General features: G+C 62.5%; 51 protein-coding genes and 1 tRNA gene (2 of these 52 only partly in view). 23 read left to right on the top strand and 29 right to left on the bottom strand.

Annotated features, from left to right (window positions below; all coding sequences use genetic code 11):
* The 4 genes from CLAC_RS08270 to uriH form a co-directional block, all read left to right on the top strand.
* On the top strand, positions 1 to 241 hold the 3' end of the coding sequence (locus CLAC_RS08270; RefSeq protein WP_053412504.1) for a sensor histidine kinase. It extends 518 nt beyond the left edge of the window; 241 of the gene's 759 nt are visible here — the last part of the coding sequence; its start codon lies off the left edge, out of view; it ends in the stop codon at positions 239 to 241.
* Positions 238 to 927: a response regulator transcription factor gene (locus CLAC_RS08275; RefSeq protein WP_053412505.1), complete on the top strand. Its 690-nt coding sequence runs from the start codon at positions 238 to 240 to the stop codon at positions 925 to 927. The genes CLAC_RS08270 and CLAC_RS08275 overlap by 4 nt, the downstream gene beginning before the upstream one ends.
* A 136-nt stretch (positions 928 to 1,063) precedes the next feature.
* Complete coding sequence (exaC, locus tag CLAC_RS08280) at positions 1,064 to 2,584, top strand: acetaldehyde dehydrogenase ExaC (RefSeq protein ID WP_053412506.1); 1,521 nt, start codon at positions 1,064 to 1,066, stop codon at positions 2,582 to 2,584.
* A gap of 64 nt (positions 2,585 to 2,648) precedes the next feature.
* Positions 2,649 to 3,617 (top strand): uridine-preferring nucleoside hydrolase UriH, encoded by a 969-nt coding sequence (gene uriH / locus CLAC_RS08285; protein ID WP_053412507.1) that lies wholly within the window; start codon positions 2,649 to 2,651, stop codon positions 3,615 to 3,617.
* On the opposite strand, the gene CLAC_RS08290 is transcribed toward uriH, so the two are convergent.
* Together CLAC_RS08290 and CLAC_RS08295 are read right to left on the bottom strand one after the other, a co-directional pair.
* On the bottom strand, positions 3,614 to 4,051 hold the full coding sequence (locus CLAC_RS08290; RefSeq protein WP_053412508.1) for a hypothetical protein: 438 nt from the start codon (positions 4,049 to 4,051) through the stop codon (positions 3,614 to 3,616). The two genes, uriH and CLAC_RS08290, sit on opposite strands and share 4 nt — an antisense overlap.
* Positions 4,052 to 4,263: 212 nt before the next feature.
* A tRNA-Asn gene (locus tag CLAC_RS08295) sits at positions 4,264 to 4,335 on the bottom strand.
* Positions 4,336 to 4,664: 329 nt separating this feature from the next.
* Here CLAC_RS08295 and CLAC_RS08300 point away from each other — a divergent pair.
* From CLAC_RS08300 to CLAC_RS08310, 3 genes are all read left to right on the top strand, one after another.
* Positions 4,665 to 5,183, top strand: coding sequence for a hypothetical protein (locus CLAC_RS08300; protein ID WP_053412509.1), 519 nt, complete (start codon positions 4,665 to 4,667; stop codon positions 5,181 to 5,183).
* A 193-nt stretch (positions 5,184 to 5,376) separates the two neighbouring features.
* Complete coding sequence (locus CLAC_RS08305; protein WP_053412510.1) at positions 5,377 to 6,522, top strand: S-(hydroxymethyl)mycothiol dehydrogenase; 1,146 nt, start codon at positions 5,377 to 5,379, stop codon at positions 6,520 to 6,522.
* Entirely contained in the window at positions 6,522 to 7,151 is a 630-nt protein-coding gene (locus tag CLAC_RS08310) for an MBL fold metallo-hydrolase (protein WP_053412511.1), read from the top strand. The genes CLAC_RS08305 and CLAC_RS08310 overlap by 1 nt, the downstream gene beginning before the upstream one ends.
* Positions 7,152 to 7,168: 17 nt before the next feature.
* Here CLAC_RS08310 and dnaG read toward each other — a convergent pair whose 3' ends face one another.
* A complete protein-coding gene (dnaG, locus tag CLAC_RS08315; RefSeq protein ID WP_053412512.1) occupies positions 7,169 to 9,091 on the bottom strand; it encodes a DNA primase in 1,923 nt (640 codons plus the stop codon).
* Between the two features lie 51 nt (positions 9,092 to 9,142).
* Between dnaG and CLAC_RS08320 the strand changes: the two genes are divergently transcribed.
* Positions 9,143 to 9,598 (top strand): guanyl-specific ribonuclease, encoded by a 456-nt coding sequence (locus tag CLAC_RS08320; RefSeq protein WP_053412513.1) that lies wholly within the window; start codon positions 9,143 to 9,145, stop codon positions 9,596 to 9,598.
* A gap of 12 nt (positions 9,599 to 9,610) precedes the next feature.
* Here the strand turns inward: CLAC_RS08320 and CLAC_RS08325 are convergent, their stop codons facing one another.
* The gene (locus CLAC_RS08325; RefSeq protein ID WP_053412514.1) at positions 9,611 to 10,903 is read right to left on the bottom strand and encodes a deoxyguanosinetriphosphate triphosphohydrolase; all 1,293 of its coding nucleotides are present in this window, start codon (positions 10,901 to 10,903) and stop codon (positions 9,611 to 9,613) included.
* 29 nt (positions 10,904 to 10,932) lie between these two features.
* On the opposite strand from CLAC_RS08325, the gene CLAC_RS08330 reads away from it, so the two are divergent.
* A complete protein-coding gene (locus CLAC_RS08330; protein ID WP_245621843.1) occupies positions 10,933 to 12,918 on the top strand; it encodes a TPM domain-containing protein in 1,986 nt (661 codons plus the stop codon).
* Between the two features lie 195 nt (positions 12,919 to 13,113).
* Positions 13,114 to 14,496: an HNH endonuclease signature motif containing protein gene (locus CLAC_RS08335; RefSeq protein WP_211255351.1), complete on the top strand. Its 1,383-nt coding sequence runs from the start codon at positions 13,114 to 13,116 to the stop codon at positions 14,494 to 14,496.
* Positions 14,497 to 14,926: 430 nt separating this feature from the next.
* On the opposite strand, the gene CLAC_RS08345 is transcribed toward CLAC_RS08335, so the two are convergent.
* On the bottom strand, positions 14,927 to 15,496 hold the full coding sequence (locus tag CLAC_RS08345; RefSeq protein WP_053412517.1) for a hypothetical protein: 570 nt from the start codon (positions 15,494 to 15,496) through the stop codon (positions 14,927 to 14,929).
* Positions 15,496 to 16,881, bottom strand: a complete 1,386-nt coding sequence (locus CLAC_RS08350; protein WP_053412518.1) for a glycine--tRNA ligase — start codon at positions 16,879 to 16,881, stop codon at positions 15,496 to 15,498. The genes CLAC_RS08345 and CLAC_RS08350 overlap by 1 nt, the downstream gene beginning before the upstream one ends.
* A 210-nt stretch (positions 16,882 to 17,091) precedes the next feature.
* Here CLAC_RS08350 and CLAC_RS08355 point away from each other — a divergent pair, with 210 nt between their 5' ends.
* Positions 17,092 to 17,607, top strand: coding sequence for a Fur family transcriptional regulator (locus tag CLAC_RS08355; RefSeq protein ID WP_053412519.1), 516 nt, complete (start codon positions 17,092 to 17,094; stop codon positions 17,605 to 17,607).
* On the opposite strand, the gene CLAC_RS08360 is transcribed toward CLAC_RS08355, so the two are convergent.
* The 12 genes from CLAC_RS08360 to CLAC_RS08415 all read right to left on the bottom strand — a co-directional run bounded on the left by CLAC_RS08360 (position 17,604) and on the right by CLAC_RS08415 (position 29,728).
* Positions 17,604 to 18,335 (bottom strand): isoprenyl transferase, encoded by a 732-nt coding sequence (locus tag CLAC_RS08360; protein ID WP_053412520.1) that lies wholly within the window; start codon positions 18,333 to 18,335, stop codon positions 17,604 to 17,606. The two genes, CLAC_RS08355 and CLAC_RS08360, sit on opposite strands and share 4 nt — an antisense overlap.
* Before the next feature lie 19 nt (positions 18,336 to 18,354).
* Complete coding sequence (gene recO / locus CLAC_RS08365; RefSeq protein WP_053412521.1) at positions 18,355 to 19,101, bottom strand: DNA repair protein RecO; 747 nt, start codon at positions 19,099 to 19,101, stop codon at positions 18,355 to 18,357.
* Between the two features lie 16 nt (positions 19,102 to 19,117).
* Entirely contained in the window at positions 19,118 to 20,041 is a 924-nt protein-coding gene (gene era, locus CLAC_RS08370) for a GTPase Era (RefSeq protein ID WP_053413365.1), read from the bottom strand.
* A gap of 22 nt (positions 20,042 to 20,063) precedes the next feature.
* The gene (locus CLAC_RS08375; RefSeq protein ID WP_053412522.1) at positions 20,064 to 21,395 is read right to left on the bottom strand and encodes a hemolysin family protein; all 1,332 of its coding nucleotides are present in this window, start codon (positions 21,393 to 21,395) and stop codon (positions 20,064 to 20,066) included.
* Positions 21,392 to 21,925, bottom strand: coding sequence for an rRNA maturation RNase YbeY (gene ybeY, locus CLAC_RS08380; RefSeq protein ID WP_053412523.1), 534 nt, complete (start codon positions 21,923 to 21,925; stop codon positions 21,392 to 21,394). Before ybeY ends, CLAC_RS08375 begins: the two co-directional genes overlap by 4 nt.
* An 8-nt stretch (positions 21,926 to 21,933) precedes the next feature.
* Positions 21,934 to 22,953, bottom strand: a complete 1,020-nt coding sequence (locus CLAC_RS08385; RefSeq protein ID WP_053412524.1) for a PhoH family protein — start codon at positions 22,951 to 22,953, stop codon at positions 21,934 to 21,936.
* 12 nt (positions 22,954 to 22,965) lie between these two features.
* A complete protein-coding gene (locus CLAC_RS08390; protein ID WP_053412525.1) occupies positions 22,966 to 23,727 on the bottom strand; it encodes a 16S rRNA (uracil(1498)-N(3))-methyltransferase in 762 nt (253 codons plus the stop codon).
* Between the two features lie 44 nt (positions 23,728 to 23,771).
* Positions 23,772 to 24,902, bottom strand: coding sequence for a molecular chaperone DnaJ (gene dnaJ / locus CLAC_RS08395; RefSeq protein WP_053412526.1), 1,131 nt, complete (start codon positions 24,900 to 24,902; stop codon positions 23,772 to 23,774).
* A gap of 2 nt (positions 24,903 to 24,904) precedes the next feature.
* The gene (gene hrcA, locus CLAC_RS08400) at positions 24,905 to 25,942 is read right to left on the bottom strand and encodes a heat-inducible transcriptional repressor HrcA (RefSeq protein WP_053412527.1); all 1,038 of its coding nucleotides are present in this window, start codon (positions 25,940 to 25,942) and stop codon (positions 24,905 to 24,907) included.
* A 9-nt stretch (positions 25,943 to 25,951) separates the two neighbouring features.
* On the bottom strand, positions 25,952 to 27,082 hold the full coding sequence (gene hemW, locus CLAC_RS08405; protein WP_053412528.1) for a radical SAM family heme chaperone HemW: 1,131 nt from the start codon (positions 27,080 to 27,082) through the stop codon (positions 25,952 to 25,954).
* Between the two features lie 11 nt (positions 27,083 to 27,093).
* Positions 27,094 to 27,780 carry a hypothetical protein gene (locus tag CLAC_RS12970; RefSeq protein ID WP_053412529.1) on the bottom strand — a complete coding sequence of 229 codons (687 nt, stop codon included), beginning with the start codon at positions 27,778 to 27,780 and terminating at the stop codon, positions 27,094 to 27,096.
* A 118-nt stretch (positions 27,781 to 27,898) separates the two neighbouring features.
* Positions 27,899 to 29,728 carry an AMP-dependent synthetase/ligase gene (locus CLAC_RS08415; protein ID WP_053412530.1) on the bottom strand — a complete coding sequence of 610 codons (1,830 nt, stop codon included), beginning with the start codon at positions 29,726 to 29,728 and terminating at the stop codon, positions 27,899 to 27,901.
* Positions 29,729 to 29,870: 142 nt separating this feature from the next.
* Here CLAC_RS08415 and malQ point away from each other — a divergent pair, with 142 nt between their 5' ends.
* Positions 29,871 to 32,099 (top strand): 4-alpha-glucanotransferase, encoded by a 2,229-nt coding sequence (malQ, locus tag CLAC_RS08420; protein ID WP_053413366.1) that lies wholly within the window; start codon positions 29,871 to 29,873, stop codon positions 32,097 to 32,099.
* 123 nt (positions 32,100 to 32,222) lie between these two features.
* Here the strand turns inward: malQ and CLAC_RS08425 are convergent, their stop codons facing one another.
* Positions 32,223 to 32,462, bottom strand: coding sequence for a hypothetical protein (locus CLAC_RS08425; protein ID WP_053412531.1), 240 nt, complete (start codon positions 32,460 to 32,462; stop codon positions 32,223 to 32,225).
* Positions 32,463 to 32,500: 38 nt separating this feature from the next.
* Positions 32,501 to 34,555, bottom strand: coding sequence for a M3 family metallopeptidase (locus CLAC_RS08430; protein ID WP_053412532.1), 2,055 nt, complete (start codon positions 34,553 to 34,555; stop codon positions 32,501 to 32,503).
* 104 nt (positions 34,556 to 34,659) lie between these two features.
* Between CLAC_RS08430 and CLAC_RS08435 the strand changes: the two genes are divergently transcribed.
* From CLAC_RS08435 to CLAC_RS08460, 6 genes are all read left to right on the top strand, one after another.
* Positions 34,660 to 35,937: a carboxylesterase family protein gene (locus CLAC_RS08435; protein WP_245621844.1), complete on the top strand. Its 1,278-nt coding sequence runs from the start codon at positions 34,660 to 34,662 to the stop codon at positions 35,935 to 35,937.
* Positions 35,938 to 36,119: 182 nt separating this feature from the next.
* Positions 36,120 to 36,608, top strand: coding sequence for a PH domain-containing protein (locus tag CLAC_RS08440; RefSeq protein WP_053412534.1), 489 nt, complete (start codon positions 36,120 to 36,122; stop codon positions 36,606 to 36,608).
* Positions 36,608 to 38,002, top strand: coding sequence for a PH domain-containing protein (locus CLAC_RS08445; RefSeq protein ID WP_053412535.1), 1,395 nt, complete (start codon positions 36,608 to 36,610; stop codon positions 38,000 to 38,002). The genes CLAC_RS08440 and CLAC_RS08445 overlap by 1 nt, the downstream gene beginning before the upstream one ends.
* Before the next feature lie 71 nt (positions 38,003 to 38,073).
* Positions 38,074 to 39,846 carry a maltose alpha-D-glucosyltransferase gene (gene treS / locus CLAC_RS08450; protein ID WP_053412536.1) on the top strand — a complete coding sequence of 591 codons (1,773 nt, stop codon included), beginning with the start codon at positions 38,074 to 38,076 and terminating at the stop codon, positions 39,844 to 39,846.
* Positions 39,847 to 39,889: 43 nt separating this feature from the next.
* Complete coding sequence (locus tag CLAC_RS08455; protein ID WP_053412537.1) at positions 39,890 to 41,248, top strand: maltokinase N-terminal cap-like domain-containing protein; 1,359 nt, start codon at positions 39,890 to 39,892, stop codon at positions 41,246 to 41,248.
* A 71-nt stretch (positions 41,249 to 41,319) separates the two neighbouring features.
* Entirely contained in the window at positions 41,320 to 43,200 is a 1,881-nt protein-coding gene (locus CLAC_RS08460) for an ABC transporter ATP-binding protein (RefSeq protein WP_053412538.1), read from the top strand.
* Positions 43,201 to 43,216: 16 nt separating this feature from the next.
* Here CLAC_RS08460 and CLAC_RS08465 read toward each other — a convergent pair whose 3' ends face one another.
* The gene (locus CLAC_RS08465) at positions 43,217 to 44,176 is read right to left on the bottom strand and encodes a diacylglycerol kinase (RefSeq protein WP_053412539.1); all 960 of its coding nucleotides are present in this window, start codon (positions 44,174 to 44,176) and stop codon (positions 43,217 to 43,219) included.
* 180 nt (positions 44,177 to 44,356) lie between these two features.
* On the opposite strand from CLAC_RS08465, the gene CLAC_RS08470 reads away from it, so the two are divergent.
* The 3 genes from CLAC_RS08470 to CLAC_RS08480 all read left to right on the top strand — a co-directional run bounded on the left by CLAC_RS08470 (position 44,357) and on the right by CLAC_RS08480 (position 49,378).
* Positions 44,357 to 46,048 carry an FAD-binding oxidoreductase gene (locus tag CLAC_RS08470; RefSeq protein WP_053412540.1) on the top strand — a complete coding sequence of 564 codons (1,692 nt, stop codon included), beginning with the start codon at positions 44,357 to 44,359 and terminating at the stop codon, positions 46,046 to 46,048.
* Between the two features lie 526 nt (positions 46,049 to 46,574).
* The gene (locus tag CLAC_RS08475) at positions 46,575 to 48,158 is read left to right on the top strand and encodes a glycerol-3-phosphate dehydrogenase/oxidase (protein ID WP_053413367.1); all 1,584 of its coding nucleotides are present in this window, start codon (positions 46,575 to 46,577) and stop codon (positions 48,156 to 48,158) included.
* A gap of 44 nt (positions 48,159 to 48,202) precedes the next feature.
* A complete protein-coding gene (locus CLAC_RS08480; protein ID WP_053412541.1) occupies positions 48,203 to 49,378 on the top strand; it encodes a MalY/PatB family protein in 1,176 nt (391 codons plus the stop codon).
* Here CLAC_RS08480 and CLAC_RS08485 read toward each other — a convergent pair.
* The 4 genes from CLAC_RS08485 to CLAC_RS08500 form a co-directional block, all read right to left on the bottom strand.
* On the bottom strand, positions 49,375 to 50,712 hold the full coding sequence (locus CLAC_RS08485; RefSeq protein WP_245621845.1) for an acid phosphatase: 1,338 nt from the start codon (positions 50,710 to 50,712) through the stop codon (positions 49,375 to 49,377). The genes CLAC_RS08480 and CLAC_RS08485 overlap by 4 nt on opposite strands.
* A 235-nt stretch (positions 50,713 to 50,947) precedes the next feature.
* The gene (locus CLAC_RS08490; RefSeq protein WP_053412543.1) at positions 50,948 to 51,814 is read right to left on the bottom strand and encodes a 3-hydroxybutyryl-CoA dehydrogenase; all 867 of its coding nucleotides are present in this window, start codon (positions 51,812 to 51,814) and stop codon (positions 50,948 to 50,950) included.
* A 144-nt stretch (positions 51,815 to 51,958) separates the two neighbouring features.
* On the bottom strand, positions 51,959 to 52,591 hold the full coding sequence (locus CLAC_RS08495) for a hypothetical protein (RefSeq protein WP_053412544.1): 633 nt from the start codon (positions 52,589 to 52,591) through the stop codon (positions 51,959 to 51,961).
* On the bottom strand, positions 52,591 to 52,914 hold the full coding sequence (locus CLAC_RS08500) for a putative quinol monooxygenase (protein ID WP_053413368.1): 324 nt from the start codon (positions 52,912 to 52,914) through the stop codon (positions 52,591 to 52,593). The genes CLAC_RS08495 and CLAC_RS08500 overlap by 1 nt, the downstream gene beginning before the upstream one ends.
* Positions 52,915 to 52,996: 82 nt before the next feature.
* On the opposite strand from CLAC_RS08500, the gene CLAC_RS08505 reads away from it, so the two are divergent.
* Complete coding sequence (locus CLAC_RS08505) at positions 52,997 to 53,551, top strand: gamma carbonic anhydrase family protein (RefSeq protein WP_053412545.1); 555 nt, start codon at positions 52,997 to 52,999, stop codon at positions 53,549 to 53,551.
* A 24-nt stretch (positions 53,552 to 53,575) separates the two neighbouring features.
* Here the strand turns inward: CLAC_RS08505 and CLAC_RS08510 are convergent, their stop codons facing one another.
* Complete coding sequence (locus CLAC_RS08510; protein ID WP_082313273.1) at positions 53,576 to 54,313, bottom strand: isochorismatase family protein; 738 nt, start codon at positions 54,311 to 54,313, stop codon at positions 53,576 to 53,578.
* A 139-nt stretch (positions 54,314 to 54,452) separates the two neighbouring features.
* On the opposite strand from CLAC_RS08510, the gene CLAC_RS08515 reads away from it, so the two are divergent.
* Entirely contained in the window at positions 54,453 to 55,394 is a 942-nt protein-coding gene (locus CLAC_RS08515) for a DUF808 domain-containing protein (RefSeq protein WP_053412546.1), read from the top strand.
* On the opposite strand, the gene CLAC_RS08520 is transcribed toward CLAC_RS08515, so the two are convergent.
* The 3 genes from CLAC_RS08520 to CLAC_RS08530 all read right to left on the bottom strand — a co-directional run.
* Positions 55,391 to 55,870 (bottom strand): YchJ family protein, encoded by a 480-nt coding sequence (locus CLAC_RS08520; protein ID WP_169750336.1) that lies wholly within the window; start codon positions 55,868 to 55,870, stop codon positions 55,391 to 55,393. The two genes, CLAC_RS08515 and CLAC_RS08520, sit on opposite strands and share 4 nt — an antisense overlap.
* Before the next feature lie 95 nt (positions 55,871 to 55,965).
* Entirely contained in the window at positions 55,966 to 57,399 is a 1,434-nt protein-coding gene (locus tag CLAC_RS08525) for a GuaB1 family IMP dehydrogenase-related protein (RefSeq protein WP_053412547.1), read from the bottom strand.
* A gap of 16 nt (positions 57,400 to 57,415) precedes the next feature.
* Positions 57,416 to 57,525: the 3' end of a xylulokinase gene (locus CLAC_RS08530; protein WP_211255352.1), read on the bottom strand. 1,492 nt of this gene lie beyond the right edge of the window; the window shows 110 of its 1,602 coding nt (coding positions 1,493-1,602); its start codon lies off the right edge, out of view; its stop codon occupies positions 57,416 to 57,418.

The following is a 57,525-nucleotide window of genomic DNA, read 5'->3' on the forward strand; positions in this document are numbered from 1 at the left end:
GGTCTCCGTCCTACTCACAGCCGACCAGACCCTGAACATATCCATCACGGATCAGGGCCCGGGCGGCGTAGTCATGGGAAACGGATTGAAAGGTATGAAGGAGCGGCTGGCAACCTTTGATGGCGAGATGACAATACACTCACCTCAGGGTGGCCCCACACAGGTTAGGGCGAAAATCCCCTTGATGCTGAATCGTGGTGATTCAGGAATCGGCGAAACCACGGAGGATGAAGGTAGATGAAGATTGTAATTGCCGACGACTCAGCGCTCCTTCGCGAGGGCGTCGCCGGCCTCGTCGAGAAGCGAGGCCACGAGGTCATCTCCAAAGTCGATTCCGCGAACGGTCTCGTCGCGGATATCGATGACCGCTTTGACGACACCGGTGAACTTCCAGACCTAGTCATCACCGATGTGCGTATGCCTCCGAAGATGACCGACGATGGGCTGCGCGCTGCAGTCGAGCTGCGCGATAGGTACCCGAACTTAAATGTCATGGTGCTTTCTCAGTACGTCGCCCCCGCATACGCCAGAGAACTTTTCTCCCCCACCGCGCCCGGCACAGCGGCCGGCGCTGGCGGCACCGGCTACCTACTCAAGGACCGCGTTGGCCAAGTCATTGATTTCCTCGGCTCCCTGGATGTGGTCGCAGGAGGCGGAGTAGTCATCGACCCAGATGTTGCCACTGCTCTGATGCAGTCGGGCAAGTCCGGCCTGGCCAGCCTGACCGCCCGCGAGCGTGAGGTCCTCGAGCTGATGGCGCGAGGCAAGTCGAACAAGCAGATCGCCGAAGACCTTTTCCTCTCCGGAGCCGCCGTAGCAAAGCACGTCTCCAATATCTTCATGAAGCTACATCTGGAGCCCGGGGAGGAAAACCGCCGCGTGCGCGCAATCCTGGAATTTCTGACGGCGACCTCGGGACAGATTTAAAGCAAGGTAGTTTATTAGGTCAGTAGCGTTGACGTGCGTCGTAAAGCAATGGAAAAATAACTGTTGATAGTGGTGCAAGTCACAATCTAAAGTGGGCTCACACGTTTGTTGTTACCCACCGAAAGGACTTGTCGCCATGACCGTCTACGCAAACCCCGGCACCCCCGATGCGATTTTCACGTACAAGGAGCAGTACGAAAACTTCATCGATGGCAAGTGGATCGCCCCGGTAGACGGGCAGTACATGGACAACCCCACCCCAATTACAGGCGAGGTTTTCTGCCGAGTTCCACGCTCGAATGAAAAGGATATTGAGCTCGCGCTTGATGCTGCACACCGCGCAAAGGACTCCTGGGCCAAGGTCTCGGCAGCCGAGCGCGCACTGATTCTTCACCGCATCGCGGATAGGCTCGAGGAAAATCTCGAGAAAATCGCAGTCGCTGAAACCTGGGAGAATGGTAAGGCCATCCGCGAAACCCTCGCCGCTGACATCCCGCTCGCAATCGACCACTTCCGCTACTTCGCCGGCGCAACCCGCACACAGGAGGGGCGCATCTCGCAGATTGACGACAACACGGTCGCCTACCACTTCCACGAACCGCTCGGCGTCGTCGGCCAGATCATCCCGTGGAACTTCCCCATCCTGATGGCCGCGTGGAAGATCGCCCCGGCGCTCGCCGCCGGCAATTGCATCGTACTCAAGCCCGCAGAGCAGACGCCTGCGTCGATTCTCATGCTCACCGAGATCATCGCCGACCTGCTTCCCGACGGCGTCCTCAACATCGTCAATGGCCTCGGCAGTGAGGCCGGTGCTGCGCTGACCGCAAGCGACCGGATTGCCAAGATTGCGTTCACTGGATCGACTGCCGTGGGCCAGCTGATCCACAAGGCGGTGTCCGACAAGATTATCCCGATCACGCTGGAGCTTGGCGGTAAGTCCCCGTCTATCTTCTTCCCCGATGTCATGGATGCCGACGACGCGTTCCGTGAAAAGTGCATCGAGGGCCTGGCCATGTTCGCGCTGAACCAGGGCGAGGTCTGCACCTGCCCGTCGCGCGCCCTGGTCCACGAGGACATCGCTGACGAGTTCCTACAGCTCGCGGTCGAGCGCGTGAAGCAGATTAAGACTGGCAACCCGCTGGATACGTCCGTGCAGATGGGCGCCCAGGCTTCCCAGGAGCAGCTGGACAAGATCTCCGGTTACTTGGAGTCCGGCCCGAAGGAGGGCGCGGAGGTGCTCACCGGTGGCAACGTCGCCAAGCTCGATGGATTGGAGGGCGGCTACTTCGTGGAGCCGACCATCTTCAAGGGCGATAACTCGATGCGCTTCTTCCAGGAGGAAATCTTCGGCCCGGTCCTGGCCGTGACGACCTTCAAGACCCTGGACGAGGCTTTGGAGATTGCCAACGACACCATCTATGGCCTCGGCGCCGGCGTGTGGAGCCGCAACCAAAACAACGCTTACCGCGCTGCCCGTGGCATCCAGGCAGGCCGCGTGTGGGTGAATAACTACCACAACTACCCTGCTCACGCAGCCTTCGGAGGCTACAAGCAGTCCGGTATCGGCCGCGAGAACCATCTGATGATGCTCGAGCATTACCAGGAGACCAAGTGCATGCTCGTCTCCTACGACGAGCGCCCGACTGGTCTGTTCTAAAAATCTATAACCTTGGGGCTAGGCGATTTTTCGAACACACCCCACTTCCGAAAAGGAGTCGACAATGGCCTTAGCCCCAACGACCTCATCCCCATCTAAACGCAAGATTATCCTTGACTGCGATCCCGGCCACGACGACGCAGTCGCGATGATCCTCGCGGCCGGAAACCCCAACATTGAGTTACTGGGAGTGACCACAATCGGCGGAAACCATACCCTGCCAAAGGTCACCCGCAATGCGCAGATTGTATCCACGATTTGCGGCATTGAGGCACCGATTCACGCGGGTTGTTCCCGTCCACTGGTTCGCGAGGTCACAATCGCGGAGGGCATCCACGGCGATACAGGCATGGAGATTCACGGCTACGACCTGCCCGACCCGGCAGTCGAAGTCCAGGATATGCACGCCGTCGACTTCATCATCAAAACCGTGATGGAGGCCGAACCGAATACGGTCACGCTGGTTCCGACCGGCCCGCTGACCAACATCGCGATGGCCGTCCGCAAGGAGCCGCGCCTGGCCGAGCGTGTGAAGGAAGTCGTCCTGATGGGCGGCGGCTACCACACCGGCAACTGGTCCGCGGTGGCCGAGTTCAACATCAAGGTCGACCCGGAGGCCGCGCACATCGTTTTCAACGAGCCCTGGAAGGTCACGATGGTCGGCCTCGATCTAACGCACCAGGCTCTTGCGACTCCCGACGTGGAAGCCAAGGTCAAGGCCATTGGCTCCAGCCCCGCTGACTTCGTGGTCGGCCTATTTGGCGCTTTCCGCAAGAACTACAAGGACGCCCAGGGCTTCGACAATCCGCCGGTTCACGATCCTTGTGCCGTCGCCTACTTGATCGACCCGACCGTGATGACCACCGTAAAAGCCCCCGTCGACGTCGAGCTGAACGGGGCACTCACCACGGGCATGACCGTCGCGGACTTCCGAGCCCCAGCGCCTGCCGACTGTCACACGCAGGTCGCCGTGAAGCTCGACGCGGACAAGTTCTGGTCCCTCGTCATCGACGCGGTCAAGGCCGTCAGCTAGGCCTGACCTTCCCTCTTCGCTTGCCGACGCCACCTACGCACCCGGTTAATCATGGCGCTGGAGGCCCATCCGCCGAGGAAAAGAAGCGGAATAAAGAAGAACACGACATAGGCGACGGCCAGGCCATCCTGGCCGTCTGGCGGTGTCGTGAGGAGCAGAAATGCCAAGTCACCGAGCGCGGCAATTCCCGCTCCAGTGGCGGCTGCGACAATGCTGCGCGCGCTAGCCATTTCCCGGGCCGAAGCACTATCGCCGACGAAAACTGCTATTACTCCGACCAGCACTACTGAGACCAGCATGGACACAATCCACGACGCAATTCCTTCGTCGTAGGCGAGATTGGGCTCCGGCAAGATGAGCCCGCCCAGAACGCTCCACGCGACCGCGGCGAAGAAGGACACCAACAATGGGCGGGTTATCTCGTCGAGCCTCATACTCCCAGGCTACGTGAGATGACCGTTTACCCGGCCACCTCGGCTGTTCTAAAGTAATGAACCAGTGCTACGGTCGCTCGGCAGTAGAGTAGGGGCGAAGTCTACACGACCCCACGTTTTGAGTAACCTGCAATTCTTTAATGGTTATTGTCTTCTTTGCGCCTGGAGACATGAAAAACCAGGTCAGAAAACTTCCTGACCTGGTCTGTTTGCTCCTCCAGCTGGACTCGAACCAGCAACCCTTCGATTAACAGTCGAATGCTCTGCCATTGAGCTATGGAGGAATGCCCACTTGCTTGGAAGAATTAATCTCTCCCTTGCAACGAACAGTTACTTTACCCAGAGGTTCAAAAAGTACCAAATCCCCTGCTAATCGAGTGTTTTTAACAAGAATCATACTCCCACCATCTCTGCCCTACCATCTAGACAAAGAGGGTTAGGGGATTTCAGTACTCCATCCCCTCGAGAAGCAAGCGGAACTTAAAAGAACTTGGAGAACTAATCCGACAGCAACAACAAGATTGTAGATTGGGATTACAACAGCGCTTGCCCCCCAACAGCCCATTTGAGTAGCACTCAAAGCCTCTCCGCCCCCCCCTAATTGGAACGATCAATGAGCATCGCAAACGCTGCATCGACCTTTTACACAGCAGCCACCAAAGCGTGGCTAATTTCAGCCGGCGCTATCTTGATACTCGAAATCGCCAGGCCCTTCTCTGGAGATGGCTGTACCTTTAATTTGCTTATTCTCTTTATTACGCTGGCCCTGTTTTACTACGCCGCTTGTCGCGCACCTCACCTGTTTACCTCTGAGACACGGCCGAAAACTCACTTTATTGGTGGATTAGTGTGTCTCACAGCATGGTCTGTTACGTTTGCCGCCCTTAATACGCTGTCATCTCTGATTGCACTGAAGCGGGACCTCTTTTACCTCGGCACCGACCCGTTCTTTGTCACAGATATCAGCCCCGGCGCAGCCCCCTACACCAGCGTCACCCCGTTTGTTGCAAGCATGGAATCATCCAATCTCGCGCTCACTTTCGCGGTCCATTTAACATGCCTTGCGGCCATAGCCGCTCTCGGTCTCTTCCTGGGCACTTTCCAGGCATCGAAGTCGCCGCACCGATTCTAGATGTTTTCATTCTCCTGGCACCCCTAGCCCTCATCGCCACCGTCGGGGCCATTTCGCTGAGCAATACAGTTGAGCCCCACGAAAGAAAGGTTAGACAAAGCTAGCCTTGGCAAACCAGATCCTTCGGCCCCATAGAATTATTGAAAAACATTCCCAATATGCGCCTGAGCTGCGTATTCCCTACCATGAAAATATGGTTGAACAAGCAACAAATTCGGAAACTGCTCGCGTAGTACGCGGTGTTATCTCCCGCGAGAAAGGCGCTCCGGTAGAGCTGGCCGAAATCCATATTCCCTCCCCCGGCCCGAACGATGTCATCGTGGACATCCAGGCCTGCGGCGTCTGCCACACCGACCTGGCCTACCGCGACGGCGACATCACCGACGAGTACCCGTTCCTCCTGGGCCACGAGGCCGCCGGCGTGGTCGCCGAGGTCGGCGAGGAGGTCACCCACGTTGCCGTCGGCGATTTCGTAGTTCTCAACTGGCGCGCTGTCTGCGGCGAATGCCGCGCCTGCAAACGCGGTGAGCCGCAGTACTGCTTCAACACCCACAACGCCTCCAAGCCAATGACGCTTGCCGACGGCACCGTCCTAACCCCCGCTCTCGGAATCGGTGCCTTCGCTGAAGCCACCCTGGTCCACGAGGGCCAGTGCACGAAGGTCGATCCGGATGCGGACCCGGCCGTCGCGGGGCTGCTCGGCTGCGGCGTCATGGCTGGCATCGGCGCCGCCATCAACACCGGCGGTATTAAACGCGGAGAATCCGTGGCCGTCATCGGCTGCGGCGGTGTCGGAACCGCTGCAATTGCCGGCGCTAAGCTGGCCGGTGCCAGCACCATCATCGCCATCGATGTCTCGGATGAAAAGCTGGCGACAGCCCGGGAGTTCGGCGCGACCGAGACGATTAATTCCAAGGACCTGGCTGCCGCCGACGCCACTAAAGGCGACGACGATCCCGTCGTAAAGCGCGTGCGGGAGCTGACCGGCGGTTTCGGTGCGGACGTGGTGATTGACGCGGTGGGCCGCCCGGAGACGTACGTGCAGGCGTTCTACGCGCGTGACCTCGCCGGACGCGCGGTTCTGGTGGGCGTGCCCAGCCCGACGATGAAGCTGGACATCCCGCTGCTGGACGTCTTCGGGCGCGGCGGTGCGTTGAAGTCGTCCTGGTACGGCGACTGCCTGCCGGAGCGCGACTTCCCGATGTTGGTCGACCTGTCCCTACAGAAGCGACTGCCGCTGGAGGATTTCGTCTCCGAGCGCATCGGCATCGACGAGGTGGAGCAGGCCTTCGACACGATGAAGGCCGGCAAGGTTCTGCGTTCGGTGGTGACCCTGTAATGTGTGAACTTCGCGTAGACCACGTGGTCACCTCGGGCACATTCTCCCTCGACGGAGGCACCTGGGACGTGGACAACAACGTGTGGGTGCTGGGCGACGACCGCGAGGTCATCGTCATCGACGCCGCGCACGAGGCCCAGCCGATCATCGACGCGGTGGCGGGCCGCAAGGTCAAGGCAATCGTGTGCTCGCACGCGCACAATGACCACATCACCGTCGCCCCGGAGCTGCAGGAGAAGCTGGACGCTCCCCTGCTGGTCCACCCGGGTGATCAGATGCTGTGGGAGCAGACCTGGCCGGATCTGGGCCACGAGGACCTCGCCCATGGCCAACGTCTCGAGATTGCGGGCACGGAGGTCGTTGTGATTAACACACCTGGCCACTCCCCCGGCTCCTGCTGCCTCTATGTCCCCGAGGCCGCGGAGCTCTTCTCGGGCGACACGCTGTTCTCGGGCGGGCCCGGCGCGACTGGGCGGTCCTTCTCGGACTTCGACACGATCATCGATTCCATCCGTGACAACCTGCTCACACTTCCCGCCGAGACCATCGTGCGAACAGGCCACGGAGACCACACAACTATCGGTCGCGAGGCCCCTCACCTGGAGGAATGGATCCGCCGCGGGTACTAGCCTGGTTTCCCGCCCGATTACTCGAAAACGACCTTGACCGCCTCCGCCTGCAGTTCGCGGCGGTACTCCTCCATTGCCAGCAGATCCGCGAACAGCGTGCGGTAGGCGGTTTCGTCATCCGAGGGCCGCATCCGCGACAGCATCGCCTTTAGCTGCGCGATTTGGTCACCGACCCACACCTCCTGCAGGCGCGCCAGAATCGCCTGCGAATAGGCCCGCATGTCCTCGGGGTCCACCTCGATAGGCTCAACGCCGAGCTCCGTCACCAGCCGCTTTACGACGTCGTCTCCCGCGTTTTCCATAATCACTGCGGCCCAGCCGTGGACGTTGCTCGCCGCGGGACCGCAGACGCCGCCGGCGGCAACCACTGCGTCGAATACCGCGCGGTAGGTCGGGTGCCCGAACGTTTCCGGAGCAAGGGCGTCGAATACTGGCCCGGTTGTCGCGGGCTCCTGGACCGCCAGCTTTAGGGCCTCGCGCTGGGCGTGCAGCACCGGGTCCTTGGGGTTCGGGTATGGCAGCGTGGGGGTTCCGCGGCGCTGCTCGGCGGCGCGGGCCTGCTCTTCGGCGGCGCGGCGCTGGAACGGCTTGCGCTGCTCCTTCTTCGGGCGCGCGGCCTCCTCACGGACGCGGGCGACCAGTTCCGCCTCGTCGGCCCACCCGACCCACCCGGCGACCTCGCGGGCGTATTCGTCCCGAAGGGATGTGTCCTTCAGCTGCGCCAGCACCGGCACGACGCGGCGCAGGCCAGAAACCCGGCCGTTGGCGGTCGTGACATCGTAGTCGCGCAGCAGAGTGCGCAGGACGAAGTCAATGAGTGGGCGCCGAGATGCGACCAACTCGCGGACAGCAGCCTCGCCTTTTTGCATGCGTAGGTCGCAGGGGTCCATCCCGTCCGGCGCCACCGCGACGTAAGACTGCCCGGTGAAGTTCTGCTCTCCCTCAAACGCACGCATCGCCGCCTTTTGGCCGGCCTCGTCGGCATCGAAGGTGTAAATCAGCTCGCCGCGGAAGAAGCTGTCATCGAGCATCAGCCTGCGCAGAAGCTGCAGGTGTTCCTCACCGAAAGCTGTGCCACAGGAGGCGACGGCCGTCGTCACGCCCGAGGCGTGCATGGCCATCACGTCGGTGTAGCCCTCGACGATGACGGCTTGATGGCCTGCGGCGATGTCCTTCTTCGCCAGGTCGAGGCCGAAGAGCACCTTCGACTTCTTGTAGAGCATGGTCTCGGGCGTGTTCATGTACTTACCGAGGTTGTCGTCCTCGTAGAGCTTTCGGGCACCGAAACCGATAACGTCGCCGCCCATGTTGCGGATCGGCCACATCAGGCGTCGGTGGAAACGGTCGATGGGCCCCATGCGCCCCATCTTCGATAGCCCGGCCTTGTCGAGCTCCTCGAAAGAAAAGCCCAGGCGCTGCAGGTGCTTGGTCAGTTTGTCCCATCCGGCCGGAGAGTAACCACAGCCGAACTGTTTCATGTGCTCGGCGGTGAAGCCGCGGTTTTCCAAAAACTCCCGTGCCGGGGCGGCGTCCGGCGTGGAGAATTGCGCCACGTAGAACTTCTGCGCCTCGCGGTTGGCGGCGATGAGGCGCTGGCGGGTGCCCGGCTCTTCGCGCCGCCCAGTGCCGCCGCCCTCATAGTTGATGTGGTAGCCAATCTTCTCGGCGCAAGCCTCGACGGCCTCGGGGAAGGACAGGTGTTCCATCTCCATCAGGAAGCTGAAGACGTCGCCGCCCTTACCCGTGGAAAAGCAGTGGTAGTAGCCATGATTGGGACGCACATGGAAGGACGGTGTGCGCTCGTCCTTGAACGGGGAAAGACCTTTAAGGGAATCCGCGCCGCCTGGCTTTAGCTGCACGTACTCCCCGACAATCTCCTCAATAGGAGTGCGCTCGCGGATCGCCGCGATATCGCTGTCTGGAATTCTTCCCCGTGCCATGAAATCAACCTTACCGAAGCGCGCAAGTCGGAATATGAGAAGATAACGTCCATGGCAGAGTGGAAAAAGATTGGCGGCGGGATTGCTGCGGCAGTGCTGGTCATTGCAGGTGGTTACTTCGGGATTGACGGTGGCGGTGACTCGCCTAAGCCGACTAAGCCCAGCAAGCCCGCACAGAAAGACTCCACTCAGCAGTCCGCCAACGGGGAAACTTGCTCGGTAGGGTCCCTGCCCAAAGAGGCGGATCAGGTCATCAATCGCATCCTGACCGACCAGGACCACCTCTACTCGCAGCATGATGGCAAGCACTTCGGCAACTACGAGGGCGTACTGCCGAAAAAGAACAGCGACTACTACCGCGAGTACACGGTGAAAACTCCGGGCAAGTCCAACCGAGGTGCCCGCCGCATCGTCGTCGGCGGCGGATCAGAAAATGACCCCGACGTCTGGTACTACACGGACGACCACTACGAGAGCTTCTGCGTCATTCCCGATGCCGAGGACTAGCTACGTGCATCACTAACCCCACGCCGCCGAAACACCGGCGATCTGGTGATCCAGCCTCTGCACTCGAGATTCCGTCATCGACGCCAGCTGGTCCACGATGACGCGCAGGCGCGCCGCGTCGCTATCCGCACGGGTGTACATCCACTGGAACATCGGGTCCAGGGCGCCCGGCGCGCCCTCCTGCAGATACTCGGCCACGCGAAAGAGCCTGTCGCGCTCGCGATCCTGCCTGCGCAGGTGACGAGGCAGGTCCATCACGTAGAGCACCGCAATCGTCTTCAGCATGGTTACCTCCGCCAAGATGGACGCAGGGACGGCGAGGTCGGCGTCGTAACGCCCGAGCGGTAGCGAGGAACCCGAGGCGGCGCGGGTGCCAGCGACGGAGGCGGTGACGAAGCGCCCCACCAGCTCAGAGGTCATGCGTTTCAGCGCGACCAGCGATTGCAGGGAGCCGTCGTAGGACGCCGCGGCGGAGACCACCGGGAGGCTGGCGAGGCGCCCTGCGGCTTCGACGAGCTCGCCGGGGTCACCTCCGAAGGCCGCGGCGCCCTTGTCGGCGAGCGCGGCCAGCTCGACGGTATCCCACAAAACACCCAGGTCGATGCGTCCGGAGACGATGCCATCCTCGACATCGTGGACGGAGTAGGCCACGTCGTCGGACCAGTCCATGATTTGTGCCTCCAGGCACTGCCGCCCGAAAGGCGCGCCCTGGCGGATCCACTGCAAAATCGCTGCATCCTCGGCGTAGGCGCCGTACTTGTGGCGAACCTGACCGTCCGGGCCAACCGGCGTCCACGGGTACTTGCAGGCCGCATCCAGGGCTGCGCGGGTCAGGTTTAGGCCGCAGGGCTCGCCGGTTCCGTCGAGGACCTTCGGCTCGAGGCGGGTGAGGATTCGCAGGGTCTGGGCGTTGCCCTCGAAACCGCCACAGCCAGCGGCGATCTCGTCCAGCGCGCGCTCGCCGTTGTGCCCGTAAGGGGGGTGACCGATATCGTGGGTAAGCCCGGCCAGCTCAGCTAGGTCCTGGTCGGCGCCGAGTTCCGCCGCAATCCCCCGGGCAATCTGCGCCACCTCCAGCGAATGGGTCAGGCGGGTGCGGGGCGTATCCCCCTCGTGCGGGCCGACGACCTGAGTCTTGTCGGCAAGCCGACGCAGCGCCGCCGAATGCAGGACTCGGGCACGGTCGCGGGAAAACGCCGCCCGGTGCTTCTCCATCGACTCGACCCCGGGAAGCAGAGACCGTTTAGGAGCCTCTTGAACAATCCGGTCGAGCTCAAACGAAGAATAGGAAAACGTACCAGCCACGGTATTTATTGTTACGTATCCTTGGGGTTATGTCTGACAGGAATCGCGTGTTTCGCCCTCTTAGCTTGGTAGCAGCCGGAGTTTTGGTGGGGCTCAGCTCGCCTCTTGCCACTGCACTGGCGACCACCTCGCCGCTAATCTCCCCTACTGTCGCCCATGCGGAGCCAGTATCGGCCGTGTCAGGTGACGTCGCGGATTTAGCAGATGTGCTCACCCCTGAGCAGGAGCAGGACATCGCGCAGAAGATTCGCCAGCTCAAGCAGGACAAGCGCATCGTTTTCTCGGTCGCCTACATCAAGTCCTTCGACGGTACCGAGCCGAAGGAGTGGGCGCACCAGCTCTGGAAGCGCAATGGGGCAGCCGAAAACCGCGGCGTAATCGCGATTGCCGTCGAGGACCGCAACCTGGGCGCCTGGGCCGGCTCTTCGGTCAGCGGCGACTCCGATTCGATTAACCTGGCCGCTCAGGAACCTCTTTTCGATGACAACTGGTACGAAGCCGGTCTCGCCGCCGTGGAAGCGGCCGGCGGTCGGGTCTCCGGCAGCTCCGAGGCTGGCGGCTGGGCCCTTGGCGCCGGTGTCGGTGGCGCTGCCGTCGTCGGCGGTGGAGCCTGGGCTTTAAGTCACAGGGGCAAAAAGAAGCGCGCCGCGCAGGAGGTCGAACGCGGGCGCACCATCGCCCCGACCGATGTCGCTTCTCTAGATTCGCTGTCCACCGGCGCGCTCGACGAGCTCGCCCACGAGGAAATCGTCAGCACCGACGAGTCGATCCGCAAGGGGCAGACGGAGCTCGAGCTCGCCCGCGCAGAGTTCGGCCCGGACCGCGTTCGCCCCTTCGACCAGGCCCTCGCCCACTCCCGCAAGACTCTCGAGCGCGCCTTCGCCCTGCGCCAACAGCTTGACGACGGCTCGGTCGCCGACGAAACCGAGCGCCGCAGCATCATGCTGGAAATCGTCTCCACGTGCGGAAAGGCCGATGACGAGCTGGATGGGCAGGCGGAAAATTTCCAGAAGCTGCGCGAGGAATTGATCAACGCAGACCAAACCCTGGCGAAGCTCACACAGCGCCAGGTGGAGATTCGCACCCGAATTCCGCGCGCCGAGCAGATTCTCGGCGAGCTGAAAAATCGCTACGACGATGCGATCCTTGTCTCCGTCGCCGACAATGTCGAAATGGCCAACGAGCATCTTAATCAGTCCGAGCAGTCCCTGGAACGGGCACGTGAGCTCGTCGCTCTTCCCGCCGGGCAGCAGGCCGGGCTGATCGATGCCCTCTCCGCCACGGACCTGGCGCTGACTCAGGCCGATCGTCTCCTTGCCTCCATCGAGCACGCCGAATCCGATATCGCTCAGGCAAACGCCGGCCTTGATGCTCTCATCGCCGAGGTTCGCGGCGAGATCGACGAGGCCACTAATCTCCTCTCCGCGCCGTCGGGCGCAGAAATCGATCGCGCTCGCCTGAATGCCGCCATCGAGGCGGGCCGCGAAGCCCTCGGTGTCGCCGAGAACAAGTCCGGGACCGATCCCCTCTCCTGTTGGACCGCACTTACCGACGCCGACGATGCCCTCGACGAAGCCCTTGATTCCGCACGTGACAAGGCCGCCTCGTTTGCGCGCGCTACCGCCACTTTGCGCAATAGCATGCGCGATGCGGAGAACTATCTTCATGCGGCTGCGGACCTTATCGATACGCGTCGTCGAGTGGTGGGAGCTAAGGCGCGCGCCCGCCTGTCGGAAGCACAGCGGGCCTATGATCTTGCAGCTGCGGAAGCGGAGCGGGATCCACGACGCGCGCTGACCTTCGCCCGGCGAGCTCGCAAGCTTGCCGCAGAGGCCGCTGACCTGGCCCGTCGCGATATCGAACGCTACGACAGCCAGCGGCGCGGTGGTGGCGGAGGCAACTCCGGTGCGATGATTGCCGGCATGGTCCTGGGTAGCATGCTCAATAACAGCGGCGGCTTCGGCGGCGGCTTCGGTGGGGGATCCGGAGGAAACGGCAGCTCGATGGGGTTTTAGTCTGCGCCACTGCCCTGCCCGGCCCTATTTTTCGGTAGATTACGAAACTTTTCGAAGATTCCGTTCGACTACCCATTGCATATAGATTCGAACGCGAGTACGATTAGTTTCATCAGCTAGATTGAGCCGCTGATACAGAATCGGTAGCAACCCACGGGATAGACATACGGCACAGACATTCAGGGGGATTGGCTCATGGGGGATACAGTCGAGGCCTACTGGGCCCACCAACAACCAGACGACCCACTTTCGCAAAAAATTCGAGCCTCTAATCGTGCTCTACTCGAGCTCATTGAGGCCTGTTGCCCGAACGAGGACGACGATGTCGAATATCACGCAGCAGGATTGAGCATTCGCCTCGGCCTGAGCCGAGGCAAGGTCATGCAACTATGTGAAATAGGCTTGATGCTCCGTCGAATGCCCCGCATTTCCGAAATTGCACGTGACACGGCTATCCTTGGCCTACCCCACCTGGGCATTATCGCCAACGGAACCTTCGCTATCGCCGATGAGCAGATTGAGGCGGTAGAGAATGAAGTGGTCGAGCTACTCACTCCGACACGGGCGAGGCAAGCCATGGTTGGCCCACGCACTCTCACCAACAAAATCGGCGATATCGTCGCAGAATACGATGACCGCGCACGCGGCGACGGCACTGTCCCGCAAGTTACCACCGCCGAATCGGTCACGGTCACCGAGCTGCCGGGAGGAAAATACTCCCAGATTGTCGCGACTCTCCGCAGCGATCGCTCACGGTTAATCAAGCTGGCTCTGGATGCTGCCGTTCATACGCTTAACAAGAAAGCGCTCGACGACGAGAAGAGTGAAGCCCCTGGCGAAAATGCGGAAGCTGAAGAAGCCACCAGTGGCAAGAATTCAAAGCGCGCGACACTCTCCGACGCACTTGTAGCGCTAGTCTCCCAGCAAACGACAGCCGAGGTAGTTCTCAACATCTACCGCACGCCGGGCTCGGACGATGCCTGGTTGGACGGTGCCGGCTGGTTGGGAGCGCTTGCTACAGAGGAATGGATGCGCGAGGTTACGCACGTCCGCATGTCTGGGGATAGCAGCACTGAAGGGTACCGCCCGACCGACGCCCAGGCCGCCCGCGTACGTGGACGCGACGGCACGTGCCGCTTCCCCGGCTGCGAAACCCCGGCTCACCAGTGCGACCTGGACCATATCCAGCCCTACGATCACGAGTCGCCGGAAGGCGGAGGACCAACCGATACCCAAAATCTCCACTGTCTGTGTCGTCGTCACCACAACTTGAAGACTCACCGACTCTACGACGTAACAGCATTCTCCGACGGAACAGAACTTTGGACCTCCGCGGATGGAAGCGCCACCGCCACGAGCGTTCCCTCGGGGCCGATGGCCGGATTCGGCCGCCAGACGTTCAGCCAACGCTTGACCAGAAAGACCAAGGCCAGGCAGAAGAACTATATCGATTGGCTGCTCTCATTTTCCGTGTCCACAATATTCGTAGGGGACGATGAAGCCAACGGAGACAATGAATCAGAGTCCCCGGAGCAAATAAGCGAAGAGGAAGCCGGCGACACGGGCAAATCACGCTAAATCCGTACGCTCCGGCGCCCATCCACTGCGGCGACTGCTAGGGCCACGGCGATGATCCAGTCCGAGGTACCGTCCCGCGCTACTGTGCTGTCCGAATAGACCTCAAAATCTGATTCGCGCGGGCCAGCTTGGCAATCGCAGCGCACTATTCGCGCGACCTCCACTCCGGGTTGTCGCATGGCAAACACGGAGCGAATCCCCCTGCCTTGCCTCGGAAGTAGAAACGCACGCCCGGAATTAACGTCGGTGAGGATCAGCACGGCGGTCGACAACCTCTTTGTCTTCACCTTCCACTGCGTACCGGAAGGAGACTGCAACCAAAATGCGCCGAAGGCCCCATCGCGCTGGCTCCAACCATGCGATAGGGCCCGAGTACTACCCTCAGCAGCATCAGTATCGGCGCTGTAGACAGCACCATCGGAAATAGTCGCTACACAATCCACGCCCAAATCATATACGCGATCAGGGCGATGAGACAGACCGTCAGAATCCAGGTGGACGACACCATCCGGGATTCCAGCACGCGACGAGCACTGTAGACGAGGAACACCTTCTCCTCCTCCGGAAGAGCGCGTCCCTCGTCGGTGTCGAACTGCACCTCTGCATGGCGCACGCCCCGCGAGGCCCCTGTGAACTGACCCCACTTCTCGCCGCTGGCGGCATTCTCGATAACGTAGTTCGTCGAACCCTCGCAGACGAGCTTCGCCTCATGGCTGCCGCCGCCAAAGGTCACCGAGAGCTGCTTCGCCCGAGAAATTTTGTCGCGGTCGGAGGCCGTGGTCGTGAACACGCGGCCGTCGGGAAGCGTGGCGGAGATGCGGTGATCAGCGGAGGCATCGACGACCCACTCGCCCTCCGCGGTGAGGAGGCGGTCGCCCTGCTCATCGCGGATGTACGAGCCAATCTCCTCGCCTTCCTTGAGGATGGGCCAGGTCTGCTCCTTGTGATAGTGCTTGCCCTCACCGAGGCTGTACGACTGCCAGGTCACTTCCTCGGTCATTAGCAGCCCACCAGGCGAGCGGCGAGGTAGCCCTCGAGCTCGTCAATTTTGACGCGCTCCTGAGCCATGGTGTCGCGATCGCGGACGGTCACGGCGTCGTCTTCGAGGGTATCGAAGTCGACGGTGACACAGAACGGGGTGCCAATCTCGTCCTGGCGGCGGTAACGGCGACCGATAGCTCCGGAGGTGTCGTAGTCGATGGCCCAGTGCTTGCGCAGGCGGTCGGCGACGGCCTCCGCGGTCGGGGTCAGCGTGTCCTTCTTGGACAGCGGCAGGACTGCGACCTTAATCGGAGACAGGCGCGGATCCAGCTTCAGGACGGTACGGGTGTCGGTGCCGCCCTTGGCGTTCGGAACCTCCTCCTCCGTGTAGGCATCGCAGAGGAAGGCCATCATGGCGCGGGTCAGGCCGAAGGACGGCTCGATGACGTACGGAACGTACTTCTCGCCGGAGACCTGATCGTGGTAGCGCAAGTCCTCCTTGGAGTGCTCGATGTGGCAGCCCAGGTCGTAGTCGGTGCGGTTAGCGACACCCATAAGCTCGCCCCACTCGTTTCCGGTGAAGCCGAAGCGGTACTCGAAGTCGATGGTGCCCGCGGAGTAGTGCGCACGCTCTTCCTCCGGAACATCAAACTGGCGCATGTTCTCCGGGTTTACGCCCAGGTCGATGAACCAATCCCAGCAGGCGTCGACCCACTCCTTGAACTTCTCATCCGCCATCTCCGGGGGAACGAAGTACTCAATCTCCATCTGCTCGAACTCGCGAGTACGGAAGATGAAGTTGCCCGGGGTGATCTCGTTGCGGAATGCCTTACCAGTCTGGCCGATTCCGAAGGGAGGCTTCATGCGGGCGGTGGTCATGACGTTCTTGAAGTTGACGAAGATGCCCTGGGCGGTCTCCGGGCGCATGTAGTGCAGGCCCTGCTCGTTATCTACCGGCCCAAGGTAGGTCTTCATCAGGCCCGAGAACATCTGCGGCTCGGTCCAGTTGCCCGGCTGGCCGGTCTCCGGATCGGGAACGTCGGCCAGGCCGTTTTCCGGCTTGTGGCCGTGCTTCGCCTCGTAGGCCTCGATCAGGTGGTCGGCACGGTAGCGCTTGTGAGTGTGCAGGGACTCCACCAGCGGATCAGTGAAGGTCGCGACGTGGCCGGAGGCCTCCCAGACCTGGCGCGGCAGAATGATGGACGAATCCAGGCCGACGACATCCTTGCGGCCGGTGACGAAGGTCTTCCACCACTGGCGCTTGATGTTTTCCTTCAGCTCCACGCCCAGGGGACCGTAATCCCAGGCCGAGCGGGTACCGCCGTAAATCTCACCACACGGGTAGACGAATCCCCTGCGCTTACACAGGTTGGCGACGGTATCGACAACAGACTTAGGTGCCACGGCCTAGACAACTCCTTATTGAATCCAAATCGGACACGCGCGAATCGAACGCGACGAGAAAAGCGAAAACGAACCAGGGCCGAGCCGCACGCTTCGAGCCGAGTGCCCCTACGGGCACCAACTCGAAACCTTGTTACGGCTCAGCCAGTTAAAAATGTCCCCTACACTGTAGCGCATCTTTTTGAACGGATTCCGGGTAGTGTCGGTGTCATGGTTGGAGGACATAAGCACGACACAGCAGCTGACGCGGGCGCACACACCGACGCACGAGCTGAAGCAGGGGTCGATTCGGGCCATGAGCACGCCCCTAGCGCTAAAAAGGTAGGCCAGCGCATCGGCCAGCGCAGCACTCGGCAGCGCCGAGCCGTGGTGGAGATCATGCGCGATGCGCAGAACTTCCGGTCCGCAGCTGATATCCATCGAGCGCTCACGGAGCGCGGGGAGAAGGTCGGTCTCACAACCGTGTACCGCACCCTGCAGTCCTTGGCCGAGATTAAGGCCGTCGACGTGCTCCACCAGAACAACGGTGAAGCGCTATACCGCTTGTGCGGAGACCACCACCATCACCACCTGGTCTGCACCGACTGCGGCGAGACCGTCGAGGTCACCGGCGGCCCAGTCGAGGAGTGGGCTCATAACCTCGCTGAAAAGCACGGCTTTAGCCTAACCGGCCACTCGGCCGAAGTCTTTGGGCTGTGCGGCAACTGCCAGCACTCTAAGGATTAAGCCTTACCAAAGCGCCGATCCCGCTTGGCGTACTCGACCACAGCGGCCCGCATATCCTCGCGGCCGAAATCTGGGAAGAGCTTGTTCTGGTAGACCATCTCGGCGTACGCGGACTGCCAAATCAGGAAGTTCGAGGTCCGTTGCTCGCCAGAGGGCCGCAGGAACAAATCCACATCCGGCATTGATGGCTCGTCCAGGAATTGGCTAAAGGTCTTCTCGGATAGGTCGTATTCGCTCAGCTCGCCCGCTGCCGCCCGGCGCGCAATCTCCTTCGCGGCATCAACAATTTCCGCGCGGCCGCCGTAGTTGACGCACATGTACAGAGTGAGAGCGTCATTGTCCTGGGTCTGTTCCTCGGCGATCTCGAGTTCCTTAATCACCGTCCGCCACAGGCGCGGCCTGCGCCCGGCCCAGCGCACCCGCACGTTTTTCGAGTCCAACTCGTCACGACGCCTGCGCAGTACATCCCGGTTAAAGCCCATCAGGAAGCGAACCTCATCCGTCGAACGCCGCCAATTCTCGGTCGAAAAGGCGTAGGCGGACAGGTGCGTGACCCCCATTTCCAAGCACGCGTCGACGCACTCCATGAGCACCGCTTCTCCCCTCTTGTGCCCCTCGGTGCGCTTCATCCCCCTTTGCTCGGCCCACCGGCCGTTTCCGTCCATCACGAGGGCGATGTGATTGGGTACAAACTGCTGGGGCACGGGAGGATTCAACACGCCTCCCATTGTGCCCTATTCCTCCCCGTCACTCCCAGAACGCGTCGACATATTCCAGCGCGCGCACCCTCCGCCCCAGGTGGTGCTGGAGGTGCTTTGCCGTCAGGATTCTCGCCTGCGCAGCCATCGCTTCAAATCCGCTTGCCGACGTATCCACGGTCTCCAACGCTCCATGCGCAAGAAGCCACATCAGGTGCAGCACCTCGGTCGGCGGGGTGTCCGCACCCGGCGGCCTGCAGTTGGTGCAGACTGCCCCACCGAGTTCCGTCGAGAATGCGTGATGAGGCCCCGCCTTGCCACAGCCAGAGCAATCGAAAAGGCTGGGCTGCCAGCCGGCCTGCCCCATAGCCTGAAGGATGTAGGCCACCAAAATCAGATCCGGCCGATGCCGCCCGACGGCCAAAGACTCCAAGGTCGTGGCTGTCAGGTCCCACAGCTCCGGCGCCGGAATCTGCTCCTCACCAATGATTCTCTCCGCCACCTCTAGCGCCGCGCAGGCGCAGGTGTAACGGGCGTAATCGTCGACAAGCGGAGCTGCCCATGTGCGAACGGTGTCCGCGCCCGCGATGGTGGACAGCCCTCGGTGCGGGTAGATGTTGACATCAATATCGACGAAGGGCGCCAGGCGTGAGCCGAAGCGGCTCTTTGCCCGGCGGACCCCCTTGGCGACACCGCGCACGATGCCGTGGTCGCGGGTGAAAAGGACGATGATGCGATCGGCCTCTCCGAGGTCGTAGCGGCGTACGACCAGGGCTCGGTCCCGATACGGCTCCACAGTGGGTCTTGACCTCCTAGAAGCCCAGGCGACCCAGCGACTTTGGGTCAGACTGCCAGTCCTTGAGCACCTTGATGCGCAGGTCCAGGTAGACGTTCTGGCCGAGCAGGGCGATGAGCTCCTTGCGGGCCTTGTGAATCGTGGTGCCCATGCGACGGCCGTCGCGGCCCATGAGGATTGTCTTCTGGCCCGGGCGCTCGACATAGATCACGGCGTGAACGTCGAGGACACCCTCGCGGTCCTCGTTCGGCAGGACCTCGTCAATCTGGACTGCGACCGAGTGTGGCAGCTCATCGCGCAGGCCGCCTAGTGCGGCCTCGCGAATCAGCTCGGCCATGCGGGTGTCGCGGTCCTCGTCGGTGACGTGGCCTGTGGGGTACAGTCGCGGGCCTTCTGGCAGCAGGGAACCCATGACCTCGACAAGCGTGTTGATGTTCTCGCCCGACACCGATGACATCGGCACCAGCTCCGCGTCCGGACCGAGCAGCTCCTGGAGCTCGATCAGACGCTCAATGATGGTGTCGCGGGAGACCTTGTCCGTCTTGGACACGATGCCCATGATGTTTTTGCACTGCTTGGACACGTTCTCGTAGATCCAGCGATCGCCAGGACCCAGCTTCTCGTCCGCCGGAATGACCAGCGCCACCAGGTCGACGTCCGAATAAGTCTCGTGGACCATGTCATTCAGGCGCTCTCCGAGCAGAGTGCGTGGCTTGTGCAAGCCGGGGGTGTCTACCACCACGATCTGGCAGTTGTCCCGGTGGACGACGCCGCGCACCGGGTGGCGTGTGGTCTCCGGCTGGTTAGCGGTGATCGCAATCTTCTCCCCCACCAGCGCGTTCGTCAGCGTCGACTTGCCGGTGTTCGGCCGTCCCACAATGGAGACGAACCCCGAGCGGAAGCCCTCGGGGGCAGAGTAATCGTCGGCCTCGCCGCCCATTCCGGCGGCCGACAGCATGTCATCAAGGTTGCCCATTATTGCTCACTTCTTCCTCGGAAATCTCTTCCGCGGTCGGCTCCACCACCACAGTGGTTACCCTCATACGACCCCGTCGGTCGCGGGCACCCTCGGCAGTAAACTTCAGTCCTGCATATTCTACGTGCGATCCCGGCAGAGGCACGCGTCCCAGCTCGTAGGCGATGAGACCGGAAACAGTGTCGACCTCCTCAGCCAGGTCATCGTCGAATTCGATGATTCGGTCGTGCGCTTCATCGTAGAGCTCCGCCAACTCGCCGAGGCTCAGACGACCGATGACGCGGTAAGCCCCCTGACCCAGCGGCTCAATTGGGGCCTGCTCCGCGGCATCGTACTCGTCGGCAATCTCGCCGACGATCTCCTCCAGGATGTCCTCGATGGAGATTAGCCCCGCCACGGAGCCGTACTCGTCGATAAGAACTGCGATGTGGTTGCGGTTGCGCTGCATCTCGTCGAGCAGGTCGTCGAGAGGCTTGGAATCGGGCACGAACACTGACGGGCGCATGACCTCCGAGACACCGACGCCGCGGCCGCCGTCGGTACGCGCGTAAGTGCGCGCCACAATGTCTTTTAGGTAGACCACACCGACAATGTCCTCGACACTGTCCCCAATGACCGGAATGCGCGAATGGCCCGAGCGCACGCACAGGGTGACCGCCTGGCCGCAGTGCTTGTCCGACTCGATCCACACCATCTCCGGGCGCGGCACCATCACAGCGCGTGCCGACGTCTCCGCCAGGTCAAAAACGGACTGGATCATCCGGCGTTCGTCGTGCTCGACGATTCCCTTCTCCTGGGCGATGTCGACCATCTCGCGCAGCTCCACTTCGGTGGCGAAGGGGCCATCGCGGAAACCGCCTCCCGGCGTGATGATGTTGCCCAGCCAGATGAGAATCTTCTCGAGCGGGCGCAACACCTTCGCTAAAAAGCCCAGTACAACAGCGCTGCCCAGTGAAATGGAGTAAGGATTCTTCCGACCCAAGGTGCGGGAGAAAACCCCAAGAACCAGAAATGTAAAGAGGGACAGCACGCCGACGGCTGCTGCAATCGCCCACTCCTGAGGGGCGAAGAGCTGCAGGCACAACGCCGCGATGGCGACCGCACCGCTGGATTCGCAGAGGGTACGCAGGATGACCAGGACGTTGACGTGCCTTGCCCGGTTGTCGACGACCTTCAGCAGCGCGCCGGCACCGGCAACCTCGTCGCGCTGCAGCTCCGCCACACGCGCCCTGGAGATGGCGGACACCGCGGTCTCGACAGTGTTGAGAGCTCCGGCTCCCAGCATGGCTAAGACCGCGATGAGCGCTAGGGGAATCATCGCTCGTTAGAGCGCTCTGGGAACGCGTTCGGAGTGATCGGCTTGGCGCTAAAGCTCACACCGCGGCGGTCAATATCGTCGTACCAGTCGGCCAGCAGACCGTTCTGGAGGGAGAACATCTGACGCTCCTCCTCCGCCGTGACGTGGTCGTACCCCAGCAGGTGAAGCACGCCGTGCACCGTCAGAAGAACCAGCTCGTGACTGAGTGGGTGGCCCGAGCGCTCCGCCTGGCCTGCGGCGAACTCCGGGCACAACACGATATCGCCGAGCATGGACGGACCCGGATCCGCGGCATCCGGCCTGCCTGATCCCGGTGTCAGCTCGTCCATGGGAAAGCTCATTACATCGGTGGGGCCCGGAAGATCCAGCCAGCGGACGTGCAGGTCCTCTATGGTCTTCAGGTCCACGATATGGATGCTCAGCTCGGCGGCGGGGTGAACGTCCATGCGCCCCAGCGCGTAGCGCGCTACGTCGATGAGGGACTCCTCGTTGACGCCCTGCCCCGACTCGTTAAAAACCTCGATGCTCATCTCTCGCCTCACGCGTCCTTGAAATTCTTGACCTTGTTCTTTCCCTGCTCGATGCCTTCCTCGTAGGCGTCGAAGTCGTCGTAAGCCTCCACGATTGCGGTGACCAGCGGATTGCGGACCACGTCGGAGGAGGTCAACGACGGGAAGGCGATACCGGGCACGCCGCGCAGAACCTCACGGGCCACGGCCAATCCCGATTTCTGGCCGCGCGGCAAATCCACCTGGCTGGCATCGCCGGTAATGACCATCTTGGAGCCGAAGCCGAGGCGGGTTAGGAACATCTTCATCTGGGCAGGTGTGGTGTTCTGTGCCTCATCCAGAATTATGAATGCGTTGTTGAGCGTGCGGCCGCGCATGTAGGCCAGCGGAGCCACCTCGACCACACCGGTTTCCATCAGCTTCGGAATGAGGTCCGGCTCCAGCATCTCGCGCATGGCATCGTGCAGCGGGCGCAGATAGGGGTCAATCTTCTCGTGCAGAGTGCCCGGCAGGAAGCCGAGGTTCTCGCCGGCCTCCACCGCGGGACGGGTCAGGATGATTCGCTCTACCTGCTTGTCCTTCAGAGCAGCCACTGCCTTCGCCATCGCCAGGAAGGTCTTGCCAGTTCCTGCGGGGCCGACGCCGAACACCACGTTGAAGCGGTCGATTGCATCGACATATTCCTTTTGCCCCTCGGTCTTGGCACGCACCGTCTTACCCCGATGAGTGATGATGCCGCTGCCGAGAACGTCACTAGCTGATTTCTCGCCACGATCGACGATGCCCACAGCGCGGCGCACCGAGTCCAGTGACAGCTCGTGCCCACGCCGCGCCATCGACTCCAGTTCCTTGAAGGCTCGGGTGGCCAGCGAAACCTCCGACGGCGAGCCCTTGATTGTCACCACCCCGCCACGGACGTGAACGTCCGCGGCGAGAAGGCTCTCCAGCAGGCGCAGGTTTTGGTCGGCATGACCCACCACGACCGGGGCCAACTCGTCATCGAGTTCCACTACAGCGGTCGTGCGGGCATTCACAGAAAATTTTGTCATTACTCGCCTATCTTAACGGTCCCACCGGCCGGTCAGCGGACCGAGAGCATTAAGCGCTGCAGCACCTGCCAGGGCGCTGCGCAGCACTGTCGGCCCCAGCACCACTGATTCGGCCCCTGCCTCGCGGAAGATCTCCACCTCCTGAGGGCTCACGCCGCCTTCCGGACCGACGATGAACACAACGCGGCGAGCCCCCTTAGCCTGCTCGGCAAACCGCGCAAAGGAGGCCGTTTCCTCCTCGTGGAGCACCGCTGCCACCCCGCCCTCGGCGACAACCGAGGAAATCAACTGCACTACCTCGGCCGTCGAATGCAGCGGCGCCACCGGCGGGATCCATGCGCGCCTGGCCTGCTTCGCGGCCTCGCGTGCTGCGGCTTGCCACTTGGCGCGGGCCTTATCTGCTTTAGCTGCTCCGTTCCACTTGGCCACGCAGTTAATTGCGGCCCAGGGAATGACCTCGTCCACGCCGGACTCTGTCATTAGGTCCACGGCCAGCTCTGCTCGGTCCGACTTCGGCAGCGCCTGCACCACGGTCACGTGCGGCAGAGGCCGCCCGCGATGCTCCGCCGCATCCACCCGGATGTGGACCTCGCGCGGATCGACGTGCATCAACACACCACGAACGACCAGGTCCGCCCCGTTCGCCAGCAGAATTTCGGCGCCCTCCTTCAGTCGGCGCACACTGACATGCTTGGCCTCAGCGCCGCGGATGACGACGATCTCGCCAACCGTAGGCAGCTCCACGAAGTCACCGAGGAATACAGGCAGACTCATTTTTCGCTCACCCGCAGTCGCACTCGCAGTCGCACCCGGCTTACCTAGCGCCGACGGAAGCGCGAGAAGAAACCGCGCCCCTCGGCCGCATCAGCGACCTTGGCGTCGTCACTACGGTGGTCACGCAGCTCTTCCAGAAGCTCGCGCGATCGACGGTCCAGCTTCGTGGGCACGGAAACGTGGACGTGCGCGACCAGGTCGCCGTTGCCCTCACCACGCAAGTGCGGCATGCCCTTGCCCTCGACGCGAATCTCCTGCGCGGGCTGGGTACCCGGATCGACGGTCAGCGTCATCGGCTCGCCGAGCAGGTCCTCGACCTCGAAGTCCGTGCCCAGTGCGGCGTCAGCCATCGGAACCGAAACGTTCAGGTGCAGGTCATCGCCCTCGCGCTGGTAGACCGGGTGCGTGTCCATCTGGACCTCGACGTAGAGGTCGCCGGAGGGGCCGCCTCCGGGTCCGACCTCGCCCTGGCCGGCCATGCGGATGCGCATGCCGTCGGAGATGCCGGCCGGCACGTTCACGGTCAGGTCGCGACGAGCGCGGACGCGGCCGTCTCCACCGCAGTTGTCGCACGGATCCGGGATAATCTCACCGGTGCCCTGACAGGTCGGGCACGGCCGCGAGGTCATCACATTGCCCAGGAAGGAACGCTGGACCTGCTGAATCTCGCCCGTACCGTTACATGTGCCACAGACCTGCGGCTTCGACTTGGACTTGGAGCCGGTGCCCTCACACACGTCACAGAGCACGGCAGTGTCCACCGTGATGGACTTGCGCACACCGGTAAAGGCCTCGTCGAGACCCAGGGAGATGCGCAGTAGAGCGTCGGCGCCCGGCTGCACGCGGGAGCGACGCTGGCGGCCGCCACCCTGACCGCCGAAGAAGGCCTCGAAGACATCGCCCAGGCCACCGCCGCCAAAGCCACCGAAGCCGCCACCCGGCATTCCGCCGGCAGGATCCATTGGGTCGCCGCCCATGTCAACGATGCGGCGCTTCTCCGGATCTAGCAGCACCTCGTTGGCCTGGGAAGCCTCGCGGAACTTCTCCGCCGCTTCCTCATCATCCGGGTTACGGTCCGGGTGGTACTTTAGCGCTAGCTTTCGGTACGCCTTCTTAATGTCAGCGTCCGTGGCGTCCTTGTCCACTCCGAGGATGCCGTAATAGTCGCGTGCCAACTTTAGCTACTTCCTTTCAATACCCGACCGACGTACTGTGCAACAGCTGCGACCGAGGAAATTGTTCCCGGATAATCCATATACGTAGGGCCCACCACACCCATACCGCCCAGAATCTCTCCCCCGGCGCCATAGCCGGTCGAGACCACTGAGGTTCCCCGAAGCTCCTCGTCCTCGTTTTCCTCGCCGATGGAAACCTGGACTCGGTGCAGGTCCTGCGCAGCAGACAATAGCTTCAGCACAACAACCTGCTCCTCCAGGGCCTCAAGGACCACAGGCAGCGTGGAAGGCAAGCGACCGTGGATATTACCACGCGTCAGATTTGACGCACCCGAGAGGATGAGCCTGTCGTTGGGCCGCTCAATCAGAGACTCCACCAGTACCGTCGAGCAGCGGATGATAACGTCGCGCAGATTCCTCGGCGCATTGACCGCTAGGTCGGCTATGGCAATCGAGGCGTCGGAAAGCGTCTGCCCGCCCATCGCGCGGTTGAGGTGTTCCCTTAGCTGCGGCACCGCGTCCGGGTCTAGCGGTGCAGCCAGCTCCACGTTGCGCTGCTCCACGCGGCCGGTGTCGGTGATGACTACCAGTAGCAGGCGAACGTCCGCCAGCTGCACGACCTCGCAGTGGCGCACGCGGGAGACCTGCAGAGTCGGCACCTGCACGACCGCCACCTGACGCGTTAGCTGGCTGAGCAACTGCACGCTGCGCCTCAGCACGTCCTCCAGGTCGACACCGCCCTCCAGAAACTCCAGGATTGCGCGGTGCTCGGCCCGCGACAGCGGCTTGATCTGCGAGATATTGTCCACAAATCGGCGGTAGCCCTTCTCCGTAGGGATGCGCCCGGAGGAGGCGTGCTCCTGTTCGATGTAGCCCTCGGCCTCGAGAACCGCCATGTCGTTTCGAATCGTCGCAGACGAAACTCCGAGGTCGTGCCGCTCCACCAGAGCTTTCGACCCCACCGGCTCCTGGGAGGACACATAGTCCGTCACAATCGCCCGGAGAACTTCCTGCCTGCGCTTATCCGTCTGACTAGACATGCGGATAGCTTAGCTAAGGATGTCGACTATAATCGCGTCCGCCAGCAGACGCCCGCGATCTGTCAGCCGCACGCGCCCGCCATCGAAGACCAGCATGCCCTCATCTGCTTGCCGACGCGCCCGACGTCGCTCCTCCTCATGCAGCAGGGCGACATCAATGCCCTCGGACAGTCGCAGGCCTAGCATGATTTTCTCGACATGCCGGTCCTCATCGGTCAGCGTTTCCGAGTCCTTGATGGGAAGCTCGCCCGCCGAGACGGTGGCCGAGTAACGAGCCGGATGCTTGACATTGTGGAAGCGGCGGCCGTCGACGTGCGAATGAGCGCCGGGGCCTGCACCCCACCAGTTGCCGTCGCGCCAGTAGACCAGGTTGTGGCGGCAGGCCCCACCTGGTCGCGCCCAGTTCGACACCTCGTACCAGGAAAAACCGGCCTGGGAAAGCGCCGAGTCAATGCGTTCGTAGCGGTCGGCAAGGTCGTCGTCGTCCGGCATCGGCAGCTCGCCGCGGCGAACCTTGCGGGCAATGGCGGTGCCCTGCTCGACTATCAGCGAGTAGGCCGAGACATGGTCAACCTCGGTGTCCAGCACGGCGGCAAGCGTGGTGTCCAGGTCCGCCATGGACTCGCCCGGAGTGCCGTAGATTACGTCCAGGTTGATGTGCTCGAAACCCGCAGCCCGAGCCTCCGCAACCGCAGCGGCGGGGCGCCCCGGGGTGTGGGTCCGGTCCAGCGTCGCGAGCACGTGTGGCACCGCGGACTGCATGCCCAGGCTGACACGGGTGAAGCCCGCATCGAGAATTCCCTCGAAGAATTCCGGCGAGGTGGACTCCGGGTTGGACTCGGTCGTCACCTCGGCGCCGTCGGCAAGCCCGAAGCTGTTGCGGACGCCATCGAGGAGCCTGCGCAGGCCGTCCGCCCCGAGCAGCGAGGGGGTGCCGCCCCCGACGAAAACGGTGTCGGCGGGGCGGGCCGAGCCCGGATCGGACGCGACGGCCATCTCCAACTCGCGGATGATTGCGTCGAGGTAGTCGCCCTGAGAGGCGCCAGGGCCGAGCTGACCCGCAGTGTAGGTGTTGAAGTCGCAGTACCCGCACCTCGTGGCGCAGAAGGGCACGTGCAGGTAAACGCCGAAGGAATCCACGGAGAAAAACTCTACGCGTGCTCGAGCTGCCGACGGCGCTTGACGCGGCGCACAATCTCGTCGATGCGGGCGCGCTCCATGAGAAACTCCGGAGGCCTGCGCCCCCGCAGAGCCTTTGCGACGGCCGGATGCGTCTCCGGAACCGCGACGCACCATGCGGCAGCAGCGGCGAGTGCCTGCCGCCCGGACTGCGCATAGAGCTGGGACAGCGCGACGCAGCCGAGCTTTTCCACGCCTCGGATGTTTTCAGCGGAGACCCAGTCGGCGAGCTCCTCGAGGTAGGCGGCGACGGCGTCGGAACGCGCGATCATCGCTTGAGTGACAGTGGGAAGCGCGACCGGGTGCTCGATTGGGGCTGGGATCAGCGACAGGGATTGCACGTCGATGGTCTTCGGAGCGTGGCGGGGGTGCGACGAGCCGCCGGCCGAGGCGGTCAGCGTGCCCATGCGACCGGAGCGGATACCCGAGGTGAACGCCTGGCGGAGACCATCGAGCTCGCCGATGAGCGGGCGGGAATCCTCCACGGCCTCGTCGACGATGTCGGCCAGCTCGAGCACGCACTCATCGACCAACTCACGGTCGACATCAGCCACGGCCTGCGCAAGGTGCTCGATATGCTCGGCGACCTCGTCCCCGATGTCATAGAGCTCTTGGGTGACTTCGCGCAGGCGCAACCGAGCATCGAAGTGGTTGACCATTGCCCCGCCTCCCGAAGAAACATCTAAAAAGAATCTAAAAAACACCAGTGCCCCCTACCTTAAAGCGGCAGGGGGCCAAAGCGAGGTAACAACACGGTGCCGATGGGCACTGAAAAATTTAGCGGTGGTACAGCGCTTCAATCTCGCGGGAGTAATTATCCATAACGACGTTGCGCTTGACCTTCATCGTCGGTGTCAGCTCGCCGCTGTCCTCGGTGAAGTCGTTGTTGAGGATGTGGAACTTCTTAATCGCCTCGGCGTGGGAGACCAGCTCGTTGGCGGAGTTGACCGCGTCCTGAATCTCGGCGCGCAGGACCGCGGAGGACGCCGCGAGGTCGCGAATCGAGGTGCTCTCGGCGACGTTGTGCTCGACCTTCCACTTGGCCAGCGCCTCCTCGTCGAGAGTGACCAGGACGGAGACGAACGGGCGGCCATCGCCGATGACAACGGCCTGGGAGACCAGCGGGTGCGCACGCATGCGATCTTCCATCGGGCCGGGGGCGACGTTCTTGCCGCCGGCGGTGACGATGAGGTCCTTCTTGCGCCCGGTGATGCGCAGGTGACCGGTCTCGTCGAGCTCTCCGATATCGCCGGTCTTGAACCAGCCATCTTCGAAGGTGGCCTCGGTGGCTTCCTCGTTCTTCCAATAACGATCGAAGACGACCGGGCCCTTGAGCAGGATCTCGCCGTCGTCGGCAATGCGGACGGAGCAGCCGCCAACCGGGCGCCCGACGGTGCCGATGACCTGGTCACCCGGGTGGTTGACCGTGATGGCTGCGGTGGACTCGGTCAGGCCGTAGCCCTCGTAGACGGTGACGCCCAGGCCGCGGAAGAAGTGGCCGAGGTCGCTGGACATCGCGGAGCCGCCAGAGATGGTGTACTGCACGGCCTCGCCCATGGCGGCCTTAATCTTGGAGAACAGCAGCTTGTCGTAGAGCTTCAGGCGCATCTTCAGCGCACGCGAAGGCCCTTCTGGGGTATCCAGCGCCTTGGAGTACTCAATCGCGGTGGCCTCGGCGCGCTCGAACAGCGCGATGCCGAAGGCACCCTTTTCCTTCGCGGAGGCGAATGCGGAGTCACGAACCTTCTCGAACACACGCGGCACACCGAGAATCAGGTGCGGGCGGGAGCGCTGGAACTCCAGGGTCACGGTCTTGGTATCCGACCAGTGCGACTGGGTGGCGCCGGCAATTATGGAGGCCAGCGACACCGCGTGCGCGAGCACGTGCGCCAGCGGCAGGAAGGTCAGGATGCGGTTGCCCGGACGGGCAATCAGGCCGATCTCGTTGGTGAGGATTGCGCGGGCCTCGGCCAGCCAGTTTGAGTGCAGGAGCACGCAGCCCTTCGGTCGGCCCGTGGTGCCGGAGGTGTAGATCACCGATGCGATGTCGTCCGCCTTGGTTGCGTCGATACGCTTTTCCACCTCGGCGTCGTCGATATCGCGGCCCTCGTAGCAGATGGTGTCGACTGCGGAGGCGTTAATCTCCAGGACGCGACGCAGCTGGGACTCCCCCTCAACGCCGCTGCCCTCGCCTTTAACCACCAGTGGCTTCATGCGGTCGGTGTGCTCGCGGGACTCGGTGAAGCCGAACACGGCGCCGGAGTTCTCCACGATCCAGCGGATCTGCCCGGAGGAGGAGGAACCGTAGATCGGCACGACGGCCGCACCCGCCATCCAGATGCCGGTGTTGAGGAGATTCCACTCGTAGCGGGTCTCACTCAGCAGCGCAACTCGGTCACCCGGCTGGATACCGTTGGCGATCAAGCCCTTAGCCACTGCCTTGGCCTCGTCGTAGAACTCCTGCGCTGTGACGTTGACCCACTCGAAGTTCTTGGGGCGGCTGAACAGCACGAGCTTCGGGCGCTTGCTCACCAGCTCTCGCAACGAGGTGATAATTGTCTCTTCCTCGCCGATTACGTACTTAGCCTCAGCAGTGTATTCACGCATCGCGCAATTAACCCTTTACTTGTCTACGTTGGTTTTTATAGCAATCAAGATAGAACATGACTCCGAGCGCCGTTGCGATTTCGGAAACATTTCAATAACAAAGTGACTTGTGCCACCCCTGTCAAAGCTCCGCGAAACTGGCATTATTGGAGGAGTGACACAGGCAGCTTCGAATTCACCCATTACCTCTCCTCTCGCCGACCTCGCCCGAGACGTCGGAGTGGGAGTTTCCTACCACTCTACGGAAGGCGAGCTCGTCCACGTCTCGCGCGAGACCATACTGAAAGTTCTCGCAGCGCTAGGTATCGATTTGGGCGAAAATCCCAGTGACGCGGACATCGAGCGCGCCCGGAGAGCTTGGGCGGACAAGCAGTGGTCCCGCCTCCTACCCCCAGTGGTCGTCGCACGCCGCGGCGAGTTTAAACGGGTACTGGTCCACGTCCCGCACGGCAGCAGCGTCAACGTCTCCGTCGAACTATCCACCGGCGCAGTCTGGCCGTGCGCCCAGGCCCACCACTTGGTAGAACCCCGCCAGGTCGGCGATCAGCTAATGGGCGAGGCCGCTTTCGCAATCCCGGAGGACCTTCCGCTGGGGTGGCATCGGCTCAAGGCCGTCAACGGAGAGCGCGTAGCGGAGTGCGACCTGGCAATCACGCCGAATAGGCTCTCGACCGCGGACAAGTACGTCGAAAAGCCCGCGCATGGTGTGATGGCGCAGCTCTACTCGGTGCGCTCGCGCCGCAGCTGGGGCATCGGAGACTTCGCGACCCTCGGCGACCTCGCACAGGTTAGCGCGCAGCACGCTGGCTCGGACTTCGTCCTGATTAACCCGCTGCACGCAGCCGAGCCCGTGCCCCCGGTGGAGGACTCCCCCTACCTGCCGACGACGCGTCGTTACGTCAACCCAATTTACGCCCGCCCCGAGCTGATTGACGAGTTCGGCTACCTGGACAAGGACGAAGCCGACGAGGCGCGTCAGCTAGCTGCGAAATTCCACGAGCTAAACCACAGCGCGGAAGAAATTGAGCGCAACCCCATTTACGCTGCCAAGTTAAAGGTCCTGCGCGCCGTGCACAAAGTCCCACTCTCGGAGGCCCGCCAGGCGGAGTTCGAGCGTTGGCTCGCAGCTGAGGGCCGCGGCATTTATGACTACGCGGCATGGTGCACCGAGCGTGAGCTAGCGCAGCGCAAGCAGGCCCGCGAGCAGGCTGCAGCGGCAAAGGCCGATAAGGACGGCGCCTCCGAAACTGCGGACGCGCCTGAGCTCGTCCCGCCGCTGGGCAGCCACGAAGATGTGGACTCGCTGCGCGAGGAAATCATGCACTTCCATCTGTGGGTCCAGTGGATTGCGGACCAGCAGCTAGGCCAGGCCCAGGCCGCAGCCAAGGAGGCCGGTATGCGTATCGGCATCATGGCCGACCTCGCCGTCGGCGTGCACCCGGGCGGATCCGACGCTGAGAACCTCGCGGAATGGCTCGCCCCTGCAATTTCTGTAGGCGCCCCGCCGGATGGATTCAACCAGCGCGGCCAGGACTGGTCCCAGCCGCCGTGGAACCCGCACAAGCTCGCCGAGGCCGGGTACAAGCCGTGGCGCGATATGCTCCGCACCATCCTGCGCCATGCGGGCGGAATCCGCGTCGATCACGTCCTCGGCATGTTCCGCCTGTGGGTGATGCCGCGCATGGAGTCGCCGATTAACGGCACCTACCTCTACTTCGATCACGAGGCCATGGTGGGCATCCTGGCGCTCGAGGCCGAGCTGGCCGGAGCCCTCGTTGTCGGCGAAGACCTGGGAACCTTTGAACCGTGGGTCCAGGACTATCTCGCTTCCCGGGGAGTTATGGGTACCTCGATCCTGTGGTTCGAGTCCCAGGGAGATCAGCCAAAGCCGCCGTCGGCCTACCGCAGCCTGTGCCTGTCGTCCGTAACCACGCACGACCTGCCGCCGACTGCCGGTTACCTGGCCGGCGAGCACATCAAGCTGCGCCAGCGCCTTGGCCTGCTGCTTTCCGACGTGGATGCGGAGGATAAGAGGGACTTGGAGTGGATCCGGAAGGTCCTGGTTGCCGCTAAACAGGAGGGCTGCTTCGCGGGCACTGCGGCCGCAGACATGGACGAGGAAGCCCTGACCAGGGATAACCTTCCCCCAATCGATGTGCTAGTCGATGGCCTCCACAGGTTCCTAGATCGCACGCCTTCAGCGCTGAAATGCGCGGCGCTGGTCGACATGGTCGGCGACCGCCGGACCCAGAACCAGCCCGGCACCACGCACGATCAGTACCCGAACTGGTGTATTCCGCTGACCAACGCCGAGGGAGAGGCCGTCGTGGTGGAGGACCTGCCTTCCTACCCCTCCTTCGCCAAGAGCTAGGGACGTCGCAGACGGCTGGGTGGCTAGAACTGAATCTGGCTCAGGCCCCCAGCCAGGAGCACCAGCACCAGGAGCACGATTAAGGCCAGAAGTACCTTCGAGTGCTTGGAACGATGCATGCTTCTACCTCAACTCCCTACTGCCTGTTTTTGTGGATTCCTCAACCATAGTCTCTGAGGTTTTGGAAGCCCGAATCTTGCCCCAGGCCCGCCACAGCCGTCCGTGGGCTATGTCGATTACGCCGACAAGCGCGAATGCCGCGAGCCCACCGACTATGAGCAGGACAGCAACCAGGACGCTGACCTGCAGAAGCAGCGGCAGCTGAATCAGCCACTGCCCAACCGAGTCAAATGCGCGTGCCATGAGTGCAAACTTACTCCAACTGACGGGTCAGGGCCCGACTAGGATTCCGCGTTCGTCCCCGCCAGCCCACGGCGAACCAACAACGGCTCGATGTCCTTATCCCGACCGCGGAATGCTCGGTAAGCCTCGGTGAAGTCGATTGCACCTCCGCGAGAGAGGACCTCCTCGCGGAAGTGGGCCCCGCCCGCAGCGCTCGCTCCGCCGTTTTCGATGAACCAGTCGAAGCCGTCGGCGTCGAGAACCTCCGCCCACAGGTAGGAGTAGTAACCGGCCGAGTAGCCGCCGGCGAAGATGTGATTGAAATAGCGCGAACGGTAGCGCGGAGCGATATTGGCCACGTCCAGGCCCAACTCGGCCAGAGCGTCGGCCTCGAAAGCATCGACATCGGTGACGGCAGCGGCCTCCTCCTCGGTCAGGCTGTGCCACGCCAAGTCAATCGCGCAGGCCGCCAAGTACTCGACCGTCGCGAAGCCCTCGCCCGCGGTGCGTGCCAGCTTGACCGCCTCAACCAGGTCGGCGTCAATCGGTGCACCGGTGCCAACGTGGAACGCGTAGTTGGCCAGAATCGACGGTTCCAGCGCCCAATTCTCGTTGATCTGGGAGGGGAACTCCACGAAGTCCCTCGGCACGTTGGTGCCGGAGAACGTCGGGTAGGTGACGTCGGAAAGCAGGCCGTGGAGTGCGTGGCCGAACTCGTGGAAAGCGGTGGTGACCTCGTCGAGGGTGAGCAAAACAGGGGTGCCCGGCTCGGTCTCGGCGATGTTCATCACGTTGACGACAACGGGCTTGCGGTCCAGCAGCTTCGACTGATCGCGGAAGGAACTCATCCAGGCGCCGCCGCGCTTGGTCGGCCGGGAAAAGTAGTCGGTCACGATCAGGCCAATGGTCTCGCCGCCGCCCTGGGACACCTCCCACACAGTCGTGCCCGGCGCGTACCCTTCCAGGTCCTCGCGCTTTTTCACCTCGATGCCGTAGAGCTTGTGCGCGGCGAAAAATACGCCGTCCTCGATGACCCGATTCAACTCGAAGTAGTTCTTGAGCTCCTCGGTGTCCACCGCGAACTCCTCCGCCTTACGACGGCGCTCCCAGTAGGGCCAGTCCGCACCCGTGACGGGCTCGTCGCCTGCCAGATCGGATACGCGCTTGTATTCACCTTCCGCATTTGCGACGGCCGCCGGCGCCAGATCGGCGATGAGCTTTCGGGCGGCGGAGGCGGTCTTCGCCGTCTCCTTCGCGATGACGTAGTCGGCATGGGTTTCGAAGCCGAGCAGCTTCGCCCGGCGGGCGCGCAGGCGCGCCGCCTCGAGGACGATGTCGGTGTTGTCGTTGGCGCCGTTTGATGCGCGGCCGAGGGACGCCTCGTAGAGCTTGGCCCTGGTGTCGGCATTGTCCAGGTCTGCTAGGAGAGCCGGGGTCGACGGGAGATCCAGCGGGATCAGCCAGTTCGCATCCGACCCCGCCTTCTTGGCGTAGGCCGCAAAAGAGGCGATGGCATCGTCGGAAAGCCCGGCGAGCTCGGAGCGGTCGGAGATGGCGACGGCGCGTGCGGCGGTGTCCTTCAGCAGATTCTCTCCGAAAGCTGTGGCGAGCTCGGACAAGCGAGCGTTGATGCGGCTCAGCTCGGCCTTATCGCCCACTGCGAGGTCAGCGCCGGCGCGGCGGAAATCCTCGCGGGTCTTATCCAGCAGGCGGGCGGCCTCCTCCTCGTCCGCGGCACCGGATACAGAAGTGATGGACTTAATGCGTTCCCAGAGGTCCGAGCGCAGGCGAATCTGGTCGAAGTGCGCAGCCAGCTTCGGGGCGATTTGGGCCTCGATTTCCATGCGGGAATCAGTCGCATCAGTGCCGGCGATATTGAAGAAGTAGGCGGCAACGCGGTCTAGATCCTGGCCGGATCGCTCGAGCGCCTCAATGGTGTTGGCGAAGGTGGCGGCCTCACTAGAGGTGGCAATCTGATCAATTTCGCGCAAGTGGGAGGCCATTGCGGCCTCGAACGCGGGCACTACGTCGGCATCGGTGATATCGGCAAACGGAGGAAGCTCTAAGAAGAGTTCGGAAGATTTCAAAAGCGGGTTTGATGCATCATTAGACATAATGCACTCCACTGTAGCGTGATAGATGCGAATACTTTCGAAAAATTGTCGCGCTGAAAACTGGTGTTTTTTACGAAAGGACCTTTGACGTCACCATGCTGACCATGACAGTATCCGCGCCCTGTGGCGACCTGACCGGCAACGTGCGCGACGGAGTCCTGCAGGTCTACAACATCGACTACGCGAGCGCGAGGCCCTTCGCTCCTTCTTCCCCGGTCTCCGACGGCCCTCATGTGGGGATCAAACGAGAGGAGCCGGAACAGGAGCTAGTCCTAACGGTGACAGCGCCGCAGCCGGCGGAGACCCCTTTCGAGGACGCTGCGAAATTCCCAATTTTGCTCTGGATTCACGGCGGCCGCTACGAGTTCGGGCACCCCTCGGAGCCGTGGACTGACGCGACATCGTTTGCGAAGAATGGCATTGTCACTATCTCGCTCGGATACCGGAAGAACCTCGGCGGCTTCTGGCGCGATGGAAAGGACGAGACATACCGTGCCGTCGATGATATTTTCCTCGCCCTCGACTGGGTGCTGCGCAATGCCCCAGCATTCGGAGGCGATACGAGCCAGGTGACTGTGTCCGGCCAATCGGCCGGCGCGGGCCTGGCGCTGGCGGTGTCCTCAGACCCCCGCGCGAACGGCAAGATTCACCGAATCATCGCCATGTCTCCGGCATTCTCCCTGCTCTCGGGCTCACCGATGCGCCGGGCTATGGCCGGTCTCGGAATCGGATCCCGCCCGTCGACCGCCGCCTTCGCCCACGCTTCCGCTGCAGCGGTCGACCGCGCGCAGCGCCTCGTCGCCGCGGTCTCCCCCTCGGACCCCGCCGTAGGCCCCCGCTTCGAGTCCTTCAGCCCGAAGCTACCCACCTTGATTACCTGCACCAGCGAGGAGTTCTTCGCCGAGCGCGCAGTCGAAACCTTGGACCGCTTGCCGACGAAAAACTGGTTCGCACGCCGCTATGCCAAGGGCCACGGCGCGGTCGGCGCTTTCCCCGCTGCCGCCTATGGGCAGCGTCCCTGTGGTTTTGTCATCTCCGACTCGGCGATTAGGTCGAGCGCGGTGAAAGTTGCGGAGCGGACCGCAGCCGCCGGCCACGACGTGTGGGCCGCGCAGTTCGAGCCAGGCAAGGGCCTCGGCTACGCCCCCGCTGGAAGGACATCGGGGGCTCCGCACTGCATCGACCTGGCGCGCTTTTTCGGCCGCGAACGCAACCATCCCTTCCACCAGGTTGCGGTCGATTTTGTGAAGACTGGCTCCACGCGTCTGCCCAAGTACAACGGGACGCGACAGGTGACGGCGTGGGCCGGCGCAGACGACCTGACTACCGAACGTGTAGTCGAGGATGCCTGGGAGGCACCCCGCCAGCTCTTCGGGAGCTAGCCTACGAATACTAGGCGGGCAGCGTCTGCATGAAGCGGTAGATCTCCACGCAGGTCAAGATTGTAATCAGGGTGATGAGCACTGCGATGATTTTCCTGCGATCCATAGGCACAGTTCTATCCGCTGAACCCGCATCCAGGCAACACCGTGAACGCCCGCCCCCATATGTTTAACTGGCAATCATGACAGCCCTTGACCTATTAGCCCCAGAAAATCCCGCGCTCCACCCGGTCGATTCGGCGCTTGCGAAGGTCAGGCGCATTAGCGTCGCCATCTTCGCCGCCTCGGTTGCGGCGGCCGCGACCGTAGCCGCGTTTCTGTTTACCATCTGGGCGGGCTTGCTGTGGATTGTTTGCCTCTGCGGCTACGTGTGGATGCACTGGCTCATCGGCAGGCAGGTTCGCGCCCACCGGTATCTCGAGGGCGAGGATGACTTCATCGTGGCCTCCGGTCGCTGGTGGCGCTCGGTTACCGTCGTCCCCTACGGTCGCATTCAGTTCATCGATGTCGACGAGGGGCCGCTGCTGCGCATGTACGGCCTGGCCACGCTGAAGCTCAACACGGCCTCCGCGACCTCGGACGCCGAGGTACACGGGCTACGCAGGCAGGACGCCCTTGAGCTTCGCGCCCGCCTTTCCCAGCGCGCCCACGACCGAATGGCGGGGCTGTGATGGATTTGCGCGAGACGCGGCGGAGGGTTCATCCGCTCACACCGGTCCTCAAAAGCTTCACGCTTTTAGCCGCGGTGCTGGCATGGGTCGCCTTTAATATGTGGCAGGCCATCGCAGATTTCGGGGCCCTTCTTTCGGACTGGGCTCTCGCCGGAGTCGCCGTGGCCATCGGCATCGTGGTGCTGGCGATCATTGTGATCGCCCTGCTTGCGTGGGTTTCCTGGCGCTATATCTTCTACGAGCTAACGGACCAGGAGGTCCTCTACGGCTCGGGCTGGATCATAAGGTCCCGGCGCAACGCCCGCCTCGACCGGGTTCAGGCGGTGGACATTAATCAGCCGCTGCTTCCTCGGCTGTTCGGGCTGGCCGAAATTGTCATCGAGACCGCCGGCGGCAAGGATTCGCATTTCAAGGTTCAGTATCTGACTCACGACGAGTGCGTGCGGTTCCGTGCCGAAGTACTCGCGGAGGTCGAGAAGCTAGACACCGGGTTGGCATCGGGACAGGCAGCTCCAACTAATGCGCAGGCTGCTGACTTTCAGCCTGCCGGCACGATTATAGATGCAAGGACCATTTACGGTCCGCTTCCCGTTGCCCTGCTCGCCGCCTCTGTCTGCATCGGACCGGGTCTATTCCTGGGCGTTTTCGCGGTAATCGCGGGCGTGATTGCCGCGTTCTTCACGGACTTTGTCGCAGAGATGCTCACGGGAATCACCATCGGTACTGTGATTGCGGTTGGCGGTGTTATCGCCTCAATCTTTATGACGCTTAGCGGGTCCTGGGAGTTCACGCTCCGCACATCGTCGAAAAGCAGGAGACTATCGGTGACGGCGGGCCTGCTAGAGACGCGCGCCCAGTCCATCCCCATCGATCGCGTCCACGGAATCAAGGTAATTCAGCCCCTGTGGTGGCGGCCGTGGAAATGGTCACGTGCTGAGCTTTCCGTGGCGGGCTACGGCATCGGCGACAAGGACACGCACAATACGCTCGTGCCCATCGCGCCCAATGCGGAGCTGGATGACATCGTCGCAGACCTGATGGATGAGATTGCGGGCCCTGAGCGCTCCGCGGACCAGGCAGCCTCTTTGGGCGCCTGGGAGACTCCGGCCTCCGCGTGGTGGTTAAGCCCCATCGACTGGAAATACCAGCGTGTCCGGGCAACACGCCAGGGGCTATTGGTGACAAACGGCAAGTTCTGGCACACCAAATACCTGGTTCCCTGGCAGCGGATTCAGGGACATACGCTGTCGATTTCCCCGTTCGGAAAGGCAGCTGGTGTGGCGAACGTGCGCATCGACATGGTCCCCGGTTCCGTCGCACCGATCGCGGCCCAGCTGCGACTACAAGATGCCTACGATCTCGCTGCAGTAATTCAAAAGCACAAGGTCGTCTAGGCCCCACCTGTCACCCCAGCTCCTCAAGCAAGCTCCTGCAGGTTGCAGCCCGAGTCGTTACGCTGGAGGCCATGACAGACGCCAAGGCAGATTATGAGTGGTACCGCAGCGCGGTGTTCTACGAGGTACTTGTCCGAGCCTTCAACGACTCGGACAACAACGGCTCCGGTGACTTAAAAGGGCTCACCGAGAAGCTCGACTATCTGCAATGGCTCGGCGTTGACTGCCTCTGGCTTCCGCCCTTTTATGACTCGCCGCTGCGAGACGGCGGCTACGATATCCGCGACTTCCGCAAGGTTCTGCCGGAGTTCGGCACCGTCGAGGATTTCAAGGAGCTTCTGGACGCAGCCCACGCCCGGGGCATCCGAGTCATCACGGACCTCGTGATGAACCACACGTCGGATAGCCACGAGTGGTTCCAGGCCTCCCGCACCGACCCCGACGGCCCCTACGGCGACTTCTATGTCTGGACCGACGACCCGGAGACTTACTCGGGCGCGCGCATCATCTTCGTTGATACCGAGGATTCCAACTGGACCTACGACCCGGTGCGCGGCCAGTACTACTGGCACCGCTTCTTCTCCCACCAGCCGGACCTGAACTACGACAACCCGGCGGTCCAGGAGGCCATGATTGATGTCCTGCGATTCTGGTCCGACCTGGGCATCGACGGCTTCCGCCTCGACGCGGTTCCCTACCTCTTCGAGCGCGAGGGCACCAACTGCGAGAACCTGCCGGAGACGCACGAGTTCCTCAAGCGCTGCCGCAAGGTCATGGACGAGGAGTATCCGGGGCGCGTGCTCCTGGCAGAGGCCAACCAGTGGCCGGCCGATGTCGTCGAGTATTTCGGAGATCCCGACGTCGGCGGCGACGAATGCCACATGGCGTTCCACTTCCCACTGATGCCGCGGATTTTCATGGCCGTGCGCAAGCAGTCCCGCTTCCCCATCTCGGAGATCCTGGAGTCCACCCCGGAGATTCCGTCGTCGGCGCAGTGGGGCATCTTCCTGCGCAACCACGACGAGCTGACCCTGGAGATGGTCACCGACGCGGAGCGCGACTACATGTACGCCGAGTACGCCCATGACCCACGCATGAAGGCAAACATCGGCATTCGCCGTCGCCTAGCGCCGCTGCTGCAGAACGACCGCAACCAGCTGGAGCTGTTCAACGCACTGCTGCTGTCGCTACCCGGCTCTCCCGTCCTCTACTACGGCGACGAGATCGGCATGGGCGATAACATCTGGCTCGGTGACCGCGACGGCGTGCGCACGCCGATGCAGTGGTCACCGGACCGCAATGCCGGCTTCTCCAAGGCCGACCCGGGCCGCCTGTACCTGCCGACAATTCAGGACGCGACCTACGGCTACCAGGCGGTCAACGTCGAAAACCAGGCCAGCTACACAAACTCGCTGCTCAATTGGGTGCGCCGTCTAATCCAGGTGCGCAAGCGTTTCGACGCCTTCGGCCTGGGCACCTTTCGCGAGCTCGACTCCGACACCCCGTCGGTACTGACCTACCTGCGCGAGTACGAGCGGGAGGACGGCGAGAAGGAGGTGCTCCTGTGCGTCAATAATCTATCCTCCTACCCCGCCGCGGTGTCCCTCGACCTGTCGGAGTTTTCAGGTTCCACGCCCGTAGAGCTGACCGGTTCAGTCCCGTTCCCCACCATCGGTACTGAAAACTACCAGGTCACCCTGCCGGGCCACGGCTTCTACTGGTTTGAAATTCAGACCCCTCCGGAGACAACTTCAGAGGCGAACGCGTCGATGATGGCGCCGACGATTCCGGTCGCCCAGGCGATTTCGGATGTGCCGGTGCAGGCGTCCTCGCACGCAGACTAGAGCAATACCCCGCCAAGAATCCGTACACGAAAGGCGAAGCACAATGAGCATTCCCAACGTAGAACTAATCGCCGCGGAACTGGCGCAGAGCTTGCCGAAGCTGCGCTTTTTCGCCGACAAGACCGCAAACATTGAATCCGTCGAGGTCCTCTCCCTAAGCCCGGCGCTGCGCGATCACGCGGTCGCCCCGGACGTCGATATCGCCCTGGTCCGCGTCCATGTCGACGCATCGGGCAAGGCCCCAACCTATCTCCTGCCCATCGCCTGGTCCGAGGAGCTGCCCGAGGGGCTCGACCAGTCGCTTTTGGTCCGCGCGGAAGGCCTCCTGGGCTACGACGCTCTGGCCGACTCCGCCGCCATCACCGCGCTCGGGCAGGCGCTTGTCGACGGTGGCTCGCTCGGTGACATGACCTTAAAGTCGGTACCGAAGTCGAGCCTTGACCGACCCGAAAACGGCCGCCCTATGGGCGTCGAGCAGTCGAACACGTCGGTGATTTTCGACGATGCCGTGATGTGTAAGTTTTTCCGCCGCCTCCACCCCGGTACAAATGCCGATGTGGAGTTGCTCGCGGCTCTATCCCAGGCCGAGTGCGACTCCGTGCCGCAGCTTTTCGGATGGCTCGAGTTGGAGCTTGACGGCGAGACCTACACCACCGCTATGCTGCAGGAGTTTGTGCCGAATTCCGTGGACGGCTGGGAGCTGGCCCTTGGTGCCGTGCGCGACGCGATTCGTGAGATCGACGTCGACCTGGACCAGCTCGGCACTGACTTCGCCCTGGAGGCCCGTGCACTCGGCGAGGCCGTCGCCGCGGTCCACCACAGCTTGGCCGCCGCCCTGCCTGTGAAGAATCGTCTCTCCGGCGCGGAGCTGGTCGCGCCTTTGCGCACGCGCCTGGAATTCGTCGCAGGCATCGTCCCCGAGATTGCCGAGGTCCGCGACCGCGCCGAGAATGTTTTCGCCCGCGCGGAGGCCTCAGTGCCCGAGTCGGGCGCCGTCGTCCAGCGCATCCACGGCGACCTTCACCTGGGCCAGGTGCTGCGAACCCCGCGCTCGTGGCGTCTGATTGACTTCGAGGGCGAGCCCTCTCGCCCGTGGGAGGAACGCAGGCTCCCGGATCACCCACTGCGCGACGTTGCCGGCATGATTCGCTCCTTCGACTACGCGGCGCACTACCCGATGCTGACCGGCCGCGAGGACACAGCCGCGACAGCCCCGCGCGTGGACGAGTGGGCAAGCCGCAACATCGACGCGTTCCTGGCCGGCTACGCCGACGCCGGCAACTCAGCTCTCCTGGAGGCGTTCATCCTGGACAAGGCAATCTACGAGTGCCTCTACGAGGCGCAGAACCGCCCCGACTGGCTAGCGCTGCCCCTCGGTGCGGTGCGCTCGCTGCTCGGTTAAGCCACCAGATAAAGCGCTGTTAGGATAGTTACTTTCCTATCCGCGCAAACTTCGGGGAGATTGAGGTCGCCGTGCGCCTGCTTAGCAGAATCCTGTCCACTACGCGAGTGCTCTGGCCGTTCTATATCGGTGTCGTTGTCTGCTCGCTGGCGACCGCGGCGGCGACGCTGGTCAGCCCATTCCTAATCCGCGACGCCACCGACGCAATCGTGTCCACCGCGACCGGAGGCGCCAGCGACGAGGTCATCTCGACCACGACGTGGACCGTCTTCTGGCTGGTGGCGGGCCTGCTCGTCGCGGACCTCACACAGACGATTGTTCACAACGTCGGCGGATACCTCGGCGATGTGATGACGGCGCGCATGCGCGAGATTCTGTCGACCCGCTACTTCGCTAAGCTGCTGAGCCTGCCGCAGCGCTACTTCGACAGCCAGGTCACGGGCACCATCATCGCCCGCCTGGAGCGCTCAATCACTAACGTCACGCAGTTCTTGCAGGCGTTTTCGAACAACTTCTTCCCAATGCTGCTCACCGTCGGCGCGGTGCTCGTCATCACGGCGTGGCACTACTGGCCACTGGCGCTGCTGTTGATTATCGTCTTCCCGGTCTACACCTTCCTCACTGCGCTGACATCCAAGAAGTGGCAGAAGATTGAGGGCAAGAAGAACGAGCAGATCGACTCCGCCGGCGGCCGCTTCGCAGAGGCGATTGGCCAGGTCAAGGTCGTCCGCTCCTTCACCGCCGAGCTGCGCGAAATTGCGTTCTTCGGCTCCCGCTTCGTCCGCACTATTTCTCTGACCCGCGAGCAGTCCTCGTGGTGGCACAGGATGGACGCCCTGCGCGGTGGAATCCTGAACCTGATCTTCGCGGGAATCTATATGGTGCTGTTCCTGCGCACCCTCTACGGGGACTTCTCCATCGGCACCATGGTCATGCTGATTCAGCTGATTAACATGGCCCGCCAGCCGGTGATGATGATGAGCTACCTCGTCGACACCGCGCAGCGCGCCATCGCCGGATCGCGCGACTACTTCCACGTCATGGAGCTCGAGCCCGAAAGCCGCACTCAGCCGGAGCTGCTGGCCGCCGTGCGTACCGACTCCGGCGAGGTCTCCGACTCTCCCGCAACCGCTGAGCGTGCCTGCCGCGACCGCGCCGAGGAGCAGAAGCGCGCCGGAGCGCCCATCGTGGACTTCGACGGCGTCTCCTTCGAATACGACAAGGGCAAGCCCGTGCTCTCCGACGTCTCCTTCACCGCGTATTCCGGGCAGAAGGTCGCGCTGGTTGGCGAGTCCGGCGGAGGAAAGTCCACCATCGTCAACCTGCTGCTGGGCTTCTACACCCCGACCGCGGGCAAGCTGAGCGTTATCGGGTCTGATGTCACCGAAATTTCCGGCTCGGACCTGCGCGCGGGCTCCGCCGTCGTGTTCCAGGATGCGGCGCTATTCTCCGGCACAATCAAGGAGAACATCGCCTACGGCAAGCCGGACGCCACAGACGCCGAGATTGTCGAGGCCGCCCGCAAGGCCAACGCCGACACATTCATCCGCAGTTTCGCCGACGGCTACGACACCACCATTGGCGAGCGCGGCCTGAAGCTCTCCGGCGGCCAGAAACAGCGCATCGCCATCGCCCGCGCAATCCTCAAAGACGCTCCCCTGCTTATCCTCGACGAGGCTACCTCCGCGCTGGACACCAAGGCCGAGCGCGAGGTTCAGCACGGCCTGGAGAAGCTGATGGAGGGCCGTACCACCGTCATCATCGCACACCGCCTGTCCACCATCTCCGACGTGGACACGATCGTCACGCTTGCCGACGGCCACGTCGACGAGGTCGGCGCCCCAGCCGAGCTCGCTACCACTGACGGCATATACGCCGAACTGCTCCGGCTGACCGCGTCGGCATCAGCTGCCGATCGCAAGCGCCTGAAGCAGTTCGGAATCAAGGGCTAGTGCGGGCGGGGTCACGCTAAGGGCGCGGGACTATGTACTTGCCGACGGAGGGGACGACCTCGACCGTGACCGGCAGGGGGAACATGAAGTCGCCGTCGGCGTAGGCGTTCATGGGCCGCGCAGGTCCGGTGTATTCGACATGGGCCTTGCGGCAGCGATAAGTCGAGACCTCTTCTATCTCGTTAAGAGTGCCATCGAATACCGATTTGAAGGCCAGCGCGGCCTTAATTCGGGAACTCTTACCAATAACGGTGATATCCAGCAGTCCATCGGAGTGGTTGGCGGTCGGGCAAATCTTCATGCCGCCACCGTAGGAGCGGGTGTTACCGAACGCGGCCAGGGTAATCGGGTCGTCGAGCACGCGGTCGTCGTCCAGCGTAATCTTGAACGGCAGCGAGTGGAAGGCGAGGAACTCGCGGACAATGGCCAGGTTGTAGCGGTTGCGGCCGTGCGGCCAGCTCATCTGGTTGACGCGGTCGGAGACAATCGAGTCGAATCCGGCGCACATGATGGTGCCGAACCACTTCTGGTTGCCCTGGACATCGGTGATGCGGCCTAGGTCGGTGGTGGTCCAGAAGCCGTCGGCGATGACGTTTGCGGCTTCCTTGGCATCGTCGCGCGGAAGGTTGTACTCGCGACCGTGGTCATTGCCGGTGCCCGCGGGGACGATGCCCAGCGGGATGCCGGTGCCAGCCTGCTCCTGCAGCGCGAGGTTGATCATGCCGTCGCCACCGCAGACCGCCAGCGCGTCGATGCGTCCGTCCGAGATGACCTCGCGGATCAGCTTGCGGGCATCGTCCGGGTTGGAGCCCTGCAGGGCGATGACATCGATGCCACGATCGGCGAACACTCGGCTTGCCTTGCGGGACGCGGCCTGGGAGGCGCCATGCCCCGCATGGGGGTTAGTCACGAGTGCGAGCGTCTCAATCTTTGTGTTACCCAGGGGGTAGTTGAGGTCCTTATCTTGAACAGTCATCAGTCCGAAACCTATCCTGACATGCGATTTTTGGGCTTAATGCCCATCTTAGAGGGCTCTTAACAAAATTCTATCAGGATTACTTGACATTTTTTTACATTCCGTAACGGAATGGGGTTAGAATAGTGCTAGAAACATCGACATCCCATTGGGCAACCCTGATCGAGAGGAACTTCCACAATGGCTAATAAGCTCACCATCCCTTACCGTATGCGCTGGTGGGGCTGGGGCGTAGACGGCAACGACAAGCCGATCACCGCAGAGAGCGAAAAGCTCCTCCAGCGAGAAATCGGAATGTCTCTCGAGGCCAACAACCCGCCCCGCGATATCGCCGAGGTCACCATCCCGGACAGCCGGCTTGCCGACGACGACATTGCAGCACTGTCCGCGGTCGTGGGCGAAGAATCCGTCGCAACTGACCACGACACCCGCGTCAAGCACGCCGTCGGCCGCTCCTACGCCGACCTGGCCCGACTGCGCGCAGCGAAGCTGGACGTAGCCCCCGACGCCGTCGTCCTGCCGAAGACCGAGGAGCAGATCGAGCAGCTACTGAAGGTCTGTTCCGAGCGCAAGACCGCCATCGTCGCCTTCGGCGGCGGCACCTCGGTCGTCGGCGGCGTCGAGGCAATCGACGGCGGGTTCGGCAAGGCGATTGCCGTCTCCATGGTTGCCTTCGACAAGATCCTGGAAATCGACGAGATTTCCGGCACAGTCACCGTAGAGTCTGGAGTATTCGGCCCGGACCTGGAAGAGGCACTGTCCGCCAAGGGCTTCACCGCAGGCCACTTCCCGCAGTCCTTCGAGTACTCCACCGTCGGCGGCTGGGTCTCCTGCCGCTCCGCAGGCCAGGAGTCCTCCGGATACGGTCGCATCGACCGCAACGTCATCGGCATGCGCGTCGTCACCCCGGCCGGTACCATGGAATTCCGCGACATGCCGTCGTCGGCCTCCGGCCCGAACCCGCGGGAGCTCTTCCTGGGCTCCGAGGGCACCCTTGGCATCATCACGCACGTGACCATCGCGCTGAACAAGCGCCCGGAGAAGATGCTCTTCGACACTTACTTCTTCAACTCCTTCGACGAAGCCGCACAGGTCATGCGCGAGCTGGAGCAGAGCGGCCACGTCCCGCACCTGGCCCGCCTGTCGGACGAGAAGGAGACCAAGTTCGGCCTAACGCAGCTGGCCTCGGGCAACCTGAGCGAGAATGTCATCAAGTACCTGAAGTTCCGCGGCATCGATACACCGTGCATGACCATTTTCGGCTTCGCACAGACCGACGCCCTCGGCGCCCGAGTCGCCCGCGAGCGCCTGGCCACCCGACTGCTGACCAAGAAGTGCGTCCGCGTCGGCTCGATCCCGGGCATGGCATGGGTCAACCACCGATTCTCCTCTCCGTACCTGCGCGACGTCATGATGACCCGCCGCGTCGGCGTCGATACGCTTGAGACCGCCACCACCTGGGACCAGGCCTGCGAGCTGCGCCGCAAGATTATCTCCCGCATGGAGGCAGCCGGCGAGGCCCACGGAACCCCGGTGTACGTGTTCTGCCACATCTCGCACATGTACGAGTCCGGCTGCTCGCTGTACTTCACATACTTCTTCCGCGAGACCGAGGGCGAGATCCTGCAGCAGTGGATGGACATCAAGTCCGCAGCCTCCAACGCCATGATGGAGTTCGGCGGCACCATCACACACCACCACGGCGTCGGGCAGGACCACTCTCCGCAGTACTACGAGGAGAACACCGAACTCTTCGCAAAGGTCATGCAGACCATCAAAAAGGAGCTCGACCCCGCCGGCATCCTCAACCCCGGCAAGCTGGCCACGGGCCCGCGCGCCCTCGAGGACCGCTACAACGGGAAGATGATCTAGTAGAGCGTCTTTTTGGCCGAGTTACCGGGGTCGTGCACGGGCGCGGTCCTACTCGGCGAGGCTGACCAGCTCGCTGGCGTAAATCTCCGGCGCTGCTGGGCCGTCATAAATGAACAGGGAAACGTAGTCTTCCAGGGTGAAGGTTTCGATTGCGGCAGTCATTGTGGCGTGCGTTGCTTTCTGTGCTGTGGCTGGCTTCTTATCTGCAGTTCGGGCTTTTTAAGGTCCGTGCGACGGAAAGCGCTAACAGTGCAACTTGCAGCTTGGGTTTTCAATGACACCCCCGGTTTCAACAGGGGGACAAGTTTATAAGCCGCTTAGTTTCCACGCACCCGGGGCACGGACTGGAGACAGCAGCAACACATCTGCAGCGATGGCGTGAGTTCAAGCGCCTGGATTGCGTTAGCAACCTTTGAGTTTGCGCGTAATGCCATCGGTAATCTCCTTTCGTTTTCGTCCGTGCCCAAAGTGACTAATGAACAACTTAGTCTATTTCTCCAATAAACGGAAGTTCGAGGGAACTTACATGTCTGCCACGCACACCCCCAACCCCCGCGCCGAGGACGGCGCACTGAACAAGAAGCGTCGGCAAGCGGACCTGGACCGCCTGCGCGACGGTGCAGCAAAGGGCGAACTCCCGGACCTGCTCGTCATCGGTGCCGGCATCACCGGCGTCGGCATCGCGCTCGACGCGGCATCCCGCGGTTTGGACACAGTCCTGATCGACGCACACGATCTCGCATTCGGCACCTCTCGCTGGTCCTCGAAGCTCGCCCACGGAGGACTGCGCTACCTGGCCACTGGCAACGTCGGGATTGCCCGCCGCTCGGCGGTTGAGCGCGGCACCCTACTCGATGTCACCGCCCCGCACCTGGTCCACAAGCTGCCGCAGGTCGTGCCGGTCATGAATGTCTTCGCGCCGCTAACCCGCATCCTGCCGCGAATGGGCTTCCTCGCCGGAGACTTCCTCCGCATCATCGCAGGCACCTCAGCGACGACACTGCCCCTGTCGCGCACCGTCGGAAAGCAGCGCGTGGCGGAGCTCTCGCCGACCGTCCGCAAGAAGGACGTGCAGTTTGGCTACGTCAACTACGACGGCCAACTGCGTGACGACGCCCGCCTGGTCACCGCAATCGCACGCACCGCCGCCAGCTACGGCGCCACCGTGCTGACCAAGGTCCGCTGCGAGAACGCGACCGGCACGGGTGCCACCCTGGTCGACGAGCTGAGCGGCGAGAAGTTCGAGCTGCCGGCCCGCACCGTCGTCAATGCGACCGGCGTGTGGGCAGGAGACGTCGACAGCAGCATCAAGGTGCGTCCGTCGCGCGGCACGCACCTTGTGCTGGACGCCGCGAAGCTGGGCAACCCGACCGGATCCCTGACCGTGCCGGTACCGGGCTACACCAACCGCTTCTGCTTCGTTCTGCCCGCAGAGCACAACCGCGTCTACATCGGCCTGACCGACGAGTCGGCGCCCGGCCCCATCCCGGACGTCCCCGAGGTCCCGGAGGAGGACATCACCTTCCTGCTCGACGTCATCAACCAGGCCCTGGAGACCCCGTTGACCCGCGAGGACGTCAACGGCGCGTTCGCCGGCCTGCGCCCGCTGATTGACTCCGGCGAGGGCAACACCGCCGACCTCTCGCGCGAGCACGCGCTGCTGGAGGCCGACAACGGCCTGATTTCGATTACCGGCGGCAAGCTCACCGAGTACCGACTGATGGCCGAGCAGACGGTGGATAAGGTGATCTCCAAACTGGGCATCACCGCCCCTGAGTGCCTGACCCGCCGCATCCCAGTACTCGGCTCCGACCGCCGCGGCATGGACCGCGCCCGCACCGCCGCGGAGGCCGGACGCATTCCGATGGCCCTGTTTAACCGCTACGGCGCCGAATCGCAGGAGGTCATCGACTCCTGCCCACTGGAGCGCCCGCTGGATCCAGTGGCCGAGGGCATCGACGTCACCCGCGCCGAGTTCGCCTGGCACGTCACCCACGAAGGGGCTCTCAGCGTCGACGACATTCTCGACCGACGCACCCGCATCGGCCTGGTCGCCGCGGACCGCGAGGCCGCTCTGCCCGCCGCCGAGGAGGCACTGAAGCTAGCATAGCGAAATAGACCAAGCTGTCTACATTGATGGTATAAAGTGACACTGTGAATGAAAGCACCAGCAAGAACTTCGACAGTGTCACTTTTCCGTCTCTAGAACAGCTTCGAGCCCGCGGCACCCTCAAGTGGACTGCATACCCTGCCGACGTACTGCCCCTATGGGTCGCCGAGTCCGACCCCGACACCTGCCCCGCTGTTGCCCACGCCGTCGCCGAGGCCTGCAAGCGCGAACACTTCGGATACCCACCTCGCGACATCTCCGCCCTCACCGAAGCCGCCGCGGGATTCTCCGAGCTTCGCTACGGCTGGCGCCCGAACCCCGACAACATCTTCGCAATCGCCGATGTCGTCCGCGGAGTCACACTCGCCGTCGAGCGATTCACCCGCCCGGACAGCGCAATCGTAGTGCCCACCCCCGCCTACATGCCCTTCTTCGATGTGGGGCCGGCTCTTGGGCGTGAGTCTGTCTTTATCCCCACGCTTGCCGACGGGCCGGACCTCGACGCCCTCGAGGATGCCTTCAAGGACGGGGCCGGTTGCCTGATTCTGTGCAACCCCAATAATCCCCTGGGCTTTACGTACACAGCGGAGAAACTTCGCGAGATTACCGACCTCGCGGCGCGCTACGGCGCCCGCGTTATTTCAGACGAGATCCACGGTCCTGTAGTCCTGACCGGCAAGCACACCCCGACAGCGTCGGTGTCGGACACCGCCGACGAGGTCACGATTACGGTGACCGCGACGTCGAAAGGCTGGAATACGGCCGGACTCAAGTGCGCACAACTGATTTTGAACAACGCCGATGCGAAGGAGTGGAACGCGCTGCCGCACATTGTGCACGAAGGGGTGTCCATCCTGGGGCTGGTCGCGGCCGCCGCCGCCTGGCGCGACGGAGTCCCGTGGCTGGATAGGTTCCTCGACGTGCTGCGCGGCAACCGCGACACCATCGCTGCCCGGCTGGCCGAGTTCGCGCCGGAGGCTAAGTTCACTCCCCCGCAGGCTTCCTTCCTCGGCTGGATCGACCTGACCGGTGTCCCCGGCATCGACACCGGCAATCCGTCGCAGTGGTTGGTCGACAATGCCCGGATAGCACTAAACCCCGGCACCGCCTTCGGAGAAGGGGGCTCGGGGCATGTGCGGATGAATTTCGCGACCTCGCCCGAAATCCTGGGCGAGGCGCTCGACCGCTTTGAGGCGGCCATCGCAGCTAGCCGGGGCTAGTTGGTCACGGTGACGGAGCCGTCAGCGTTGACAACGTACTTCGCGGCATAGGCGCGGGCTAGGTTCATACGAATGTGCTGGCCCTCGCCGTCGTTTCGGTCCAGCGGGTAACCGGAGGCTATGGCGGTCTGAGCGAGGATTTGCTCACGCTGGGAGTCGTTCAGCTCCGGGAACTTCGTGGCGAGCAGACCCGCGTAGCGCTTCGGGACGACGACCGGGTTGTTGGTTCCACCGATCTGCTTGAAGTCGTAGGTCATGCGGTCCGTGTAAATCTTGGCGGCATCCGCATCGGACATGTACGGGGTGTCCTTTGCGACGCACTCCGCGATGGTTCCGCCACAACGGTACTCCAGCTCCGCGCGCAGCTCGCCCTGTGCCTGCTCGATAAGGTGCTGGAACTCCGAATCGGCCCAGCGGTCAGCGGCGGCCTGGTTGCCCATCATGCGGCCACCGATGACATCGAGTGGGTAGTGGACGCCCATGACCAGGCGGGACTGGCCGGCCTCGGAGGAACGGGCCTGAATCTGCGCAGCGACTTCCGGCATCATGATCGACAGCAGGGTCGACGTCCACGCGGCCTTGTTGGTGTGGCCGGACGGGTAGGACGGAGTCGTTGAGTACGGGTCGTCCTGGCCGTCGCGGTAGTAGCGCTTGATGCGGTCCGGCGCGACGACGAAGGGGCGATCGTAGCCGTAGTAGTACTTCTCAATGAAGGTTGAGCTCATCACACCGCCGCCGCGGGCGAGGTTTCCGGAAAGCAAGGCCTTGGTCTTGGGCAGGTAGCCCTCCTTCAGTGCTGCCTTGAAGTGGGCTCCGAGGTTCTTGCCCATGCCGGTGGAGAGGTTCTCAAGTGGGTCAATGTAGTCGTCGTCGAGAGCGAGGTTCTTTGCATTCTCGTCGTTTTCGGCCTCATTGTTAATGCGCACGACGGTCTCGAGGTTCTGCTCCATCACCTCGGGGTGGTTCTTCTTCAGGTCCTCGAAGGGGTTGACCACGTAGAAGTAGAAGAACTTATCGGTCGCAGCGTCCGACTGATGGAAGCGGTAGAGCTGGTCGATACGGAAGGGGGACGCCTGAGGGGCCTGCATCCCCTGAGCATTCTCGCCGCGGGCAGGGCCAACCGATTCGAAGCCCGGAGACGCGAGGCCACCGGCAACGTCCGGGGTCTTAGCACCTATCCAAGAATTAGGTTCCTGAGCTGGTGCAGGAGCAATTCCAGTGGGCAATGCTGGCTGGGCCAGCGCTGCCGGCGCGGTTCCTAGCATCATGGTCATCGCCGCCGCCGCTGCACAAGAACGGACGGCACTGCGATTAAAGGCTTTGCGGATAGACACGGTAGTCCCTTCGGAGAAAATGTCTTTCGAGAATCAGTATCGCGCGGCTTTCGCCGAAAACGAGAGAAAACTGGGTCCGTGCTAAGGACAGACTCAAAGATTCTGGATTTATATTAGGCGGATTAACACCTTTATGCGATTTGAAAAGCCAAAATAAGCCCCAGCGAGGGGGTATCCTCGCTGGGGCTCTATCACCCGAGTCGGAAGAATTCTGCTACCGACTCGTTTGAAATTTTTACTTGGAGTAGTCGTAGAAACCGCGACCGGACTTGCGGCCGAAACGCCCTGCCTCCACCATGCGCTTGAGCAGCGGCGGTGCCGCGTAGGTCGGCTCAGCGTACTCGTCGTACATAGCGTCGGCGATGAACTTAACAGTGTCCAGCCCGACCATGTCGGCCAAAGTCAGCGGACCCATCGGGTGGGCGCAGCCGTTGACCATACCTGCATCGATGTCCTCCGCGGTCGCAACGCCATCCTGCAGCATGCGAATCGCGCCGAGGATGTACGGAACCAGAAGTGCGTTGACGATGAATCCGGAGCGATCCTTCGCGCGAATCACGGTCTTGCCCAGTGCTTCCTTGGCGTAGTCGTAGGCGCGGTCCGCCTGCACCTGCCCGGTGGACAGCGTCACCACGTGCTCAACCAGCGGGAGCACCGGCACGGGGTTGAAGAAGTGAAGGCCCATGACGCGCTCAGGGCGCTTGGTTGCCGCTGCAATCGACTGAATCGGCAGCGAAGAGGTGTTAGAGGCAAGAATCGCGTCATCCGACTCGACAATCTCATCGAGCTGCGAGAATACGGATGCCTTTACCTCAGGGTTTTCCACGATGGCCTCGATAACCAGCTCGCGGTCGGCAAAATCGTCCAGCTCGGTAGTGTAGCTAATCCGGCCGAGAATCTCGTCGCGTGCGCTCTGCTCGAGCTTTCCGCGGGAAACCGCCTTGTCCAGAGACTTCTCGATGCGCGCGCGGCCCGCGTCGAGGAACTCCTGCTTAGCCTCCCAGACCTTAACCTCGCTGCCGGCCTTCGCGCAGACCTCGATAATGCCGGAGCCCATCTGTCCCGCGCCGACGATACCTACTCGAGAAATGCTGTTTGCCATGGTTTTCCTACCTCTCCCGGTCTGACCCGGTGAAAACTTTCGCTTGGGGCGTATATCTCTCCCCAGGCTACTAACCACGGGTCGGACCTTCAGCGGTTTCCGATAAAAGGTGTAATTTTTTGGCCTCTGCTTATTTGGCCTCCGCTAGAAAGCCATTCGCTTACGCAGAGCCTCCCGAATCGAGGTCAGCTGCTCCACCGCCTGTCCGGCCAAGTCTTCCACAGGCTGCTCTCCGTTAGAGCGCACGGACTCCCACTTGGAAATAACCCGATCCAGGGCATCTTCCATCACGGTGAGATAGGCCATGTCAGCGTGCGGGCCTTCCTCGTCGGTCAGCCGGGCCAGCGCCTCCTGATCCACTTCCGCGAGAGAGGGATCTACCCCGACTCCCAGGATCTTGACCAGCCGGTCTTCTTCCTCTCTAAAAACTGGCGACGCCAATTGCGCCAATTCCCGAGTGCCGTCCGACACCGATCCCTTTGCGATAAGCTCCTGCGACGCTTCCTTTAGCACCGAGGTATCCGCAGCAAGCTGCGCCAGCGAATCCCGCAATTGCGCACTGGATGTCGTCGCTGCGGGCTGGGTGCTTTCGGACTTCGGGGTCTCCTGCGAGGGCATTGCCTCCGGAGAGTCGCTTGCCGACGGTGTCCCCTTACCAACGGACTCGGCCGAGCTGCACGCGCCCAGGCCCAGTGCCGCGAGAGAGACTAATCCCACCGCACCGGCCCGGAGCCTCTTACGGGGAGAGGACGTGTCCTTTGCAGTGGAGGAAAACATTAATCGACCTGCAGCTCGCCCATACGATCCCAGTCCTGCTTGTCCGGCAGCACCTGGGAGACGATCTTCGGGGTCTCGACTAGCAGCGGCTTCATGGCCTCAAGGCCCTCAGCGAAATGCTCGGAGTTGACGTGCGCCTCCGCAGCATCGTCCTCGAAAGCCTCGACGAGGATGTACTGGTTCGGGTCCTCAACGCTGCGGGACCACTCGAACCACTTGTTGCCTGCCTCAGCACGGGTGGCCTTAGTGAAGTCGGCGACGTGATCCATCCACTCGTCGGCAAACTCGGGCTTTACTTGGTAATTGACAACAATGAAAATCATGTCGCCCACTGTAGGCGCGTAATCGCCTAAATGCACACTCTTTCGCCAATCGGCTGCGACTGAGGCCTATATCATTGACCACATGATGCACGCACCGCTCATCCTGTCTTACCAGGGCAAAACTCCCCGCATTCACTCCGACGCCTGGATTGCTCCGGGCGCGGTAATTATCGGCGATGTCGAAATCGGGGCGGAAAGCTCCGTCTTCTACGGCTGTGTCCTCCGTGGCGATGTCGCGCCAATCCGCATCGGCCGCCGCACAAACATTCAGGACAACTCCACAATCCACGTCGACTCCGACGCCCCGACCACTCTCGGAGACCACGTCACCGTCGGCCACATGGCTCTCATCCACGGCACCACCGTCGAAGATAGCACTCTCGTCGGCATGAAGTCGGCGCTCCTATCACACTCGCGCATTGGGGCCGGCAGCCTTATTGCCGCGGGCGCCGTTGTCCTGGAGGGCCAGGAGATCCCGCCCGCGTCGCTCGCCGCGGGAGTCCCCGCCAAGGTCCGCCGCCAGCTTTCCGACGAAGAGGTCGCCGGTTTCATCGCCCATGCGGGCCGCTACGTTGAGACGTCGAACCAGCATCGCCACCTGGAGCAGGTGGACATCGACATGGTGCGGTTCAACTAAGGGCGTGCCGTCCGTACCGTTCGGCTAGGCCAAGACTGCGCCGGAGGATTCCATCTCCATCAACGAAAAATCGCCACGGTCCGCGTCGACTGCGGCGATTTGCTTACGCAGCACCCGCACTGAGAATCCCTCCTTCAGCCCGTCCAGCACCGTCGCTCGAACACAGTGATCCGTGGCGATACCAGCGACGTCGATTTCCTCGATATCGGAGGCGCGCAAGGCGTCGGCAAGCAGAACTCCGGCCTCGGTCCGGCCTTCGAAACCAGAGTAGGCCGCAGAGTACTCCCCCTTGGTGACATCGATACGCACAGCGTGCGGGTTTAGCTGTGCGAAAAACTCCAGGGCACGCTGCATCTCGGGGTGAATCTCGGCTCCGGTAGTGCCCGCAACACAGTGGGCAGGCCAGGTATCTACGAAATCGGGATCATCGGAAAAGTGCTCTCCTGGGTCGATATGATTATCCCTACTGGTGACGATGACATCGTATTTGTTAGCCGTTCCGGCAACGTGCAGATATGTATTTCGGAAGGCGGTAACGGCACCGTCAACAGCCAACGATCCCCCCTCCGAGAAATCGTTTTGCGCATCCACCACCACTAACGCCATCCGAGGCCGAGGCGGATGCGATGGCTCGGACTCCTGCGGAATCGTTTGGGGGGTGCGTGCTTTCTCGGGCGCTGTGGTAGAGACGTCTGGCTTCGCGTGCTCATCGAGCTCGCCCTCATTGAGCTGTCGGTACATCTCGGAGAAAGAAGCGTTCATGCATTACATCTTGCCACGACCACGCAGACCAAAAACGGGCGGCGGGGTATGCCAACGGCCGCACATCTCGTGGGTTTTGTTCCAATCCGGCTAAAATTATCCCGACTGACAACTGGTTCTTTAGCTTAGGAGGACTCACATGCCAGGCGGACTAGTAGCACTGCTTGACGACGTTGCGACAATCGCAAAGGCAGCGGCGGCCTCGACCGACGACATTGCTGCCGCTGCTGGTCGAGCCAGTGCCAAGGCTGCGGGCGTAGTAGTAGACGATGCCGCGGTGACCCCGCAGTTCGTCGACGGAGTCTCTCCTAAGCGGGAACTTCCCATGATTTGGCGAATCACTAAGGGATCGTTGATCAACAAAATCGTCATTATCCTGCCGATTGCGCTGTTGCTCAGCCAATTCCTCCCCTGGGCTTTGACCCCGATTCTCATGCTGGGCGGCTCCTACTTGTGCTTCGAGGGGATGGAGAAGGTGTGGGAAAAGATTCACCACAGACTATCCCCGAAGGTCAGCGAGGCCGAGCGCATGGAGGCTGCGACAAACCGCTCGCCGAAGGATGAAGATGCCCTGGTGAAGTCCGCTATCTTCACCGACCTCATCCTCTCCGCGGAGATCATGGTGATCTCTCTGAACGAGGTCTCCCACGAACCGCTACTAAACCGCGCGCTCATCCTTATCGCGGTGGCACTGGTCATTACCCTGGCCGTCTACGGCGTCGTCGGACTGCTGGTCAAGATCGATGACATCGGACTGTACCTGCAGTCAAAGAACTCTGCGGGGGCCGCGAAGTTCGGCGCGGGATTGGTCAAGGCCATGCCCATCGTGCTGAACATCATCGGCGTGGTCGGCACGTTCGCGATGCTCTGGGTCGGTGGTCACATCATGGTTGTCGGCCTCGACGAGCTGGGCTGGTCCCTGCCGCACCACCTGGTCCACAACCTGGAGCAGATGGTCTCCGGCGGATTCCTGACCTGGGTTGCCGGCACCACCGGATCGCTCATCTTCGGCGCGATCTGGGGCGCCATCCTCGTGGCCGCCACCGCAGTTTTGCCGTTCGGCCACAGCAAGAAGCACTAGCTGTATTCGACGTCCCCGTCGACGTAGACCCAGCGGCGAGCGCGCGTGACGAAGCGCGAACGCTCGTACATCACCGAGTTCCCTTCGCTGTCACGGAACCGAGCCCGGAACTCGACGACGCCCTCGGTATCTCCTTCGCGCCCGGCCTCGGTGTCCACGATTTCGAGGCCCAGCCACTCCACATCATCGTCGAGGTGAATGACCTCTGGACGATACCGCGGATGCCAAGTGCGCCATAGATAATCCGCCTCGTGCGCCGCGAACGCACTATAACGAGCAGCCATCAGCTCCGCGGCAGTAGCGGCCTGCCGTTCACCTCGGTGCAGTGGGCCGCAGCACTTTCCGTAAACGCCGCCGCCACACGGGCACGGGTCAGCATCGGAAAACCGCACCCGGCTAAACAGCCTGGCCCGCTTGTCGGTTTGTCCACGGCCAGATCCAATGCCACCGATGTCGTTTCCGAATATTGTCGCCATGAGTTTCCCCCAGCCCCCTTAGTTGTTTGATTACACCCCGAGGTTTCGAGGCTACGAAACCCCCCGGAGAGTTAAATCAATAGATACCAAAATCACTAACGCGTCGCGCGCGGCATACCCTCCGCGAAGCCGGCCGCGGACTGTACACCCACGATTGCTCGCTGCGAGAACTCCTCAATCGAGGCGGCACCCGCGTAGGTGCAGGAAGACCGGACTCCGGAGATGATGCGGTCGACCTGGTCCTCGACTCCTTCACGGCCCGGCTCAAGGTAAATCTTCGAGGTAGAAATTCCCTCCTCGAACATCTCACGGCGAGCCTTCTCGAATGCCTCCACCTTGGCGTTGCGGCTTTCCACCGCCCTGTGGGAGGCCATGCCGAAGGACTCCTTGAACATCCGGCCATCCGCGTCGAACTGCACATCTCCCGGGGACTCGAAGGTGCCGGAGAACCAGGAGCCGATCATCACGTTCGACGCGCCTGCGGCCAGTGCCAGCGCGACATCGCGCGGGTCCTTCACACCACCGTCAGCCCAGACATGGACGCCTAGCTTCTTGGCCTCCGCGGCGCACTCCAAGACTGCGGAGAACTGCGGTCGGCCGACGCCGGTCTGCATACGGGTGGTGCACATTGCACCCGGGCCAACGCCGACCTTGATAATGTCCGCGCCCGCCTCCGCAAGATCCCTCACGCCATCGGCCGTGACTACGTTGCCCGCGGCGATGGGCACGCCCGGGTTCAGCGCGCGGACCCGCTTGAGAGCATCGAGCATCGTGTCCTGGTGGCCGTGAGCGGTATCGACGACGAGGACGTCCGCCCCGGCGTCGATAAGCGTCCTTACCCTGCCTTCGACATCGCCGTTGATGCCAATCGCGGCACCGACGCGCAGGCGCCCTTCAGCATCGACCGCGGGCTTGTACAGCGTGGCTCGCAGCGCTCCCTTTCGCGTTAGCACACCGACGACGCGACCATCGGCGTCGACCACCGGAGCGAGCTTGCGTCCCGACTCGGAGAGCAGGTCAAACGCCCGGCGCGGTTCGATGTCGGACGGCAGAGTGAATAGTGAGGTGCTCATCAGGGTTCCGACCTGCGCGAAGTTATCAACCCCAGTCAGGTCGCGAACGGTGATCAGGCCGACAGGGCGCTCGCCATCGACTACTACCGCCGCACCGTGCGCGCGCTTCGGCAGCAGGTGGCGTGCATATCCGGCTGTGTGATGCGGCTTCACAATGATTGGGGTGTCGAAGACGAGGTGAGCCGACTTGATTTCGCGGATTGTCTCCGCCGCAATGTCCGCGGGCACGTCCTGCGGCAGAATCGCGATCCCACCGCGACGAGCGATCGTCTCAGCCATGCGACGCCCTGAAACTGCGGTCATGTTCGACACGACAATCGGGATGGTCGTGCCGGTCCCGTCGGAGGTGCTCAGGTCAACCCCCATGCGGGATCCGACGGAGGATTTCGACGGAACCATGAACACGTCGCTATAAGTCAGTTCGTACGGCGCTTTGCTGTCATTGAGGAACTTCACCGCATCAGGATAGCGCTTAATTCGAGTTCAAGATCCGGTAGATTTTCCGGTTCGCCTTGTATAGGCCTTTGAAAGCATGGAATTGGCGATCGTAGACGGCCTTATTGTCCGGATTCGGCTCGAAAG

The sequence above is a fragment of the Corynebacterium lactis RW2-5 genome (genome assembly GCF_001274895.1).
GTDB lineage: Bacteria > Actinomycetota > Actinomycetes > Mycobacteriales > Mycobacteriaceae > Corynebacterium > Corynebacterium lactis.

Excerpts from the sequence above, each read along its gene's own strand:
- CLAC_RS08335 (WP_211255351.1), top strand. The coding sequence starts at position 13,114 with ATGGGGGATACAGTCGAGGCCTACTGGGCCCACCAACAACCAGACGAC.
- CLAC_RS08445 (WP_053412535.1), top strand. The coding sequence starts at position 36,608 with ATGGATTTGCGCGAGACGCGGCGGAGGGTTCATCCGCTCACACCGGTC.
- CLAC_RS08320 (WP_053412513.1), top strand. The coding sequence starts at position 9,143 with ATGGCAGAGTGGAAAAAGATTGGCGGCGGGATTGCTGCGGCAGTGCTG.
- CLAC_RS08495 (WP_053412544.1), bottom strand. The coding sequence starts at position 52,591 with ATGTTTTCCTCCACTGCAAAGGACACGTCCTCTCCCCGTAAGAGGCTC.
- CLAC_RS08360 (WP_053412520.1), bottom strand. The coding sequence starts at position 18,335 with ATGGGAGGCGTGTTGAATCCTCCCGTGCCCCAGCAGTTTGTACCCAAT.
- CLAC_RS08465 (WP_053412539.1), bottom strand. The coding sequence starts at position 44,176 with ATGACTGTTCAAGATAAGGACCTCAACTACCCCCTGGGTAACACAAAG.
- CLAC_RS08440 (WP_053412534.1), top strand. The coding sequence starts at position 36,120 with ATGACAGCCCTTGACCTATTAGCCCCAGAAAATCCCGCGCTCCACCCG.
- hrcA (WP_053412527.1), bottom strand. The coding sequence starts at position 25,942 with ATGTCTAGTCAGACGGATAAGCGCAGGCAGGAAGTTCTCCGGGCGATT.
- CLAC_RS08290 (WP_053412508.1), bottom strand. The coding sequence starts at position 4,051 with ATGAGGCTCGACGAGATAACCCGCCCATTGTTGGTGTCCTTCTTCGCC.
- CLAC_RS08505 (WP_053412545.1), top strand. The coding sequence starts at position 52,997 with ATGATGCACGCACCGCTCATCCTGTCTTACCAGGGCAAAACTCCCCGC.
- dnaG (WP_053412512.1), bottom strand. The coding sequence starts at position 9,091 with ATGGCACGGGGAAGAATTCCAGACAGCGATATCGCGGCGATCCGCGAG.
- CLAC_RS08515 (WP_053412546.1), top strand. The coding sequence starts at position 54,453 with ATGCCAGGCGGACTAGTAGCACTGCTTGACGACGTTGCGACAATCGCA.
- CLAC_RS08475 (WP_053413367.1), top strand. The coding sequence starts at position 46,575 with ATGTCTGCCACGCACACCCCCAACCCCCGCGCCGAGGACGGCGCACTG.
- exaC (WP_053412506.1), top strand. The coding sequence starts at position 1,064 with ATGACCGTCTACGCAAACCCCGGCACCCCCGATGCGATTTTCACGTAC.
- uriH (WP_053412507.1), top strand. The coding sequence starts at position 2,649 with ATGGCCTTAGCCCCAACGACCTCATCCCCATCTAAACGCAAGATTATC.
- CLAC_RS08430 (WP_053412532.1), bottom strand. The coding sequence starts at position 34,555 with ATGTCTAATGATGCATCAAACCCGCTTTTGAAATCTTCCGAACTCTTC.
- CLAC_RS08275 (WP_053412505.1), top strand. The coding sequence starts at position 238 with ATGAAGATTGTAATTGCCGACGACTCAGCGCTCCTTCGCGAGGGCGTC.
- CLAC_RS08455 (WP_053412537.1), top strand. The coding sequence starts at position 39,890 with ATGAGCATTCCCAACGTAGAACTAATCGCCGCGGAACTGGCGCAGAGC.
- CLAC_RS08330 (WP_245621843.1), top strand. The coding sequence starts at position 10,933 with ATGTCTGACAGGAATCGCGTGTTTCGCCCTCTTAGCTTGGTAGCAGCC.
- CLAC_RS08425 (WP_053412531.1), bottom strand. The coding sequence starts at position 32,462 with ATGGCACGCGCATTTGACTCGGTTGGGCAGTGGCTGATTCAGCTGCCG.
- CLAC_RS08305 (WP_053412510.1), top strand. The coding sequence starts at position 5,377 with ATGGTTGAACAAGCAACAAATTCGGAAACTGCTCGCGTAGTACGCGGT.
- CLAC_RS08355 (WP_053412519.1), top strand. The coding sequence starts at position 17,092 with ATGGTTGGAGGACATAAGCACGACACAGCAGCTGACGCGGGCGCACAC.
- CLAC_RS08500 (WP_053413368.1), bottom strand. The coding sequence starts at position 52,914 with ATGATTTTCATTGTTGTCAATTACCAAGTAAAGCCCGAGTTTGCCGAC.
- treS (WP_053412536.1), top strand. The coding sequence starts at position 38,074 with ATGACAGACGCCAAGGCAGATTATGAGTGGTACCGCAGCGCGGTGTTC.
- CLAC_RS08470 (WP_053412540.1), top strand. The coding sequence starts at position 44,357 with ATGGCTAATAAGCTCACCATCCCTTACCGTATGCGCTGGTGGGGCTGG.
- CLAC_RS08520 (WP_169750336.1), bottom strand. The coding sequence starts at position 55,870 with ATGGCGACAATATTCGGAAACGACATCGGTGGCATTGGATCTGGCCGT.
- CLAC_RS08385 (WP_053412524.1), bottom strand. The coding sequence starts at position 22,953 with ATGACAAAATTTTCTGTGAATGCCCGCACGACCGCTGTAGTGGAACTC.
- CLAC_RS08490 (WP_053412543.1), bottom strand. The coding sequence starts at position 51,814 with ATGGCAAACAGCATTTCTCGAGTAGGTATCGTCGGCGCGGGACAGATG.
- CLAC_RS08375 (WP_053412522.1), bottom strand. The coding sequence starts at position 21,395 with ATGATTCCCCTAGCGCTCATCGCGGTCTTAGCCATGCTGGGAGCCGGA.
- CLAC_RS08415 (WP_053412530.1), bottom strand. The coding sequence starts at position 29,728 with ATGCGTGAATACACTGCTGAGGCTAAGTACGTAATCGGCGAGGAAGAG.
- CLAC_RS08435 (WP_245621844.1), top strand. The coding sequence starts at position 34,660 with ATGACAGTATCCGCGCCCTGTGGCGACCTGACCGGCAACGTGCGCGAC.
- ybeY (WP_053412523.1), bottom strand. The coding sequence starts at position 21,925 with ATGAGCATCGAGGTTTTTAACGAGTCGGGGCAGGGCGTCAACGAGGAG.
- CLAC_RS08310 (WP_053412511.1), top strand. The coding sequence starts at position 6,522 with ATGTGTGAACTTCGCGTAGACCACGTGGTCACCTCGGGCACATTCTCC.
- CLAC_RS08390 (WP_053412525.1), bottom strand. The coding sequence starts at position 23,727 with ATGAGTCTGCCTGTATTCCTCGGTGACTTCGTGGAGCTGCCTACGGTT.
- era (WP_053413365.1), bottom strand. The coding sequence starts at position 20,041 with ATGGGCGGCGAGGCCGACGATTACTCTGCCCCCGAGGGCTTCCGCTCG.
- CLAC_RS12970 (WP_053412529.1), bottom strand. The coding sequence starts at position 27,780 with ATGGTCAACCACTTCGATGCTCGGTTGCGCCTGCGCGAAGTCACCCAA.
- CLAC_RS08510 (WP_082313273.1), bottom strand. The coding sequence starts at position 54,313 with ATGAACGCTTCTTTCTCCGAGATGTACCGACAGCTCAATGAGGGCGAG.
- CLAC_RS08345 (WP_053412517.1), bottom strand. The coding sequence starts at position 15,496 with ATGACCGAGGAAGTGACCTGGCAGTCGTACAGCCTCGGTGAGGGCAAG.
- CLAC_RS08300 (WP_053412509.1), top strand. The coding sequence starts at position 4,665 with ATGAGCATCGCAAACGCTGCATCGACCTTTTACACAGCAGCCACCAAA.